44 protein-coding genes (1 of these 44 running past the window's edge) are annotated in these 57,671 nt (G+C 27.0%); 31 read left to right on the top strand and 13 right to left on the bottom strand.

What is annotated here, in order from left to right; all coding sequences use genetic code 4:
* Positions 1-119: the 5' end (the start) of a hypothetical protein gene (locus ACXYRP_RS03070; RefSeq protein WP_458615199.1), read on the bottom strand. Its footprint begins 415 nt before the window's first position; 119 of the gene's 534 nt are visible here — the first part of the coding sequence; the start codon lies at positions 117-119; its stop codon lies off the left edge, out of view.
* Positions 120-163: 44 nt separating this feature from the next.
* Between ACXYRP_RS03070 and ACXYRP_RS03065 the strand changes: the two genes are divergently transcribed.
* Positions 164-769, top strand: a complete 606-nt coding sequence (locus ACXYRP_RS03065; protein WP_458615198.1) for a ribonuclease HII — start codon at positions 164-166, stop codon at positions 767-769.
* Here ACXYRP_RS03065 and ftsH read toward each other — a convergent pair.
* The 4 genes from ftsH to ACXYRP_RS03045 are packed head-to-tail and all read right to left on the bottom strand — an operon-like array spanning position 766 to position 6,611.
* Positions 766-2,754 carry an ATP-dependent zinc metalloprotease FtsH gene (gene ftsH, locus ACXYRP_RS03060; protein WP_458615197.1) on the bottom strand — a complete coding sequence of 663 codons (1,989 nt, stop codon included), beginning with the start codon at positions 2,752-2,754 and terminating at the stop codon, positions 766-768. The genes ACXYRP_RS03065 and ftsH overlap by 4 nt on opposite strands.
* Before the next feature lie 36 nt (positions 2,755-2,790).
* Positions 2,791-3,663 (bottom strand): tRNA lysidine(34) synthetase TilS, encoded by an 873-nt coding sequence (gene tilS / locus ACXYRP_RS03055; RefSeq protein WP_458615196.1) that lies wholly within the window; start codon positions 3,661-3,663, stop codon positions 2,791-2,793.
* Complete coding sequence (gene pth, locus ACXYRP_RS03050) at positions 3,653-4,213, bottom strand: aminoacyl-tRNA hydrolase (protein WP_458597775.1); 561 nt, start codon at positions 4,211-4,213, stop codon at positions 3,653-3,655. Before pth ends, tilS begins: the two co-directional genes overlap by 11 nt.
* A gap of 1 nt (position 4,214) precedes the next feature.
* Positions 4,215-6,611: an ATP-dependent DNA helicase gene (locus ACXYRP_RS03045; RefSeq protein ID WP_458597777.1), complete on the bottom strand. Its 2,397-nt coding sequence runs from the start codon at positions 6,609-6,611 to the stop codon at positions 4,215-4,217.
* 251 nt (positions 6,612-6,862) lie between these two features.
* Between ACXYRP_RS03045 and ACXYRP_RS03040 the strand changes: the two genes are divergently transcribed.
* The 12 genes from ACXYRP_RS03040 (at position 6,863) to ACXYRP_RS02985 (ending at position 17,448) form a co-directional block, all read left to right on the top strand.
* Positions 6,863-8,278: a helix-turn-helix domain-containing protein gene (locus tag ACXYRP_RS03040; RefSeq protein ID WP_458597779.1), complete on the top strand. Its 1,416-nt coding sequence runs from the start codon at positions 6,863-6,865 to the stop codon at positions 8,276-8,278.
* 135 nt (positions 8,279-8,413) lie between these two features.
* Positions 8,414-9,532 carry a DNA polymerase III subunit beta gene (locus tag ACXYRP_RS03035; RefSeq protein ID WP_458597781.1) on the top strand — a complete coding sequence of 373 codons (1,119 nt, stop codon included), beginning with the start codon at positions 8,414-8,416 and terminating at the stop codon, positions 9,530-9,532.
* Position 9,533: 1 nt separating this feature from the next.
* The gene (locus tag ACXYRP_RS03030) at positions 9,534-9,755 is read left to right on the top strand and encodes an RNA-binding S4 domain-containing protein (RefSeq protein WP_458597783.1); all 222 of its coding nucleotides are present in this window, start codon (positions 9,534-9,536) and stop codon (positions 9,753-9,755) included.
* A 154-nt stretch (positions 9,756-9,909) separates the two neighbouring features.
* A complete protein-coding gene (gene glpO / locus ACXYRP_RS03025) occupies positions 9,910-11,058 on the top strand; it encodes a type 2 glycerol-3-phosphate oxidase (RefSeq protein WP_458615195.1) in 1,149 nt (382 codons plus the stop codon).
* A 9-nt stretch (positions 11,059-11,067) separates the two neighbouring features.
* Positions 11,068-12,459 carry an MFS transporter gene (locus tag ACXYRP_RS03020; protein ID WP_458615194.1) on the top strand — a complete coding sequence of 464 codons (1,392 nt, stop codon included), beginning with the start codon at positions 11,068-11,070 and terminating at the stop codon, positions 12,457-12,459.
* Positions 12,452-13,180 carry a glycerophosphodiester phosphodiesterase family protein gene (locus ACXYRP_RS03015; protein WP_458597791.1) on the top strand — a complete coding sequence of 243 codons (729 nt, stop codon included), beginning with the start codon at positions 12,452-12,454 and terminating at the stop codon, positions 13,178-13,180. Before ACXYRP_RS03020 ends, ACXYRP_RS03015 begins: the two co-directional genes overlap by 8 nt.
* 10 nt (positions 13,181-13,190) lie before the next feature.
* Entirely contained in the window at positions 13,191-14,420 is a 1,230-nt protein-coding gene (glpK, locus tag ACXYRP_RS03010; RefSeq protein WP_458615193.1) for a glycerol kinase GlpK, read from the top strand.
* Positions 14,411-14,707 carry an FGGY-family carbohydrate kinase gene (locus ACXYRP_RS03005; protein ID WP_458615192.1) on the top strand — a complete coding sequence of 99 codons (297 nt, stop codon included), beginning with the start codon at positions 14,411-14,413 and terminating at the stop codon, positions 14,705-14,707. The genes glpK and ACXYRP_RS03005 overlap by 10 nt, the downstream gene beginning before the upstream one ends.
* Before the next feature lie 7 nt (positions 14,708-14,714).
* Complete coding sequence (locus ACXYRP_RS03000; RefSeq protein ID WP_458615191.1) at positions 14,715-15,473, top strand: MIP/aquaporin family protein; 759 nt, start codon at positions 14,715-14,717, stop codon at positions 15,471-15,473.
* Positions 15,474-15,482: 9 nt separating this feature from the next.
* Entirely contained in the window at positions 15,483-16,466 is a 984-nt protein-coding gene (dhaK, locus tag ACXYRP_RS02995; protein ID WP_458615190.1) for a dihydroxyacetone kinase subunit DhaK, read from the top strand.
* Complete coding sequence (gene dhaL / locus ACXYRP_RS02990) at positions 16,457-17,068, top strand: dihydroxyacetone kinase subunit DhaL (protein ID WP_458615189.1); 612 nt, start codon at positions 16,457-16,459, stop codon at positions 17,066-17,068. The genes dhaK and dhaL overlap by 10 nt, the downstream gene beginning before the upstream one ends.
* Positions 17,068-17,448: a PTS-dependent dihydroxyacetone kinase phosphotransferase subunit DhaM gene (locus ACXYRP_RS02985; protein WP_458615188.1), complete on the top strand. Its 381-nt coding sequence runs from the start codon at positions 17,068-17,070 to the stop codon at positions 17,446-17,448. The genes dhaL and ACXYRP_RS02985 overlap by 1 nt, the downstream gene beginning before the upstream one ends.
* 26 nt (positions 17,449-17,474) lie before the next feature.
* Here ACXYRP_RS02985 and ACXYRP_RS02980 read toward each other — a convergent pair whose 3' ends face one another.
* Positions 17,475-23,243, bottom strand: coding sequence for a coiled-coil domain-containing protein (locus ACXYRP_RS02980; RefSeq protein ID WP_458615187.1), 5,769 nt, complete (start codon positions 23,241-23,243; stop codon positions 17,475-17,477).
* A 203-nt stretch (positions 23,244-23,446) separates the two neighbouring features.
* Here ACXYRP_RS02980 and upp point away from each other — a divergent pair, with 203 nt between their 5' ends.
* From upp to der, 8 genes are all read left to right on the top strand, one after another.
* Positions 23,447-24,073, top strand: coding sequence for a uracil phosphoribosyltransferase (gene upp, locus ACXYRP_RS02975; RefSeq protein ID WP_458615186.1), 627 nt, complete (start codon positions 23,447-23,449; stop codon positions 24,071-24,073).
* Positions 24,074-24,080: 7 nt separating this feature from the next.
* A complete protein-coding gene (locus tag ACXYRP_RS02970) occupies positions 24,081-26,396 on the top strand; it encodes a class I tRNA ligase family protein (RefSeq protein ID WP_458615185.1) in 2,316 nt (771 codons plus the stop codon).
* Positions 26,397-26,404: 8 nt separating this feature from the next.
* On the top strand, positions 26,405-29,095 hold the full coding sequence (lon, locus tag ACXYRP_RS02965) for an endopeptidase La (RefSeq protein ID WP_458615184.1): 2,691 nt from the start codon (positions 26,405-26,407) through the stop codon (positions 29,093-29,095).
* A complete protein-coding gene (locus tag ACXYRP_RS02960) occupies positions 29,095-30,585 on the top strand; it encodes an APC family permease (protein ID WP_458613962.1) in 1,491 nt (496 codons plus the stop codon). Before lon ends, ACXYRP_RS02960 begins: the two co-directional genes overlap by 1 nt.
* On the top strand, positions 30,555-30,995 hold the full coding sequence (gene msrB, locus ACXYRP_RS02955) for a peptide-methionine (R)-S-oxide reductase MsrB (RefSeq protein ID WP_458597812.1): 441 nt from the start codon (positions 30,555-30,557) through the stop codon (positions 30,993-30,995). The genes ACXYRP_RS02960 and msrB overlap by 31 nt, the downstream gene beginning before the upstream one ends.
* Before the next feature lie 64 nt (positions 30,996-31,059).
* Complete coding sequence (locus ACXYRP_RS02950; RefSeq protein ID WP_435129568.1) at positions 31,060-31,482, top strand: hypothetical protein; 423 nt, start codon at positions 31,060-31,062, stop codon at positions 31,480-31,482.
* On the top strand, positions 31,472-32,140 hold the full coding sequence (gene cmk / locus ACXYRP_RS02945; protein WP_458597815.1) for a (d)CMP kinase: 669 nt from the start codon (positions 31,472-31,474) through the stop codon (positions 32,138-32,140). The genes ACXYRP_RS02950 and cmk overlap by 11 nt, the downstream gene beginning before the upstream one ends.
* A complete protein-coding gene (gene der / locus ACXYRP_RS02940; protein WP_458597817.1) occupies positions 32,133-33,440 on the top strand; it encodes a ribosome biogenesis GTPase Der in 1,308 nt (435 codons plus the stop codon). Before cmk ends, der begins: the two co-directional genes overlap by 8 nt.
* Positions 33,441-33,686: 246 nt before the next feature.
* Here the strand turns inward: der and ACXYRP_RS02935 are convergent, their stop codons facing one another.
* From ACXYRP_RS02935 to ACXYRP_RS02915, 5 genes are all read right to left on the bottom strand, one after another.
* The gene (locus tag ACXYRP_RS02935) at positions 33,687-35,552 is read right to left on the bottom strand and encodes a GmrSD restriction endonuclease domain-containing protein (protein WP_458597819.1); all 1,866 of its coding nucleotides are present in this window, start codon (positions 35,550-35,552) and stop codon (positions 33,687-33,689) included.
* 88 nt (positions 35,553-35,640) lie between these two features.
* The gene (frr, locus tag ACXYRP_RS02930) at positions 35,641-36,192 is read right to left on the bottom strand and encodes a ribosome recycling factor (RefSeq protein WP_458607544.1); all 552 of its coding nucleotides are present in this window, start codon (positions 36,190-36,192) and stop codon (positions 35,641-35,643) included.
* Positions 36,192-36,911, bottom strand: coding sequence for a UMP kinase (pyrH, locus tag ACXYRP_RS02925; protein WP_458597822.1), 720 nt, complete (start codon positions 36,909-36,911; stop codon positions 36,192-36,194). The genes frr and pyrH overlap by 1 nt, the downstream gene beginning before the upstream one ends.
* A gap of 210 nt (positions 36,912-37,121) precedes the next feature.
* A complete protein-coding gene (locus tag ACXYRP_RS02920; protein ID WP_458597824.1) occupies positions 37,122-37,877 on the bottom strand; it encodes a hypothetical protein in 756 nt (251 codons plus the stop codon).
* A 177-nt stretch (positions 37,878-38,054) separates the two neighbouring features.
* Positions 38,055-40,151, bottom strand: a complete 2,097-nt coding sequence (locus ACXYRP_RS02915) for a hypothetical protein (protein ID WP_458615183.1) — start codon at positions 40,149-40,151, stop codon at positions 38,055-38,057.
* Positions 40,152-40,330: 179 nt separating this feature from the next.
* Between ACXYRP_RS02915 and ACXYRP_RS02910 the strand changes: the two genes are divergently transcribed.
* The 4 genes from ACXYRP_RS02910 to asnS all read left to right on the top strand — a co-directional run bounded on the left by ACXYRP_RS02910 (position 40,331) and on the right by asnS (position 44,702).
* On the top strand, positions 40,331-41,746 hold the full coding sequence (locus ACXYRP_RS02910; protein WP_458615182.1) for a hypothetical protein: 1,416 nt from the start codon (positions 40,331-40,333) through the stop codon (positions 41,744-41,746).
* Between the two features lies 1 nt (position 41,747).
* Positions 41,748-42,488, top strand: a complete 741-nt coding sequence (locus ACXYRP_RS02905; RefSeq protein ID WP_458615181.1) for a hypothetical protein — start codon at positions 41,748-41,750, stop codon at positions 42,486-42,488.
* A gap of 27 nt (positions 42,489-42,515) precedes the next feature.
* Positions 42,516-43,247, top strand: a complete 732-nt coding sequence (locus ACXYRP_RS02900) for a hypothetical protein (RefSeq protein ID WP_458615180.1) — start codon at positions 42,516-42,518, stop codon at positions 43,245-43,247.
* Positions 43,248-43,349: 102 nt separating this feature from the next.
* A complete protein-coding gene (asnS, locus tag ACXYRP_RS02895) occupies positions 43,350-44,702 on the top strand; it encodes an asparagine--tRNA ligase (RefSeq protein ID WP_458615179.1) in 1,353 nt (450 codons plus the stop codon).
* 26 nt (positions 44,703-44,728) lie between these two features.
* Here asnS and ACXYRP_RS02890 read toward each other — a convergent pair whose 3' ends face one another.
* Complete coding sequence (locus ACXYRP_RS02890) at positions 44,729-46,462, bottom strand: GIY-YIG nuclease family protein (RefSeq protein WP_458615178.1); 1,734 nt, start codon at positions 46,460-46,462, stop codon at positions 44,729-44,731.
* 243 nt (positions 46,463-46,705) lie between these two features.
* Here ACXYRP_RS02890 and ACXYRP_RS02885 point away from each other — a divergent pair, with 243 nt between their 5' ends.
* The 6 genes from ACXYRP_RS02885 (at position 46,706) to ACXYRP_RS02860 (ending at position 55,415) form a co-directional block, all read left to right on the top strand.
* Positions 46,706-48,229, top strand: a complete 1,524-nt coding sequence (locus ACXYRP_RS02885) for an MAG3090 family protein (RefSeq protein WP_435129435.1) — start codon at positions 46,706-46,708, stop codon at positions 48,227-48,229.
* A 100-nt stretch (positions 48,230-48,329) separates the two neighbouring features.
* Positions 48,330-49,697, top strand: coding sequence for a glycine--tRNA ligase (locus ACXYRP_RS02880; protein ID WP_458598134.1), 1,368 nt, complete (start codon positions 48,330-48,332; stop codon positions 49,695-49,697).
* Between the two features lie 11 nt (positions 49,698-49,708).
* Positions 49,709-51,628, top strand: a complete 1,920-nt coding sequence (dnaG, locus tag ACXYRP_RS02875; RefSeq protein ID WP_458598132.1) for a DNA primase — start codon at positions 49,709-49,711, stop codon at positions 51,626-51,628.
* 1 nt (position 51,629) lies between these two features.
* Positions 51,630-53,048, top strand: coding sequence for an RNA polymerase sigma factor (locus ACXYRP_RS02870; RefSeq protein WP_458598130.1), 1,419 nt, complete (start codon positions 51,630-51,632; stop codon positions 53,046-53,048).
* The gene (locus ACXYRP_RS02865; protein WP_458598128.1) at positions 53,048-53,839 is read left to right on the top strand and encodes a Nif3-like dinuclear metal center hexameric protein; all 792 of its coding nucleotides are present in this window, start codon (positions 53,048-53,050) and stop codon (positions 53,837-53,839) included. Before ACXYRP_RS02870 ends, ACXYRP_RS02865 begins: the two co-directional genes overlap by 1 nt.
* A complete protein-coding gene (locus ACXYRP_RS02860) occupies positions 53,829-55,415 on the top strand; it encodes an APC family permease (RefSeq protein ID WP_458598126.1) in 1,587 nt (528 codons plus the stop codon). The genes ACXYRP_RS02865 and ACXYRP_RS02860 overlap by 11 nt, the downstream gene beginning before the upstream one ends.
* A 74-nt stretch (positions 55,416-55,489) precedes the next feature.
* Here ACXYRP_RS02860 and ACXYRP_RS02855 read toward each other — a convergent pair whose 3' ends face one another.
* The gene (locus tag ACXYRP_RS02855) at positions 55,490-57,139 is read right to left on the bottom strand and encodes a hypothetical protein (protein ID WP_458615177.1); all 1,650 of its coding nucleotides are present in this window, start codon (positions 57,137-57,139) and stop codon (positions 55,490-55,492) included.
* Between the last annotated feature and the right edge of the window lie 532 nt (positions 57,140-57,671).

Here is a 57,671-nt window from a genome sequence, read left to right as displayed (position 1 = left end):
TGTACTTTTTTATACTCACTTAAAAATAAATCGAATAATCTTAAGTCTTCAGAAAAACCAAAAATATAATGAGATGTTCGACCACATTTGTTACATTTTGCAGTTACATATGATGCCATTTTTTCTCCTTTTGTAATTATATAATAAATTATAAAATATTGTTATGTTAAACTTTGAAATAGAACATCTTGGTGAATATGATTATATTACTGGTTGCGATGAAGTCGGTCGAGGTTGTATCGCCGGACCTTTAGTTGTTGCTTGTGTGATGCTTCCAAAAAATTATCTTAATAAAGATATAAAAGATTCTAAACAAATTGCACCAAACAAAAGAATTCAACTATCTAATCTTATTAAAGATATTGCTATAGAATATAAAATAAAATTTTATGATGTTTTTGATATAAATAACTCAAATCCAAAAGCAATATCAAAACTCGGAATGAAACAATGTATTGAATCATTTAAAAAAACACCCCAGATAACGATTACAGATTATGAAAAAATTGATCTTGATATTAGACAAATAAACTTGGTTAAAGGTGATAATAAAGCTCTCTGTGTCGCTGCTGCATCCATACTAGCAAAAGTTGCAAGAGATGAATATATGATGAATTTACATAAAATACATCCTGAGTATTATTTTGATAAAAACAAAGGATATCCTACTAAAGAACATTTGCAAGCCTTGAAATTATTTGGTATATTAAAAGATTATCACCGAATTAAATATAAACCTGTTTTAAATTTAATACAAAAAAAGAACTAATCTTGTTCTTTTTCTTGCTCTGTTGAGAAGATTAAATCATCAACACTTTGATCACTTGAATCACTTTCTGATGAATTATTATGTTCAGGTGGTAATTCAAGATGTTCAGCTATATAAGATATTTCTTCAGCAATAATTGTTTCCTTTTGAAGCAATAATGTTTTGATTAATTCTAATAATTTTGTATTTTCTGAAATTGTTTGATATGCACGACGTTGTGCTTCTAAAATAATCTTTCTTATTTCTAAATCAATTTCATGACTTACTTGGTTAGATAAAGATGAATTTGTAGCAAGGGTTTTTCCTAAAAACGGACTTCCTTTTTCTTCATGATATTTTATCGGACCTAAATCACTCATTCCAAATTCTGTTACCATACGACGAGCAATGTTTGTCGCTTTATCTATATCATCAGAAGCACCTGTTGAAATATTATTTTTTCCATAAATAAATTCTTCTGCTGCTCTACCACCCATAAATGAAGCAATAGATGCTAAAAGTTCTTCTTTAGTATAATTATATTTTTCATTTTCAGGCATCATTAAATTATAACCACCTGCTTGCCCACGTGGGATAATGGTAATTTTTTGAACTTTATTACCTCCTGGAATTCTTATCCCTACAACAGCATGCCCTGCTTCGTGATAGGCAACTGCTGTAAGTTCTTCTTTAGTAATTGTTCTTGATTTTTTAGCAGGTCCTGCCATAACACGATCAATTGCTTCATCTATAATTTCTAAAGTTATTAAATCTGATTTTTCTCTTATAGATAATAAGACTGCCTCATTAACAACATTTTCCAATTGAGCACCCGAAAATCCCGGAGTTCTTCTTGCGATGTTTGAAAACAATACATTTGATGCAAATCTCTTTCCTTTTGCATGAAGTTTTAGAATTTCTTCTCTTTCTTTTATATCAGGTAATCCAACTGTTATAACACGGTCAAAACGACCAGGTCTAGTTAAAGCAGGATCCAGAACATCAGTTCTGTTTGTTGCAGCAACAAATAAAAGTCCTGAGTTTTCTTTTATCCCATCCATTTCAACAAGTAATTGGTTTAATGTTTGCTCTCTTTCATCGTGGCCACCACCTATACCTGATCCACGTGTTCTACCGATTGCATCTAATTCATCTATAAATATAATTGCTGGTGCGTTTTTTCTTGCTTCTGCTATAACTTGTCTTACCCTTTTTGCACCCATACCAACAAATAACTCAACAAAATTAGAAGCAGAAACAAAGAAGAACGGAACATTTGCCTCACCTGCTGTAGCTTTTGCTAATAGAGTTTTTCCGGTTCCGGGAGGGCCACCTAATAATATACCATGAGGCATTCTCGCACCAGAATCTTGATATTTTTTGGGATTTTTTAGATAATCAACTATTTCAGAAATTTCTTCTATTGGTTCTTTGTTTCCTGCTATATCACTAAATTTTTTATCAGATTTGATTATTTGAGCCGGATTTTTTTCTCCAAATGCTCCACCTTGACCTGACATCATTTTTGCTTGAGCTCGATATACAAAATATATTATTCCAATCAATAACAATGTTGGAATCAAACTAATAAATAAATTTAAAGCAACATTTGGTTTTGGTGCCTGCACTCCCACTATCCCTTTTGATGTGTCACCAAAAAATGCATCTGATAATTTAATATTAGAGTTTATATCTTTTAAAATTGATTCAAATAAGTTATAACTTCCATAGATAACATAATTACTTTGTATAATAGAACCATCAACCTCTTTTTGATTAAAAGTTGCAGATATTGTATTAGAAAAACTATCAACTCTCATTTGTGTAAAATAAGTTGAGTGGTTTTTATCAGAAGCAGCTGCAACTACTTTTTGAGCTAATTGAGTTAAACTAATTGTTTTTTCTTTAGAACCTAAAAAACTTGTTATTAGAAAATAAAGAATGATTGCGATTATTATAATACTTATAATCGTTCAAAATACTGATTTTCTGTTTTTTGAAAACATTTTTCTCCTTTATATTAAATTATAAATTGTTTTTCTTTATTCTTTTGCAATTATTTTTCCTTTTTTCTTCCGTAGTTTGTTTTTATCATTTAATTTAAATTCACTTGTTCTGTTATTTGAGAGTATAAATTTTTCAATCGCTTGTATCTTTTTGGATGATAATTCAATATTATCAAAATTTAAATGTATAAATTTATATATTAATTCTTGTTTGTTTAAAAAAAAACGAAATATTTCCTGAGCAAAATTTGATTCTAATCATATTTTATATTCTTTTTCAGTTATTTGATTATTTTTGTGTATTTTTCTGTTTTTTAAATAAATATTAATTAATATTAGTATTTTTTGAAATTTGGACAATAATTTATTTTTATTTCTTTGAATATTTCTTAAATATTTATTCTGATTATTTGTATAATCAATATGAAAAGGTATATTATATTTTTTACATTTTTTTAGTATAGTTTCCTTAAAATAACGAAACAGAAATGGTCTATATATATTCATATTAAATAAATAACTTTTTTTTCTTATCCCTAATAAAGAAAATGTTCTGTTACTTGCTAATTGCATTTGTGCTGTTTCTAAATAATCATCTAAATTATGTGCAATATAAAGTATATTACGATTATATTTATAATAAATTTCTTTAAAAAAGAAATATCTTTTTTCTCTTGCTCAATCTTGAAAATTCCCTGAGATATAATCACTTTTATTTAAAACTAGTTTTTCTAATTTAATTTTGTTTTTATTACAAAAATCTGTAACTATTTGCTCATCTAAATAACTATCTTCCCTTTGATTATAATTAATATACGCAACAACAACATCTAAATGTTTATACTTATTTAACATATACATACTATCAGGTCCGCCACTAACGGCTAACAAAATTTTTTTATATTCCATTGTTCTTTTGGTTAAACTTATTCATTACTGTTTTTATATCATTAAACGCATATGAGATTGCTGCTTGTGCTGAAATATTTAAAATAGGTTTTAATATTTCAAATTCTTCTTTTGTAAATTTTCCTAGTACAAAATCCTTTAATTCTCCTTGAAAAGGGGTTTTTATTCCTATACGAAGTCTTTTAAATTCCTGAGTCCCTAATTGGTCAATTATATTTTTAACACCATTATGACTTCCGCCAGAACCACCTATTTTAATAGTTGCTCTTCCTAGTTCATAATCTTTTTCATCGTGAATTACCATTACGTCCTCTGGTGATATTTTAAAAAAACTACACATTGAAGAAACAAAGCTACCTGATAAATTCATAAAGGTTTTTGGTTTTGCAATAATTAAATCATCGATTTTTACAAAATCACCATTAAATTTTGTTTTATTTAATGATATATTCAATTTATTACAAATTTCATCTATTACTAAAAAACCTGCATTATGTCTTGTATATTTATATTCAATCCCTGGGTTTCCTAAACCTACTATTAATTTCATATTAATCCTTCAATAAAATCTGCATATTTGTATATATTTCTTTTTCTTTTGTAAATTGCGGAACTAAAAGTTGTGAATATAAAAATTCAGTTGGAGAAAATATTCATATTTCATTTATTGCACGTGAAACCGCTGTATAAACAAGTTTTCTGTTTAACATATGTTTAAAATTATTATTTATTATAAACATTACTGCTTTTGTTTCACTTCCTTGAAATTTATGAACTGTTATAGCATAAGCTAAATTAATTTCAGCATTAAATTCTTCTTTATTATAAATAATTTTTATATTTTTATTTCCTTGTTTAAAAGTCACTGTTATTTGACTCTTACCATCAATTATCTTTTCATCAGTTATATATCCTATATCACCATTTGAAATATTTTTATCATACTTATTAACTAATTGAATTACTTTATCACCTATTTTATAAATAACTTTATTATCATTAAAATTAGTTCAATGAATAATTCTTCCTTTTGGATTATAAAGTTTTTGTATCAAATTATTTATTTTGTTTATCCCATATAAGCCTTTATACATAGGACACAATATTATAGAATCATTAATACCATATTTATTTAGAATTCCTTTATATATATTAACTATATCTTTTTCGAAGTTTTTATAAATAACAAAATTAACTTTTTCTTTCTTTATCGAATATCCCATTCAATCATTTCAGTTATTTTCAAATGTTAGAATCTTATTAAATATATTTGTTTCAGAAGGTAAATAATCTGTTGATACAACCTTTTCATAGAGTTGTTCATTTATATAATTTCTTTTAAATAACTCTTTAATATATTCTTTTATATTTTTTATATACCTGATATCTTTATAATTACCAAGAAAATTTATAAAATCGACATATGATTTAATTTCTAACGAATCACTTCTATAAAATTTTTCTAATACTGTTGTTTTTATTTTTTTACTATTTATTAAATCATTTAATATATAACCAGGCCCTATTGCAGGAAGTTGATCCTTATCGCCTAACAATACTATTTTTTCCAAATTTGGACAATTATTAAGTAGTTTATAAAACAAATTTATATTAACCATACTAAACTCATCAATTATTATAACTTTTGCTTTTTCTGCATCTTCGTTTTCTAAAACTTCTTCTTTATCATCTTTTATTTTTAAAAAACTATGAATAGTTCTTGCATAAAAATGTCCTTTAGATGATAAATTTGAAGCCGCTCTACCTGTTGGTGCTAAAATAAAAAAATTAGATTCAATTTTATAATCGTTTTGTTTTAAGGTATTATAAAAATGTTTTATCAAACTACTTTTACCTGTTCCGGGGTTTCCCGAAATAATTGAAACATTATGATTTATAAAAGCAAAGTATGCGTCTCTTTGTTCGTTTGATAAATAATTTAATTTATCTTCAGATTCTTTTTTTAGTATCAAAGGTTCTTTTTTATCTATTTTAACTAATTTATCAACTATAAATTCTTCTTTTTTTTGCATTTCGACACGACAATACATAAAATGATCATTAATTAAATATTTTAATTTTGTAAGTTCTTTTAACCTGTTTTTTACCTTTTCTTGGTAATCTGGTAATTTTTCTAAGGACATCATAGTCAGTGTTTTATCAACAATTTCTTTTGAATTTATATAAGTCGAATTATTGTCTTCTAAATCTATAAATGCTGTATGAATAAAAGCATCTAATCTTTCTTCGCACAACTGATTTCAACCAAGCAAAATCGCAAAACGATCTATGTCATATAAATTGTACGAATCTTCAAGGTAAAGTTTATACGGATTAAGTAATTTATATTTTTTTATAAAATCCTCTAAATCTGTTTGATATTTAATTTTTAGAAAAGTATATAAATTTACTAAATCATTACCATAAAAAAATTCAATATTTTTTCTATATTCTTCTGAATCGACAGATGCGGCATTTAACACTTTTTTTACTGAATCACTATTATGTTTATAATATTTAACAGAATTTTCTATTTGAACATCTGAAAGAACACTTTTTAAAATTTTGCTATTCTTTTCTGGATCTTCTAAATAGTCAAAAAACTTCCTTCCAAATTGTTCAAATATTTTTTTTGCTGTTATTTTTCCTACTTTAGGTATCTTTTCTATATGTTGTTTTAATTCAACATCTATATCAACATACTCAATAACAGGTATATATGATGTAAGTTTTATTCCTTGTCTATTATCTTTGTAATTTGATATTTCATAAGTTATTTCATATTTTTTATATAACTCAGGAACATTTTTTCTTGCATAAATTGCTTTTTTTTGTTTTTTTTCTGTTGATTCAAAAATCATAAAAGCTCATCCTTGACTAAAACCACCAGAAATTATTTTTACAAACTTCCCTGTTTCTTTATAAATTGAATCATTTTTTTCTTTCATATATTATTAAATTATACTTTTTTATTTTATATTTAAATGGTTTTAAAGATTAATTATTAATAGACTTATCAACATAATATATTCGATTTTTTATTAAGTTATTAACAATTTAAAAAAATGTTGTTAATAAGTATTAATATATCTATATTTTAACAGTAAAAGTTGTGAATAACTTTTATATTTGCTTGGTATTTTATCATTATTTTTAATTATTCTTGTAAGTGTATATTATTTACTTTATAATTTAAATTATGAATGATGAAGTTGTTAAAAACATAAACAATTATGAAGATGTTAAACTCGATTCATTGACTGAACAACTTAAAAGTTATTTAAGGAACGAAATAACAGACAATGTTATTTGAAAGTCTTTCTTTTTTAAGATGAAAATCATTGATTTTAGTAGAAACATATTAGTTATATATATACCACTAGAACAAGAGCAATCACTTTTAGGATTAAATGGTTTTTATAAAGAAATTTTTGATAAAGCAATAAAGGAAATATTTGGAACACAAGTTTTTTATAAATTAACAATAAAAAACAAAACAGAATATCAAAAAGAAACAGAAGAAGAACAAAGAAAAATCAATTCTAAAGTTATCACAAAAGAAGAAAAGAAAAAATTATCAAACAACTTTGTTCGAAATCAAACATTTGATAATTATTTAAAAGATGGTTTTAATGAAGAAGTTGTTGAAATTTGTCAAAATTTAATTAACAATCCTTTTGGTTTGAATACTTTATATATTTTTGGTAGTTCTGGTATAGGAAAAACCCACCTTTTACATGCGATAGGAAACGAATTTGTTAAAGCAAGTAAAAAAGGTTATTATATTTCTCCAAACTCTTTCACAAGACAAATTTCTTCTTTATTAATGTCAAATGAATCTTTAAAGATTTCTAACTTAATTAAGTTTTTTACAGAATTAGATTTAGTTGTTTTTGATGATTTTCAACTTTTTGGTGATGGACAAAAAAAACAAACTAAAAATTTCATATACGAAATTATAGATGGAAGAATCCAAAGCAATAAACTTACAGTAGTTGCTGCTGAACTTAATATACATGACTTAGAAAATAAATTTGATGACAGACTTATAACAAGATTGGAATCTGGTTTAATTACTAAAATTAAAAATCCAAACGAAAAAGAAATGTATAACTTATTGGGTTTTGTTCTTAATTTAGAAGGTTTTGATTTTCATATATTAGATGAAAATTCAAAACAATTTATAGTTAAAAATCACTTTAGTTCAATTCGTGCTTTATTGGGTGCAGCTAAACGTGTTTCTTTTTCTCGAAACAAACTTATTAATACAAATTATGTTTATGATGTTATTCAAAAAATTTTCGCTGATGTTGTTAGACAACAAGTAGAAATTAATTCAGAAAGTATTATTAAGGCTGTTGCTAAATATTATCGAATATCTGAAAAAGATATATATGGTTCATCTAGAAAAAAAGAAATAGTTGTTGCAAGACATATAGCTATCATATTAGTGAATAGTTTTCTTTCTCTTTCATCCACAGAAATAGGAAAGATATTCAACAAAGATCACACAACCATATTAAATGCTATTAAAAAAATTAACAATGACGGATATGACAAATCAATTCAAAAAACTATCGAACAACTTTCTCGGGAAATCCGTGGTTTAAAATAAACATTTATACATAAATAAATAAGTTGTTAATAGTTCAAAAAGTTAAATTTTTAAGGTTTTTATAGCTTATTTTATGCTTTTTAGTTTTTAAAGCACTTATTCACAAGAAATTATATAAATAATAAGAGGGAATTTATGAAATTTACAATATCAAAAAATGTTATTGATAATAATATAGATTTTTTATGTTCTTATAACGATAATAATGATGCTTTTGTTCCGTATCGTGGTATTTATTTTAAAATAGATGCAGATAAACTTGTTTTGATTTCAGCAAAAAATAACTTAGCAGCTAGAATTATAATTAATGTAGATGAAAAAGATTTATCAGTAGATGAAGCAGGAATATTTTTAATTAGTTCAAACATATTAAGAACCATAATTAAAAAAATGGATAATAGAATAACATTTGAAAGTTATGGACAAAATATAAAAATTTATGACAAAACAACTAAATATACATTAACACAATTAAATTCTGATTCATATCCTTTTATCAATTTCGATTTAAAGAAAAATCAATTTACTATAAAATCAAAAATTTTAGAAGAAGCAATTAATAATGTTTCAATATCTACTTCACAAGGAACAAACGAAAGATTAACTGCTCTTTTATATAAATGTATAAATATAAAAAATACTGATATAAATAAACTACGTTTGACAGCTACAGATAGTTTTAGATTATCAAGTTTATTAATAAATATAAACAAAGAAATAAATATAAATGTTATTATTGAGGCAAAAAATTTAAAAAAACTTATTTTCAAAGATATGCCAGAGGAAATTGTAGTGTTTTTTGATGAAGAAAAAATTGGTATATCTGCTGATAACTTAGTTATTTTTACTAATTTAACAAAACTAAATTATCTTGATATAAATAATTTTATAACACCTGTTTTTTCTAAAACATTAAGTATAGAAAAAGAAGAATTTTTAAAATTAATAAATAAGGTTGTTTTTTATAACTCTGATAAAGTACGTAGATTATCATTTTTTATAAATCAAGAAGAATTAAAACTAAGTTTTGAAGTCCCTGAACTTGGTATATCTCAAGCATCAACAAAAAATATTACTTATAATGGAAAACCTTTAGAAATGGATATAGATTTTCAATTTATTAAAGATGCTGTTTCTGTATTACCAAACGGAAAAATATACTTAAAAATAAACGAGACAAATGATCGTATTTTTGTTCTTTCAGATGAAAACAAAAATCATATACAACTAATTACTCCTATAAGAAGGTATTAATATGAATATAAAAATAAAAGGTGAGTTTATCAAACTGGGACAATTTCTAAAAAAAATAGAAGAAATAGACTCGGGTGGACAAGCAAAATTATATTTACAAGAAAATAACATAAAAATAAACGGAAAAACCCCAGAAGGAAGAAGTTCAAAAATATATATAAATGATATTGTTTGAGTAAATAATGATGTATACAAAATAACAAGTATTGATTCAGAAATATAAAATCTAAGATAATTCTTAGATTTTATTTAAAAATTCATATTTATGGCAAAAATACGGAAATAATTTCTTTTAAAAACAAAATAATTCAGTTTTTATTATTAATTAATAAAGATAATAAATAATTTTTCTATAATTAATATTATAGGAGGATATTATGAAATATGACGTTGTTATTATTGGTGGTGGTATTATCGGTGCTTCGATAGCATATGAACTATCACAATATAAATTAAAAATTTTGCTTTTAGAAAAAAATCCAGTTTTTGCTGATGAAACATCTAGAGGTAATTCAGGAGCAATCCACGGAGGTTTTGATCCAGAACCAGGTAAAGTAGAAGCAAAATTAAATGTTTTAGGTAATCAATTATGAAGAGAAAAAATATTTAAATATTTAGATTTTCCTAGAGCACAAGTTGATTCGTTAATTTTAGCCTTTAATGAAGAAGAAATGGAACATGTACATATGCTTTATGAACGTGGAATTATAAATAAAGTTCCAGCAGAATTCCTGAAAGTTCTTACAAAAGAAGAAGTTCTTAAAAAAGAACCTAATGTAAACCCAGAAGTTCGTGGAGCTCTTTTATGTACAAGTTCATGAGCAATAGATCCTGTTCGAGCAACATATGCGTTTTTAGGTGCAGCAGAAAACAACGGTGTTGAATTAAGAAATAATGCAGCAGTTAAGGACATCGAGTTTGATGAAACAGATTTTAAAATTCATATAAATAAAAAAGAAGTAATAACTGCTTCTGTTGTAATTAATGCTGCTGGACACTATGCAGACATTTTAGCCGAAAAAGCAGGTTATGGTGATTTTAAACAAACAACCAGACGTGGTGAGTATAGAATTCTTGCACGTTCTGAAGGTGGTGTGGTTAATTCTATATGCTTTAAAGTTCCTACAATTCACGGAAAAGGCGTTATCGTTGCACCTATGCTAGATGGGCATGTAATGGTTGGACCTACAGCAGAAGAGGGTGTTCCAAAAGATCAAACTCGGGTTGTGACAAAAGAAAAATTTGATTATATCGGTCAAATAGGAACACAAATTATTCCTTCACTTCGTTTAGATCGTACTATTATGACACTTGCCGGATCGCGTCCAATTGACATAGAAACAAATGATTTTGTTATAAGACCAGCAAAGAAAAATGCAAGATTTATAAATGCAGCAGGAATGCAATCACCAGCTATTGCTTCTGCTCCAGCTATTGCACAAGAAATAGCAAAATTAGTAGAAAAAGCAGGATTGGAATTAGAAAAAAAAGAACATTTCAATCCTAAATACAAAGTTAGATTTTAAAAGGAAGATATGATTAGTAAATTTAAAGGACTTACATACAAACAAATCATTGCTTTAGTTATTTTAGCAGCTTGTGATGTGTTTGTAATTGCAGCTCCATATTATATTAAAAATATAATACCTAATTTACACACATATTTGAATATACGTGAAGATCAAGTTGCTTCCCTTACATCGATAATAGGATGAGTTACCTTAGTTACTCAATTACCGGGGGGGGTCCTTGCCAACAAATTTAGTTCAAGATGATTGTTGTTTATAGCAGTATTTTCAACAGGAATAATAACTTTTTGGTTTGGTGGGGTGATTTGAAACTCAAGTACATATTCAAAAGAAAGTGTGTTTATTCAATATTCAATTATATTTGGATTATGAGGTGTTTCATCAACATTAGTATTCTGAACACCCTTATGAAAACTTGTTTCCCAACAAACAACTAAGGAAAATCAAGGTTTAGCATACGGGATACAAGGAACAGCAAACGGTTTAATCGGATTATTATTTGTGTTCTTTATTGGAATTATGATTACTACATACTGAGCACCAAAGGATGTTAGTTCACATATACCATTTTCAACTTATGCATTCTTAATAGCATCATTTTTAGTGGTTACATCAGTGCTTGTATTAGTTTTAGTTCCTGAAAAACCAATGCAAAAGAATAATGATAAACTTTCTTGAGCAAAGGTTAAAAAGAACATTTTAGAGGTTTATAAAGCCTTAAAAAACTGAAAATTATGAGCTTTATCATTATTTGTAATGGGTATGTATACTTTCCAAAGTGTCTTTGCTTACTATTTGTTACAATTGATTCAAAATTCATATTCAGCACCCGTAATACTTGTAACTGTTTTGGGTGGATTAAGAACATATGGACTTAGAACGATTGTATCAACATTTATAGGTCGTTGAGCAGACAAATTCAGAAGTTATATATTATTCTTATTAATTACAACAGGAATAGGTATTATTGTTTTAGGAATTATTATTCTACTGGGATTTGCACCTAAATCAGCCTCTGTTGCTGTGATAGTGATAAGTAGTATTTTATACTTATTAGCAGGAATTTTATCTTGAGCTATGGTTACATTAAGATATACACAAGTTGGTGAAATACATATTGAAAAGAATTCTTATGCTTCATCGATTGGGATTTTATCATTCATTGGATTTTCAACAGATGCTTGATTATATAATGTAACAGCTGCAGTGGGTAAAAGATATACAGAAAATAATTCGACAAATACATCTCAAACAGGATATCAAATTATTCTTGTGATTACACTTGCAATAGCGATTATCGGACTAATTGCAGGTGTTATAGTTCATATCGCTAACAGTAAAGAACTAAAGAAACTCGGAAAAACAAATTATAGATGGAGAACATTAGAAAATGCTTAGTAAACAATTAATTTTAGGACACAGAGGTTATTCGGGTATTGCACCTGAAAACACAAAGTTGTCATTTGAAATGGCATATCAATTTAATTTTGATGGAGTTGAACTTGATGTTCATTTAACAAAAGATAAAGAACTTGTTATCATCCATGATGAAACAACAAATCGAACATCATTGACATCGAAAGAAATTGAATTTACAACATTAGCAGATCTTCGTAAAGATGATCATTCAAAATTCTTTAAATTTAAAACTCAACCACAAACAATTTTAACCTTAGAAGAATTTTTAGATGCATATATAGACAAATTTAAAGTAATTAATGTGGAAATTAAAACCGATCAAAAAGAGTATAAAGGGATTGAAGAAAAATTACATAAATTATCCGAAAAATATGGTGATAAATACTTTGAAAAAATAGTATTTTCATCATTTAATTTCCAAACCTTAAGAAATATGCACAAAATTTCTTCAAAATACCGTTTAGGATTTCTTTTTTGAACACAAACACAATTTAATTCTATTTCTGTTACAGAGATTAAAGAAATTTGCGAATTCTTAAATCCTTGATGGGTTTTATATGATAAAGATAAAGAAAAATATAAAAAAATCAACTTACCTTTGATGTTATGAACATTAAAAGACAAGAAGAAATTTGATGAATATGCTAATGATTCATTGGTTTATGTTCAAATAAGTAACTATAAATTCGAAAAGAAATAATAGAGGTTATATGACAGATAAATATATTATTACACTTGATTCGGGTACCACATCATGTCGCACATTAGTAGTCGACCATGATGGGAATATAAAAGCAAGTGCTCAAAGTGAATTTACTCAATATTTTCCTAAATCAGGTTGAGTAGAACACGATCCACTTGAAATATGAAATACACAACTTTCAACTATGCAAAGTGCTAAACATGCAGCAAAAATTAAATCTCATGATATTGCAGCATTAGGAATTACAAACCAACGTGAAACAGTGGTTTTATGAGATAAAGAAACAGGATTACCTGTATATAACGCGATTGTTTGACAAGATCGTAGAACAGCTGAATTTTGTGACACCTTAATAAAAGATGGTAAAGAAGAAATGTTTCGTTCTAAAACAGGATTAATTATTAATCCATATTTTTCAGGAACAAAAATTCGTTGAATCTTAAAAAATATTAAAGAAGCTCAAGAAAAACTTGCACAAGGAAAATTGCTTGCAGGAACAATTGATACATGACTAATATGAAAATTAACAAACGGAAAAGTACATGCAACTGATGTATCTAACGCTTCTAGAACATTGTTATTTAATATTCATACACTTGATTGAGATCAAGAAATTTTAGATTTATTAGAAATACCAAAATCAATTCTTCCTAAAGTGAAATCATCATCAGGACACTTTGGAGTGGTAAGTCCATACCATTGATCAAATAAAGCGTTAGGACAAGTTCCTATTACAGGTGTTGCTGGAGATCAACAATCAGCATTATTTGGACAATTATGTACTGAAGTTGGTATGGTTAAAAATACTTATGGTACAGGATGTTTTACACTTGTAAATACCGGTAATGAGGCAGTTGATTCAAAAAACAAACTTCTTACTACTATTGCTTGAAAACTAGGTGATCAAAAAGTTGTTTATGCCCTTGAAGGTTCGGTTTTTGTTGCCGGTGCAGCGATTCAATGACTTCGTGATTCGGTTGGATTGTTATATAACGCAGCAGAATCAGACTTTTTTGCTTCATTAGTAAACGATGATCAAAGAGTTTATGTGGTTCCATCATTTACTGGTTTAGGAGCACCATATTGAGATTCATATTCTCGTGGAGCAATTTTTGGTTTAGAACGTGGAAGCAAACGTGAACATATTATTAAGGCAACCTTAGATTCTATTGCTTATCAATCAAATGATTTGATTTCGGCGATGCAAAAAGATTTAGGTAAACCATTGTGGCTTTAAAAGTTGATGGAGGTGCATCTAATTCTAACTACTTGATGCAGTTTCAAGCTTCAATTTCAAATTTAAAAGTTGAAAGACCTAAAAATATTGAAACAACTGCCTTAGGTGCTTCATATTTAGCTGGTTTAGCGGTAGGTTACTGGAAAGATTTAGAAGAAATTAAACAAATAAATCAAATTGACCGTGTATTTACACCATCATTTAGTCAAGAAAAGATTAATCACTTGCTTAAAGGTTGACAAACAGCGGTTAAAAAGACATTAAATTGAACTAAAGATATAGAATAGGAGAAATATGGATTATCATTTTTGATTAACGGTATTATCAGAATTTTTAGGTACAATGGTGCTTATTATTTTAGGTAATGGTGTTAATTACTCTGTGTCTGGTAGAAAAATGTTTGCAAATCAACCAGGAAAATGAACAGTAATCATTTTTGGTTGAGGTATAGCAGTTATGGCGGGTGTTTTAGTCTCAAGATCTCTTGGTGGTTTCGGACATTTAAATCCTGCTGTAAGTATTTATGGTGCGATAAGCAATAAGGATGCAACCTTATTGATATATATACCGTTTCAATTATTAGGTGCGATGGTAGGGCAAATAGTTTTAGATTTTATAAATTGAAAACACATTCAAGAAACAGAATTATCTGCTATACGAAGTTCACATTGCACCGGACCAGCATATGATAACAAAAAAGACAAAGCATTAATTTTTAACTTTTCTTATGAATTAGTAGGAACATTAATGTTGGTTGGAGTTATTTTAGCATTTAATCGTGGTGCAGCAGCAAAAGATGTTGCTAGTTTAGGTCCTTTACCTGTAACTTGATTAGTTGTAGGTATCGGTGCTTCTATCGGTGCTTCAACAGGATATGCTATTAATCCGGCACGTGATTTTGGACCAAGAATAATTTATTGATTCTTAGAATCGATAATGCTTAAAAAACGTAAAAGTGAACATATAGGAGCAAACTGAAAATATTCATGATTACCTGTGATAGCACCATCATTAGCAGGAGCAATAATTGGACTGTTTGCGTTAATTCATTAGAAAGTTATTATGAAGAAAATATTAAATAACCCACAAAACATAGTTGATGAAATGTTAGAGGGTTTTGTAAAAGTTAACAAAAATGTTAAAAGAGTTACTGGATTTAATGTTATTTATAATCCAAACTTTGATAAAAACAAAGTTGCTTTAATTTCTGGTGGTGGTTCAGGACACGAACCAGCACATGCCGGATATGTAGGACATGGAATGCTTGCAGCAGCGGTTGCTGGTGAAGTATTTACATCACCTACACCTGATCAAGTTGAAGCAGCAATCAACCAAATAGACTCACAAGCAGGAACATTACTGATTATCAAAAACTATACAGGTGATAAATTAAACTTTGAAATAGCTCAACAACTTGCACAAGCAAATTGAAAAAACATTGAAAGTGTTTTAGTTAACGATGATGTTGCTGTTGAAAATTCAACTTGGACAATTGGTCGTCGTGGAATTGCTGGAACAGTTTTTGTACATAAAATAGCAGGTGCGGCAGCTGAAAAAGGATTAAATTTATCAGAAGTAAAAAGAATCGCAGAAAAAGTAGTTAAAAATGTAAGATCATTTGGAATTTCACTAAATTCAATTTTTATCCCCACCACAGGTAAAGAATCGTTTTCTTTAAAAGAAGAGGAAATAGAATTTGGATTAGGGATTCATGGAGAACCTGGAGTAAAAAGAGAAAGAATTAAATCATCAAAAGAAATAGTTAAAGAAATGTTAGATTTAATATTAAATGATTTAGATTATAGCAATTCTGATGTAGCTTTAATGGTAAATGGACTTGGTGGAACACCAGAAATGGAATTATATATTGCTGCTAATGATATTCATAATTATCTACAAACAAAGAATATAAATATTTATAGCAGTCATTTAGGTAATTTTATGACTTCCTTAGAGATGCAAGGATTTTCTATTTCACTACTTAAATTAGATTCTGAACTAAAAGAAATGCTTGATGCACCAACCGAGGTAAGAAATTGGAAGTAAAATATCAGAACTTAGTTGATGCAATGCATCAGATAAATATAGATTTGCAAGATAATCAAGATTATTTATCTTCGCTAGATCAAGCGATAGGTGATGGTGATCATGGATTTAATATGGTGCGGGGTTTTGTTAAAGTTGCTGAAATTAGACCTAATAACCTTGATTTAAGTGGTTATTTAAATCAAGTTGGTAGAACTTTGATGTCAGTTGTTGGAGGTGCTTCTGGACCTTTGTATGGTATGGCATTTTTGCAAAGTGGTAATGCACTTAAAGGAAGTGAGAAGTTTGACTTTGTTGAATTTAAAACCTTAATTGAAACTTTTGCAGCTTCACTTGAAAAACTTGGTAGAGCTTCGCTAAATGAAAAAACAATGTATGATGTCTGAAAACCACTTGCAAGTTATTTAGAAAATAAAAATAACTTGCAGCAAGAAGAAAAAGATAACTTAACAGAGTTTGTCAAATCGCTTTCAGATAAAACTAAACAAATGCAAGCAAACAAAGGAAGAGCATCATATTTAAAAGAAAGATCGATTGGAACTGTTGATCCAGGATCTTATTCAAGTTATTTAATACTTAAAAACCTAATTAAGGTGCTTTAATGAAATTGTTTATTATTGTTAGTCATTATTTAAAACTCGCACAGACTATTAAAGAATACTTGTTAAAAATGTTACCTATAAAAAATGAAAATGTTAAAATAGAAGCAATAGGTGGGATAAATGAAGAATTAGGTACAGATCCTTTTAAAATTTTAGAAGTAATCAAATCTAATCCTGATATAAGTGAAATATTTATCTTCCCTGATTTAGGTTCTGCTGTATTATCAGCTGAATCAATGATACCTATGATAGAGGATAAAAAAGTATTTATCAGTAAGGGAGCAATTGTTGAAAACACATTTGCTGCATATGTTTTAGCCAATGCAAGTGCAGACTTTGAATCTGTTTATCAAGCAAGTTTAGAACCTTTACAAAAATAAAACCAAGTTTATAAAACTTGGTTTTATTAATTATCAAATGGTTTAAAAAACCAAGGAAGTGGGTACATATTTGGATTTATTGCATTTATTTTCATCATATATGAAGCAAGAGATCTAGTGTTGTTTAATATTAATGGATTTTGTCCATCTCAGTTGATCCCAAAATAATTATAAAAGTTTTTGCTATATGTTCAACTTTGTAAAAATCTTAAAGGAGCACCAGAATTTATAGTAGAAATATAATTATTATCAGCACCCATAACACCTGTACCAGAATTACCGGCATTAAAATATGCAGGTGTATATCCATCTTGTCGGTTAAATCCGACATTTTGATCACTAAAGATAGCACGATTTAATAAATATCCATTTTCTTTTGCATATGGATAACCATTCATAACAAACTGAGCACGGACGGAGGTGAAGAATTCTAAATTTTGTCCGTTGGTATTAAGTTTTAATGGAGGTAATTTATATCAGTTTTCAAACCAAGCTGCTCGAACATATAGTCCACTGTTATAGGCTTGTTCGATTACAGGTTTAATATCAACGATAGCAACTGTCATATCAGCAAATGCAGGATTTTGTCCATTTAAATCAAGTTGTTTTAAGCCTGTTCAAACTATAGCAGCTTTAATGTTTTTTGGTGTATAAACATCGTTTTGACCAGCATCAACATTGTTTGAATAGTTATCTAAAGCGATATTCATATATCTACCTGCTTCAAAACGATTAGGTAAATTGTTTCCTTGCAGCGAATCTATATCGAATTTATTACCACCTTCAACATGGTTGTTAGTAATAATGTAAAATAAACCACTGTTTGGATCATCATTTACTTTTGCTAGCATTGTAGCAGTTCCGCGAGAATAACCAAACGTTCTAGATTTTGCATTATTAACTAAATCTATATTTACATCATTTTCTTTTCAACTACGATGTAAGAATTCGTTATCTTGCAAATACCCATCATGTAGTTTAAAATCAACATTTTGGTTTGGATTATATCAACTTAAATCGTATGCTTTCGGATCACTTATGAATGTTATCGGTTCGTTTTCTTGGTTGTAATCTAATTTTGTATAATCAAAAATATTTGTTTTTACACCAAAATTTTCTTCAACATTGTTTTCATATTCAATATGTATTGCAGCAGCATTTGATGCAAGCAGAAATGCCTTGTTTGGATCAAATTCATCAAATTTATCACTGTTATAAAATTTTGCATCACCGATTCCGTATAAGTATCTTAATAAGTTACCTACAACTAATTTGTACTTTGCATCAGTTAACTTGAAAACAAAATTAATATCACCTGAGTCATTTAATGTAGCAGTCAATGAAAAAGGTATATGAGGAAGTTCTTTTGAAACTTTTTCATAAAAAACATTCGATGTATGTGAATTTATAGTGATAGTTTTTTGAGTTTTTAATTTATCGTAATCTATTTCAAAATCATATCCACCTTTATTTAAGTGATCTCTATCAGAAATTCTTGATTTTCTTTTTGCGTTTTGAACTAAAACATTTCCAAAAAGATGTAAATATATTTTTCGATGGTTTGAATTATTGGATTCAAAAGTTTTAGCAAGATATTTAGATTTTAAAGTTCAATGAGCAGCATTATTTTCCTTGTCAAAAGTTCATAATGCATCTTTATAATATAATTCAATTTCCCTACTTCTAAAAATTGAATTTTTCTTGTATACAGTTGTTAAAGGTTTTTCTTTTGAAATATCTAAATCAACTTTAACTTCATTATTAGAGTTTCCTAATAAATATCATGTTCTACCGAAAATAGTTCTTCCTGGTTTCTCGTATTTTAAGGTTATATAGATATTATCGCCCGCATGAACAAGTTTATCAAGTTTAATATAATCTTTTGCAACCGTATAATCATTGTATGTTAGCGCTCTTGGATTTATGGTAATAAATTGATTAAAATTGCTTGCAGAAAGATTTTTAGCAACAAAGTTGCTTGATAAAGTTAAATCGGATTTTTTAATATTATTTAATATAACTTCAGGATATAATTTATCTTTATAATCGTTTTTTAAATTAACCAATGTGATAGAGTGATTAATATGATATCTTTTGTTTGTGTTTGTTTTATCTATAAATCCTAATTTAAATATCATCTTTCCGTATTCAGGATTTTGAACATCGTAGAAATAAATAAAATATTTTTTATTTATTTCATTCAAATTTAAATTATTTGAAACATCTGTTGATAAAGATATATCATCGTGATTGTATTCGTTTTTGTTGACATTTTCTTTTTTGAAATTATCACTTTCATCTTTAAATTCTTCGTTTTTTTCAACAGATACAGCCGTAGTGTTTTTAAAAGTAAGTAAGTAATTAAGCATTATCTGTGCATTTTGTCTCACTATATCAGTTGGATCTAAAACACTGTATTTAACTTCGCTGTGTCCTGTAAATTCAGCAAGGACTTTGCGATATTCAAAGTTTTTACTATTAATTTTATTAATGGTATCTTTATCTTTTTGATCAATTTCGTTATTTTCTCTTCGTGAAGGTGTTGGTTTAAAGTCATCATCAGTAAATTTGTTATTATTTTTAGGTTTAATATCGCGATATTGAATAGGTTTTCAATATTTGATATCTAGCGTTAAATTATCATAATCACTTTGATTTAATTTGATTTCATTACCATTTCCATCTTTAATTGAAAAAGTAATTAAAGCATTATTGGTAAAATGCTTACCTGCCGATTCGATAGTGGATGATTTAGCATATATCTGATATTCACCTATTTTAGGAAGTATATAGACATCATTAAATGTATCTTCAGGGTTCCTTTGGATAATTGAATAATTATTATGTGTGTTATTTAGGTTTTTGATTTTTATAAGGTTAAAGAGTTTTGAACCAGATTTATCCTTAAAAATTTCAAAAATCTTATCAAGTGCTTTTTGCTGTTTTTGTGTTAAATTATTAATTCTATCAAAATTTTGTGTTGTAAAACGAAGCGAGATTTCTTTTTTTAATTGTCCTTTTGTAACAATGAAATTAAATATAGCAGATGATTTAGTTGGATCTCCTGGATCGATTTCAAAAAGATGATTATTGGTGGTTTTTAAATCAACAGTAGTATCAGAAGATATATTATAATTAACTCAAGGATTGTTTTCTTTAAACCACATTAAAACAATGTTTTTTATTTGCTTTGCTGAAAGTTTATTTGAATGATCTGCTGCATCATCAAGTAAAGGAAAATTTTTCTCGTTGTTTTTTGTTGTTGGTTCAACAAAAAAATCTTTATTATTAAATTGACTCTTTATTTTTTCATAAAAAGGTTCAATGTTATGTTTTCAAAATCATCATCTAAATAAACCTGCTTTTGTAAAAGCATTGTGGTATTCTTTGTATTGTCCATTGCTTCCTGTTTCGTTGTAATATTTTGTGTTACCTAAATAAATAGGGTTAACATAAAGATTTACAGGTTTATAATAATCGCTTTGTTTGAAAGCATTATTTAAGAAAATAGAAGCATCAAAAGTTTGATTATCTTCAGGTAAAAAATCTATTGAGTTTAAACTTGATACATTTAATGTTTTAATTATATGATTATTAAATAGTAGTTCTATATTCAAATTTAATTTATTATTTAAATCAAAGAAAGTAGTTGAATTTTCTTTGATTTTAAATTTAAAGTAGTTGTTAATATATGTTTGTTTGATAGATAAGTTATCTTTAAGAATTTGTAATATAATAGCACTTTTTTTATAAAGACCTAAATTAAAATAATTAATATTATAGATTTCATCGAGATTTTTAATCGACGACTCATTAATAATGTTATTTACATCTTTTTCAGAATTATTAATTCTTAATTCGCTTGTTATATTACCATTTCAGTCATTATTTTTAGCAGATGTATGATAAGTTAAAATCAGTGTATTTTTATTATCATCTTTTAAATTTATATCAGTTAATTTATAATTAAATTGATTACTTTTTGGTTCTTGCAACCATAATTTTGCATTATTAAGATTAAAGGAAAGTGAAGTTAAATAATGATTTAAATCATATTTTGAGAGTCGATCATCAAGTTTTACATTAAGTTGCTTTTGTGCTTGTTTCTGATAATCATTGTTATTTTGATTATCTTTTTTATCTAATAATGAATCGAGTTTTTGCTTTCATAGAGCTAAGTTATTAATGAGTGTTTCCCTTAGATTCAAGATATGATTTAGATTGAATGTTTTAAGTTTTAAATCAGAAGTAAAAAACCTTAAAACAGCAGCAGAAAGTGAATTTAATTGATTTAAATCATCTTGACTGATATTGGATTTATCTAACTGTGATTGAGTGCTATAAGTTATGTTCAACTTGTTAAAAATATCTATAAACGAACTTAATTGATTGGTCTTTTGATTAATATCAGCAGCTATTTTTTGTGTTGATATATATTCATCAAGTTGCTTTTTTAAATCATTTGAAAAATTATTATTATTTTTGATTTTGTTAAACCCAGATAAAGCATTTTGGTAAACTTGATTACCGTTTATATTGTTTAAAAAAGAAGAAATTAAACTTATATATGTATTTAGTTTTTCTAGATAATTGTTATCTGTGGCTATATTTTCAATGTTTTTTAATAATTTTGAATTAGAAGCATCATCAAATGAATTTTTTGAAATTTGTTCATCTAATTTAGTTTTATTATCGCTGTTTATATAGTTAATATCATTATCTGTTTTTAATTGATTATATTTATCTAAAAGTATATTTAATTTTTCTTTTTCTTTGTTTAATTTATTTGCTCTACTTAAAAGTGTATTAATTTCATTGGAAATTAATACATTATCAATAGCATTAATAAATTGTGATTTAGTATCGTTTGTTAAAAGATTGAATGAAGTTATTTGATTTTTTGCTTGATTTTTAAGATTGTTTAGTTGAGTATTTGATTTATTTTTGTTTTTTAAACTATCAATTTCAGCATTTATTTGCTCTAAAATACTTTGGTATTGTATAGTCAATTTGTTAATATCATCAAACTTTTTTGTTGATATATTTAATGTGTTAAATTGTTCAAAATATTGCTTGAGTTCCGAAACATTTTGATGAGAATTTTTGATATTGGAAATTTCATCAAAAACAAATTTATTTGACTGTAAAATAGTCAAAAAAGAATTAAAACCGTTAATTCCATCTTGTTTTAGTAAAATTTGCAAAAATTTATCATTTGATAAATCATAATATGAAGAAAATTTACTTATTTCTTGTAAAAAAGTGTCATATTTTGCTTTAAATTTTACATAATTATCAATGGTAGAACTAATTTGAGCATCTTCATTAATAATTTTGTCCTTATATTCATCTATGTTTTTTGAATTCACACTTTTCAATTGATTAAGCAACTGGTTAATTGATTCATCTACATTTATATTTGAATTGATTAACGTAAAATATTTGGAACTATTTGCATCTGATAAATATGTTTTTAACTGTGAAACCTTTAAAAAAGTATTTTTTCAGTCAGTTAAATAACTTTTAAAAGATGTTAAAAACTTATCAAAATCTTTTTCTTTTACACTCTTTATAATCTTTTTTAAATCAGGTTTATAAGCGTTTGTTTGTGTTGGTAAACCTTTTCATTCAATAGTTTGTTCTATTTTAATAACAGACTGATTTTGATATTTCTTTTGTGATTCTAATGTTAAATTATTATGAGTTAAACCCACTCCTAAACCTACTGCTGTTGCTAAAACAGCAGAAGATGCTAATGTAGCAGCAGTTATAATTATTTTTGTTTTCTTTTTCATAATTACCTATATTTATATATTTATATTTTAGATTATTTAAAAATATAATGAAATTTCTTATAAAGTTCGCATTTAGTCCTTTTTTTGGTTCTCTTTCGATAAAAATAAATAATAAAAATGCAACTGCATTTATAAATAATTAGAAAAATATAAAAAAGTATATAATATAAAAATATTTATATAATGTGAAATTAGGAGAAATGATGCTTAAAATTTTAGAACACCCACTTATTAAAATAAAACTTACTAAATTACGTGATAAAAATACATCACACAAAGAATTTAGAAGTAATTTAAATGAAATAGGTTCGCTAATGGTTTATGAAATTATGCGAAATTATAAAACAAAACCTAAACAAATTACAACTGCTTTAGGACAGGACTTTGTTGGTGATACATTTTCAAATGAAATAGTTTTGGTACCCATTTTACGTGCTGGATTAGGTATGACAGAAGGTTTACTTGATTTAATTCCACAAGCAAGAGTAGGACACATTGGAATGTATCGAGATGAAGAAACCTTACAACCAAACGAATACTTTTTTAAGATGCCTAATGTTCCAAAAGATAGTTTAATTATAGTAGTTGATCCGATGCTTGCTACAGGAAATTCAGCAGTAGATGCGATTAGACGGATTTATCAAGAGGGTTATACAAATGTACAGTTAGTGTGCCTAGTTGGAGTTAAAGAGGGTGTTAATAATGTTTTAAGTCATTTTGGAGAAGACTTTCATATATATTTATCTGCACTTGATGCTAGGTTGAATAATAAAGGTTATATCGAACCTGGTTTAGGTGATGCAGGGGATAGAATTTTTGGAACAAAATAGGAGCAGAATGTCTTATAAATTTGAAGAAATAGAAAAAAAATGACAAAAATATTGACTTGATTCTAAAAATTTTGAACCTTCAAATAATTTTACATTACAAAAGAAATACATAGTTAGTATGTTTCCGTATCCTAGTGGGAAAATCCATATGGGACATGTTAAAAATTATGCTATAAGTGACGCGATGGCACGTTTTTATCGTCGTCAAGGGTTCAATGTATTTCATCCATTTGGGTGAGATGCGTTTGGTTTACCTGCTGAAAATGCTGCAATAAAAAATAATATTCATCCTAAAAAATGAACTTATGAAAATATTAAAAATATGGATGCTGAGTTAAAAAGACTTGGTTTATCTTTTGCCTGAGATCAAGAATGTATTACAGCAGATGCAACATATACAAAATGGGAACAATTTTTATTTATTCAACTTTGAAATAAAGGTTTGATTTATAAAAAGAAGAGTTTGCTTAATTGATGCGAAAATGATAATACAGTTTTAGCAAATGAACAAGTAGTTGATAATAAATGTTGACGTTGCAATGAAAATGTTGTGCAAAAAGAAATGGATACATATTATTTAAAAATAACTGAGTATGCTGATGAACTTTTAAATGATTTGAAAATATTAGAAAATCATTGACCCCAACAAGTTTTGACAATGCAAAAAAATTGAATTGGTAGAGAAGAAGTATATAAAATTATCTTAGAATCTGCAAATAAAGATTTTGAAATAGTTGTTTTTGAAAAAGATTATCAAAATATTGTAAATGCAGACTTTTTGGCTATAAATTTTAAACACCCACTTGTGAAAAAACTAAAAAATCAGGGATTTTTGAACGAAAAAAAACAAAAAATACTTGATGAAATAAATAATTGTGTGATTAACAAAATTTTTGGTAAGAAATTGTCAATAAAAACACCATTTCAAGTTATTAATCCAGTTACTCATGATTTTTTAGATGTTTATATAACAGATTTCGCAAGTTTTTCTGCAAAAGAAGCACAATTTGCTTCAAGTAAGAATGAAAGTCATTTATCATTTATGAATGCAAATAGCATAAGTGTAAAAAACAAAATTAAAAATTATGTTGTTTTAGAAAAAGAACTAAAAAAGGTAGTTCAATATAATCTTAGAGATTGAGGAATTTCGAGGCAAAGATATTGAGGAACACCAATTCCTTTAATTCATTGTCAAGTGTGTGGAACTATACCAGTTCCCGAATCGGATTTACCTATATTATTACCTGAAAAAGTTGAATTCATCGGAAAAGGAAATCCTATTTTAACAAACAATGAATGACTAAAGACCAAATGCTATCGTTGTGGTATGGACGCAAAACGAGAAACAGATACACTTGATACATTTTTTGAATCAAGTTGATATTGAATGAGATATACAACACCACAAATTTTCAGGGATAATAACTTGTTTATCAAAGAAAATATAAATTACTGAAATCAAGTAGATGAATATATTGGTGGTATAGAACATGCAATTTTACACCTTTTATATGCTAGATTTTTTTCTAAAGCACTTGCTGACCTTGGTTTAATAAATTATCGCGAACCTTTTTTAAATCTTTTAACACAAGGAATGGTGTTAAAAGATGGTGCAAAAATGTCGAAATCAAAAGGTAATGTAGTTGAACCAAAAGAAATGATAGAAAAATATGGTGCAGATGCAACCAGATTGTTTGTTTTTTTTGCTGCTCCACCAGCAAAAGAATTAGATTGAAATGATGCAGGACTAAATGGATGTTTTAAGTTTTTGAATCGACTAAGTGATAGAATTAATGAATTGTCTGAAAATACAACCTTAGATGAAATAAATATAGAAAAGTTATCTTCACAAGAAAAGAATGCAAGAAGAAAACTTTATCAAGGAATGCAAAAATATTTAGATGTCTTTAACAAAAGAGAAAATGAATATGCATTTAATACTGTTATTGCATGAGTAATGGAAACATTTAATGAGTACGATACGATTAAAGATGTTGCTTTATTAAAAGAGATGTATTATGTCGTTTTGAATATTTTAGAACCTTTTGCCCCACACCTTGCTTGAGAATATTCAGAAAAATATTTTAATTTAAAAAACTTAAAAGATTTTAGTATAGATGAATCAGCATTAATTGTGAACGAATTAAGTTATGGTATAACCGTAAATGGTAAAGTCCGTGGAGAAATATTGGTTGATATAAATTCAAGCGAATCAGAAGTTTTAGAAAAAGCACAAAAAGAAGTTACAAAATGATTAGAAGGAAAACAAATTATTAAAAAAATATTTATACCTAAGAAATTAATTAATTTTGTCATAAAATAAGGAGAATAATGAAAAATAAAAACATATACCCATTATTAGTTGTTGATACAAACTGAATGTCTTTTCCAAAAGGTATTCATCAAATAGAAACAGATGCATTTAATTTGTATTCATCTGGCGCTTTAGTTATTCCTAAAACAAATATAGAACATAAATTTGTTATTTCGTTTACAAATAATGAGCATGAATTAGAAAGTAAAGCAGTATTTGTTAAATTCTTAAAGGCAGAACCACTTGAACCTCCTGTAAAAGATTCAGAACGAGATCAAAAATGTATGTTGACATATGAAGTTTTAGGTTTTTTTAACATAAAAGAATATGGTTTCGCAGAAACAGATGAAGATGGTTATGTTTTGTTAGAAACTTATCAACCTGTTAAAGAAGGAGATGGAGATAAACTATATGAAGAACAATTAGTCAGAGTTTGTTCGGGTGAAGTAAAGTTTGTTCCTGAAGAACCTAATTCTGATGAAACAAATGAAGTTTATAAATTTGACTTATTACCACAAAATCATGATTTAGATGCAATGCTTTCTGCTTTAAAAGGGATAAGGGATACTGAAAAAATCCCTGGTATAAAAGAAACACAATCAGTTAATATTATTTTTCAATATAATCCGATAACAAAAAAACCATATACAACCGATGACCTTTCTGCACTTATTAATTCATATTATCCGAACTTTGAATTAAAAACAAGAGAAGAAAAAATTAAGTTTTTATTTACTTTTTTATCATTTTTATCACCCGAAATAAATGAAAAGTTTGCTGCATTTTATAAATTTAACATTATTTCTTTAATGAAATTAATTGCATCCGCAACAGGTATGATGAGTCAAAATGTTGATATAGAATCACAAATGACTCAAAAGATGACAGATAAAATGGCAAGTCAACATAAAGAATATGTACTTCGTGAAAAATTAAAATATATACAAGATGAATTAGAAGGAATGAATGTTGATCCAAGCGATGATGATGATTATGCAAAAGAGTTAAAAGATAAAAATAAATCTTTCCGTTACCCTGAATCAGCAAAGAAAATTATTGCTGAAGAAACAAAGAGAGCGAACGAAATGATGGCTACATCACCAGAAGCAAATATTTCAAAAACTTATGTCAATCATCTCAAAAAACTACCATGAAGACTTACACAAAAAGAGTTATTAGATTTAGATCATGCTAAAAAAACCCTTTCTAAGTATCATTATGGACTTGAAGAAGTTAAGCAACGTGTTTTAGAATATATCGCTGTTATTATTAATACAGAAAGAAACAAAAAGAAAAAAGAAAATAAATTACCTTATGATGAAAATTATGAGATTGATATGAATTTGTTTAAGGATTCTAATAAACAAAATGATAAAACATTTAATAATGTCCCTATTATTTGTTTAGTCGGGCCACCTGGGACAGGAAAAACTTCGCTTTCTAAAGCAATTGCAGAATCATTATCCAGAAAGTTTGTAAAAATTTCTCTTGGAGGAGTGCATGATGAAAGCGAAATCCGTGGACACAGAAGAACCTATGTAGGAGCAATGCCGGGAAAGATTATCAAAGCTATTTCACAATGTTCTGTTTCTAATCCAGTTATCTTATTAGATGAAATTGATAAAATGGCTTCAACAAATAAAGGGGATCCGGCATCTGCGATGTTAGAAGTTTTAGATCCAGAACAAAATACAAAGTTTCAAGATCACTACTTAGAACATGAATACGATTTATCTAAAGCAATTTTTATTGCGACTGCTAATTATTATGAAAACATTCCTCATGCTTTAATAGACCGTGTTGAAGTTATCGAATTATCTGCTTACACATTAACTGAAAAATTAAAAATTGCACAGCAACACTTGATGCCAAAAGTAACAGAACAAGTTGGGGCAAGTAGCGACTTTATGCAGATTTCTGAAGACACAATGAAATACATTATTCAAAACTATACCAAAGAAGCCGGAGTTCGTGGATTAAAACGTGTCTTAGATAAATTAGCACGCAAATTCGTGCTTAAAAAACTCGAATTACCAAAACTAAAAAATAAACAATTCGAGGTAAAAATAAATGATTTAAAAGAACTTTTAGGACCCGAAAAATTTAAAGATAATGAAAATGATGGATACAAAACCCCTGGTGTAGTTAATGGTTTAGCATATACATCAGTTGGTGGATCAACCTTGCAAATTGAAGTTAATACTTATCCAGGAAAAGGAGAAATTAAATTAACAGGTTCATTAAAAGATGTTATGAAAGAATCTGCTAATATATCACTTTCATATGTGCGTGCAAATGCTGCTAGATATGGTATTACAGACTTTAATTTTGATGAAACAACAATTCATATTCATGTGCCTGAAGGAGCAGTACCAAAAGATGGCCCAAGTGCAGGAGTGACATTTACCACTGCATTAATATCAGCATTATCACAACGAATTGTATCATCTGAAATAGGTATGACAGGTGAAATAACTCTTAGAGGTAATGTTTTAGATATCGGTGGCCTAAAAGAAAAATCATTTGCTGCCGCTTCTAAAAACTTAAAATATGTTTTTATACCTACAGGAAATGTAAAAAACTTAATTGATGTTCCTATGGAAATTAAAGAAAAGTTAACTTATATTCCTGTATCTAATTATGAAGAAATATATGAAGTAGTTTTTGAGAAGAAGAAACCCAAAAAACAATTAGAGTTTAAGCAATAGTGAAAAAACATTTTAGTGAAAAATCATTTACTTTTTTCACTATCAACTTTATTGTTGGTTTAGGTTTCCTTACAACTTTTTCAGAAATACTAAATATAGGATTTTACGGATATTTAGTTATCGTTCTTTGTTTGCTTACAATGATAGGAACTGCATTAGTATTTGCTCGTTTAGGGAATGCTTTTAAAGAACATTATGGTGGTTCATATGCTTATGCAAGACACCTTGATTCAACCTTGTTTGAAGAACAGTCAAATGTTGAAAACAAATGATATAAATTTAAAAAAGGTTTTGTAAAGAACTTTTGTTATTTCATTGGTTGAAATCAATTCTTACAATCACCTGTTTTATCATCTGTGTCACCATTGTTTTTAGCGCAAACTTTTGAATTAGTAATACCTAAAACTATTTCAAATTATATAACTATAATATGGATTATAAGGGTCATTGCATTTATCTTCTTTGGTGCATTAATATTGATATCAACCAAAGGATTATCACTTAATACAAAAGTTGTATTTTTAACATCTGCTGTAAAATGAGCATTTTTGTTGATAGGTTTTGTAAACTTAGTATATCTTTCGGTTATAAAACCAGGTGGATATACAGTTGTTTATGAAACAACAAAAAAAGCAACATCTACAATGATTTTTGGAAGTATTTTAGTTTTTATTTTTGCTTTTGCAGGAATTGAAGATATGGCTTCTATGGCAAAGGACGCAGAATTTAAAAATTTTAAAAGAATTTTATTTGTTTCCCTAGGAATTGTAGCAGTTGTTTACTTAGCATTTTATAGTGTTTATTTAGCAATAAAGTTTGATTCAAATAACAATGAATTTTCACAAATTTATTATCTTGTAATGAATATTACAGGAACGATTGTGTTTATTATTGGATTTATATTTAATGATATAGGGTATAAAATTACACAAACGGTATCTACAGCAAGAAAGTTAATTCCGCTTGCATTAGATAATCATATTAATCCAAAATATGCAGATCATAATAAACACGGTGAATACCGTAATGCAATCATTTTAACAGCAGTTATTACATTTATAGCAATGCTTGTTTTATGATTAGTACCAACCCTTTTAAGCAAAACAAAAGATAATGATAACCCGTTCTTTACAGCTGTTATAAAAGTAAATAGTTTAGCACTGTTAATTGAAGATACTTTAACAGCTGTTGTAGCATTAATTTTAGAAAAAAAGAAACAAATATCTAAAATCCCGTGATGAGAAAAAACAATATATATAGTTAATATTTTATGAATTTCAACTTTAATTTTATTTTTCTTAGTACCAAACATATTAGGTAACAACTGAGATGAGACCAACACCTTTGTTGTAGTTGTATATCTATCATTTGTTTTGATAGGATTTATAATAAAATGAATGTGAATTTATAAACAAAAGAAACCGAACAACTTAAAAAAGATAATTTTTTGAAAGGAAATATGGAACAAAAGAAAAAAGAACAACGTTTAAAAGAACTTACAGAATTACAATATAAAGTAACTCAAGAAGGATATACAGAACATCCATATTCAAATGAATATGATGAACATTTTGAAGAAGGAATTTATGTGGATATCGTTGATGGAACACCACTTTTTAAATCACAAGATAAATTTAATTCAGGATGTGGGTGACCAGCATTTAGTAAACCGATAGATGAAGATGTTGTAACAGAACATAGCGATTATTCACATAATATGATTCGAACTGAGGTAAAAAGTAAAAATGCCGATTCACACTTAGGACATGTATTCAAAGATGGTCCAAGAAAATTAGGTGGACTTCGGTACTGCATTAATTCTGCATCATTGCGTTTTATTCCCGTAGATAAATTAAAAGATGAAGGTTATGAAGAATACCTTGAATTATTTAAAAAATAACTGTAAAGCACTATAATGTGCTTTTTGTTATTTCAAAATATAAAAAATAAAGTAAAATAACTATATGAATTTTAATGGTTCAAAAGTAGATGATTCAAACGAAGATAAGGATGTTTTAGATAACCTAATTCTGCTATCTCAATCAGGAAATGATGAACTAAAAAAAGAGCAAAAATGATTCAAAAAGAACATTAATTCAGCTTATAAATATCAGCAAAATGTTAGTATCGAATCCAAATTAATAGAAAAACAAGAAGTTTTTGATTTCGATTTTAATTATTTGTATAAAGAATTATTACAAGGTTATATAGACTTAAAAATTAAATTCGATAAACAAAACGACTCATATGTAGATGATATAGAATTTATTGAAAAAGATAAAGCACAATATTTAATTGATACATTAGCTTCAGAAGAACACAATATATCAAATACTACAAAAGTAAGAATAAAGAAAAAGAAACTTGGAGGTAGTGATGAAAGTTAATATTGCAATAGATGGGCCATCTGGAGTAGGTAAATCCACAGTAAGTAAGCAAATAGCAAGCAGATATGGTTTCACTTTTATAAATAGTGGTAGTGTATATCGGGCAATCGCAAAAAACACCATTGATAATGGTGTTGATTCTCGTGATCAAGAAAATGTTATTAAGACATTACAAAAAGGTATGATTAAACTGCTAGAAAATGACAGAATTGAATTAAAAGGAATTGATGTATCAAAAGCTATAAGGGCCGATTATATCTCACAAATAACTCCGTCTGTGGCTAAAATTCCTGCAGTGCGAGAGTTCGTGGTTGATTATATTCAACAACTTACTAAAAAACGTAAAGGATATATTATCGATGGGAGGGATACAACTTTTAAAATTATGCCCTATGCTGAAGTAAAAATCTTTTTATGAGCAGAAGAAGAAGAAAGAGCAAAGCGTAGAATGAAGCAAAATCAGGAATTAGGTTATAATACAGGTTTTGCAGAAGTGCTTTATGAAGTAAAAAAACGAGACGAACAAGATATGAATCGTGAAGTTGATCCGTTACATAAAACTGAAGATGCAGTATTTATTGATTGTACTAATTTAGAGATAGAAGAAGTGATAGCAAAGATTATGGATTTGGTTAAAGAAAGGTCAAAAGATGCATAATACAGTTGCAATTATTGGAAAACCTAATGTAGGAAAAAGCACCTTATTTAATCGTATTATAGGTAAAAAGATATCAATTGTTTATGACCAACCAGGTGTTACAAGAGATAGATTGTATGAAAAAATTACTTGATCAGGTCATGAAATCAAATTAATTGATACCGGCGGAATTGAAATTGAAAATAAACCTTTTCAAGAACAAATCCAGATTCAAGCAAAAATAGCGATTGAAGAAGCAGATGTTATTGTTTTTATTTTTGATGGAACAAACGAAATAAGTAATGATGATTTATTCATAATGAATATTTTAAGAAAAAGTAATAAACCTATTATTGCTGTAGCAAACAAACTAGAAAACAACCAGCAATTCGATTATGGTTGATATGCTTTGGGAGTTGAACATATTTATCCTGTTTCTGCATTACATGGTGAAGGTGTTGGTGAAGTTTTAGATAAGTGTTTAGAATATCTTGATTTCAGCGATGAAGACCAAAATGATTATTTTAATTTAGCGATTATCGGAAAACCTAATGCTGGTAAAAGTTCGCTACTTAATAATTTAACTAAAGAGTATCGTTCAATTGTTTCAGAAATTGCAGGAACCACACGAGATAGTGTTAAATCAACTGTTGAAATAGACCATAAACTATATAATGTGATTGATACAGCAGGAATAACAAAAAAATCAAAATTAATTGAAAGTGTTGATCATTATGCTTTAATGCGAGCAATGAATTCGCTATCAGAAGCTGATTTGTCTTTGATAGTAATCGATGCGACACAACAAGAAGTATCACATTTTGATTCTAGAATTATAGGATATGCATTAGAGAATGAAAAACCAATAATTGTGGTAATAAATAAATGAGATTTAGTTGAAAAACAAACAAATACAATGGCTGATTATGAAAAGAAAATGAGAAATAAATTTCATTTTGTTCCATGAGTTCCTTTTGTATTTATTTCAGCAAAATTTAATCAAAGAATTAATAAGTTGATAGTAACTTTATCAGAAGTTCGTGAAAATATGGAAAGAGATATAAAACCGTCGTTGCTTTCTAATTTAGTGCTTGAAACACAACTTATTCAACCAGCACAACCGTTTAATGGTGGAAGATTAAATATTTATTATGTTCGTAAAGAATTATCAAAAATACCTACTTTTACATTCTTTGTAAATAATAAAAAATTCTTACACTTTTCATATCAAAGGTTTTTAGAAAATCAATTGAGAGCTACCTTTAATTTCAAAGGTTGTCCAATTAAGATGTATTTTAAGAATAAGAATGGGTTGGAGTAAAATTGGTTGATAAAAACTAGAGTTAGTTAACATTTTCTTTAAGAAAAATAATTAAAATAAAGTAGAAGGTTATAGTGGCATTGATTAGAACCTAAATTTTTGCTGTTTTTAACCTAGCAAAAAAAACGGCATATTTTTAAAATAAGACGCCGAGTGGTCCCTTAGGCGTCCTACTTATGAATAGTATAAGGATTTTATTTATTAATGTGGTATTAAAGAAAGAAAATTTACATAATACTTTAAAATCTAAATATTCTCATATCATTTTTTAATTTTTTTCGCCATTAATTTTCTTCTTTCAGGCAAAAATTTATCTTTATAATCTTTATATGTTCAGTTTATTATATCTTTTGGAATACAGTTTTCATCGAGATTTTCATCCAATTCTTCTAAGGAAATCTTTCTACCAAGGAAAAGAGAATTATTTGTTTTTATATCTTGAATTATTTCTTTAAAATATACATTAGGTGCTTTGTCTTTGATCTTAATATTTATATTCTTTTCTAAATATACTAAGTTAGCAGAATGGTTGTATCATTTTTTCTCAGATAAAAATGAATATTCATTAAATTCATTAGAAGAATTAATTAAATATTGTTTGGGAAAAATATGGTGTTTGTCACTGATTAAATTTTTTAACATATCCTCTTGTGTTAATCAAGGAGTAAGAAATCCTTTATTGCCGTTAGCAACTGAGGCTGCATAATAACATTTTAGAAAAGGATTTTCTTGTATACTTGTATCTAAGAGTTCAGGAAGTCTTAGTTCTCAAAAATCAGTTGTCAATTCTGTTTGATCTATTTTTCTTAATATCACTTCGATTCCTAATTCTTTTATATTTCTTAAATCATTAATAACTTGATCAACATAACTATCTTTATATCTTTTTGTTAATAAAGACATTATATACCATTTAACAGTGTATTTTTTAACTTCTTCCATACCAAGACGAGAAAGTTTTCTAAGCTTTAAAAAGACTATATAAGCAATATTTATTACAACAGAATTTTTATTGATTTTTATATTTTTAAATCCTATATTTTTGATTGCTTGTGTAAAAGTATTGAAATTATATTTGTCTATAAAACTCGAAATTCCATTAATAATTTTTTCAAAATTACTTTGTATATTTTCTGGAATATATTCTCTTTTTTCGAAATCCCTACCAGATAATAATTCAACAAGATCGCTCATTTTTGCTCTATCAAAAATATGAGAAAATGAAACAAATAATATATCATTCACTGATGGTTTATAAATATAATCATTATTATTTATATTACTAAGTCAAGTAATTTTCTGACCCATTTCAGTTTTAAAAAAATCTGGATCAATTTTTTCAATCTCTCTGTAAATATTATTATCGGTTTTTAGGATTTCAGAAAAATAATTCATAACTCTAATTATATTTGTTCCGTAATTTTTATTTGCAGAAATTTTACTTATTGAATAATCCAAAAGCTTTAAAGGTGTCCCTTTGGAATTTATCCTTATAAAAATTTCTGTAAGCGTTTCCAGATCAACATATTCTTTTATTTCAATTACCCCAATATTAGTTGATCATATTTTATGTTTTAAATTATCTATTTTGCTATCGATATCTTCCATAGTTATTTCTGGATTATCATTAATATATTTTTGACAAACTTTATAATGAGAATGACCTTTAAATATATCTGAAATATCAGATATTCATTTTTTACTATTTTTTGTATATGCATTTTGTATTTTAAAAATCTCTTCATTTTTCTTAGGGAAGGGGTTAAAAGAAACAATTATTCTTCTTTTTTTATAATTTTCATCCAAGACTTCTAAACCATTAATTATTGCATTTAGAGCAGTTAACCTTTGTTGACCATCAATCAAAACAGTTTCAAAATCATCATTTGAAACATAACTCTTCCGTTTTATATCATTATTACGAGGTCTGTTTGTTATTATATAACCTATTGGGAAACCATGATATAAGGAATCGAACAAATCACTTACTTGTTTGTCTTTTCAAACATAAGGTCTTTGCATTTCGGGAATTATAAGTTTATCCTGAGAAAGTTCATAAATAATATCTTTAATTGTTCTTTGTTTTAGTTCATATTTAGTATTATTTTCCATAATCTTCCTTGTATAAATGTGAATATTTCCTTTATTATATACAAAAAAAAAAAAAAAAACAAACCACAAATTTTTGCACCGGAGCTTGTTATTTGTTTAGTAGTTCGTTTTCTTTTTCTTTGGTTAATTGAACGACTTTTTCAATTAATAAATCTACTTCTTTTTGAACAGCATCTAAGTATTTCTTTTCTTCATCCTCAGAAAGTTCTTCATTTGCTTTAATCATCTTATTTATTTCTTGACGAGCATTACGGATTCCTATTTTAGTTGCTTCAGTTAGTTTTGCTAAGTTCTTGATCATCTCTTTACGACGTTGAGTTGTTAAAGATGGAAATGTAAGTCTAATTTGATTACCTTCATCAACGGGGGGAATCCCCAGATTTGCTTTATCTAAAGCTTTAGCAATTTCTTTTACTGATGCCATATCATAAGGCTTAACTAAAAGTTGTTGTGGTTCAGGAACTGAGATGTTTGCTAATTCATCAAGTGGAGTGGGAACATCATAATAGTTTACCCGAATCCCTTTAATAAGTTGTGGATTGGCTCTACCAGTAGAAATTTTTGACATCTCAAATTTAAAATGACTAATTGCTTTTTCAGATTTTTCTTGTAGTTCTAATAAATAAGTTTCTATATCCATTATTTAATTACCTCTGTGTGTGTTATTTGTCCTTTTAAAACTTTTAATATTGAATCTTCTTCGAGTAAGTTAAATATAATTAAATTAATATTGTTATCACGAGCCATACTAGTGGCAGTTAAATCCATAACTTGTAATTTTTTTTCAAGTATTTCATTATATGTAATTTTATCATATCTTTTTGCATTCGGATTTGTTTTAGGATCACTATCATAAATCCCATCGGTTCCATTTTTACCCATTAAAATAACTTCTGCACCAATTTCAGATGCATATAATGTAGATGCAGTATCAGTGGTGAAATAAGGGCGACCAGTTCCACCGACAAAGATTACAACCTCTCCATCTTCAAGGTATTTCATTGTTTTTTCATTTACATAGTTTTCTGCAACACGAGCATCAATGTTCAATGAACTTTGCACCCTTGCTTTAAGTCCCACAAGCTCAAAACCACTACGAAGCGCTAAACCATTCATTATGGTAGCGAGCATCCCGATGTAATCGGCACGATTACGAGGAATACCATTTTTTTCAGCAGATGCACCTCTTCAGAAATTACCACCACCAATAACAATAGACACTTGTACACCTTGCTTTACAATTTCTTTTAATTGTATGGCAATTTTCTTAACAAGTTCGTTATCAATTGCTAGGTGTTTTTCTTTGTTAGCAAAACCTTCACCAGAAAGTTTTATTAAGATTCGTTTATATTTAATCATTTTTCCTCTAATATAATTTATTTATCATATTATAAACAAATTTTATGAATTGTTATATTTAAATATAAAAGGACATTTAAAATGTCCTTTTATTAATTCTTGTTATCATTTTTTATTAAAATTTTAAGGTATTTATAAAAGTTATTTGTATTTTTATGACAAGTGAATTCAACTTTTTATATTACGACTTTATGTGTTTATATAATAAACTTATACATCAGCTTTATCAGTTGTTATAATTGAAGGTAAATATTTATAAAGATTCAAAATTTCTTGTTTTGTAGCTTTTTTAATCGTTACTGATTTGCTTTTGTCAATATATTTTATGTTCATTAACAATTTTGGGTCTCTATTTTTATAATCCAAAGGAAGGTTTTCACCTAATAAATAAAAATCAACAACAAAAAATGTCAAATTATTTTCACCTTTACTTTTATAGTCAGGAACTAATACCAAATTTGGAATTTTATCATCGTTTACTCAAACCTCATACATTAATAAATTTTTCGTTTTAAAGAATTCAACAATATCTTGGTTATTTAAATAAATTTCTTTAAACTTTTCTAGATTAATTTCCTTTAATTTTTCTTCTGTTAAATTATTTATATCAAAAACTACCTTGTCTTTGAACAAATTATAGTATTTCTTGACAAAAGACAAATTAAACTTATCTAAAAACCGTTTATTTAATTCTTCAACTGAATTAATATATGAATATTTATTTTTTAATAAATATTCAAATTTACCAGCATCTTCTTTATTGTTTTTCCACATATAATAAAAATAATTATCGTTAATATCTTTAATCATATTGTCTTTTTTATAAGACAGTATATATGAATAAAAATTGCCTATATCATCTTTATTATATTTATTAGAGTCTTTTTGTGAATATGAGCAAGAAGTAACAAGTAAAGAGAAAGAAGCAGAAGAAATAGATAATATTTTTTTAATCTTATTTTTCAATATAATATCTCCTTATCATAAAATTTTGTAAGAAATTAATTACCTATATGATTTCTTACATTTTTATTTTATAAGAAAAGAAGAAAGTAATCTAGAAAAAGATATAAAAAGTCATTTAAACTTTTTATATCTGCAATTTTATGGAAAAGAAATATGCACTTATACTTACTATACAAATTACACCAGCACCTTATCAATAATTTCTTTAGCCTTTATTTTATTATTTTTAGCTAGTTCTTTTTTATAATCGCTATAATTAATTCTATTTATCTTATCTAAATTATTTTGCGCATAAATAGTATTTAAATAAGTAAATAAATAGTTATATGATGCAACATTAAATGCTATATTAGCATCTACATCATACCCCGGCAAGAATCCATCAAGTAATGTATCTTTTGCTTCACCATTACTTAACATAGTATACCACCCCAGCACTTCGTTATTAAGTTTTTCATTCGCATCCTTATACATAAACTCGAAATTACTATTTTTACCATAAGGTAGAATATCCACTAATATTTGATTCAATTTTTTTGTTTGTGGGAACACACTTTCAGTCCCAATAAAGTTATTAATATCTAAAATCGCTATTAGAGCACTAGTATATGTATTTAACTTTGTTTTAAAATCATTAAATATATTTTTTTGATTATTATATCTAGCATCATTATTTTTATTAAGTTCTTCAATTTTTTCGATCAATGATGCTTGTTGATCACCATTTTTCTTATAATCCATAACTTTAAGAGCATCATTTAATTTTTTTAATGCTTGCTTATATTCTATTAAACTAATAAAATATTTTCTTTGATTCTCATCGACGGCCATAAATTTACCACCCGAATCCGTTGCTTCATCCACTAATGATATCGGAGCATATAAAAATAAGTTCTTAGTTTGTAATTTCTTAATATCTTCACTTGGATCTTTAAGACCATAAAGAGCATCATTTTTTAAAATCTTCATTCCCTTATCATAACTAAACACATCCATTTTTGGATCATACACCCCATTTAAATTAAAAGTATATGGTAAAAAACTATATTTAAAACTATCACTTATACTTAAATTAATCACTTGTTGCTTTAACTTGTTTTTTGCTTCATTGCTATAATTTTTTAATGAATCAGCACTATTAATATAAACAGAATCATACACAGGATTTTGATCATCCAAATTATTTTTATCACTACTAAAACCAAATTGTAAGTATTTAAAATTACCATTTAAATAATCACTATATGAAATGTTTTTATCAATAATCCGTCCCTTATAATAATCAGTAAAGATATACGAAAATCATGTTCTTATTCTTTGCGCATAATAATTCCCGTTTACTAAGTTTAATAACGGTATATCTTCAGGCTTCGGTTTACTAGTATCTTCTTGTTGATCATCTAAACCAATAAAATTTTTTGCAAATTTTCTAAATTCTTTATATGTATCAGCTAATATTTTCACCCCAGATTCTTCATTAGGAGTTGTTGCAAAATATCTAAGATATTTACTTTGATATTGATTATAACTTTCACTCGCAAATTTATCTAAATCACTATCACTTATTAAATAATTATTATCATCATCTTTTTTGATAAAGGTATAAGTATTTTTATCACTAGCAGAATTTAAATATGTTAAAACTTCATTATAAAATTTTTCTTTTGTTTGTTCATCGATATTTATTTTATCATTTACCACATCGTTAATTAGTTGATATAAATCCCCATTATAATTTTTTTCACTTACATCGATATTTAATGCAGTCCCTTTTAAGTTCGCATCAGCAGGATGAAAATTAAATTCTTCTTTAGCCCATTTTTCAAACCTTGCTTTTTTGTTTTGATACAAACTATCAACTTGTATTTTAGCATCATATGCTTTTAAAATCGCATTATAATCATTTAAGTTCATATATGGTTGGCTAATATGTTTTTTTCATCCTTGCACATCAGATATATCATAACTTTTTAGAACATAAGAAGGCTTAGCAAACCAATAATCCCAATCTTTTAAGAACGGATTATTATTATCTTTTTGTCCATCATATTTATAATAATTATCATTAATCTTATTTTCTTTTATAAACGACTCGATTGCTTTATCCCTTAATTCTTGTGGAGAAGGCTCGTGTTTTTTGTTCTTATCATCTGTTCCAGAATCACCCCTACCTGGTTTATTTGTATTAGCAGATGTAGTTGTTCCACAACTTACTGCGATAGTAGAAGTTGTTAAACTTGATAATATCAATAAAGTTTTTAATTTTTTGTTCATATAACCCCTATATAGACAAATTATAATGAATTATTTTATATAAGGAATTTATATCACAAAGAAATACCGAATCAATAATACATATACAACATACATATCATAAAAGTGAAATAAATTCAACAAATAAACCACTTATGTTGGATTCTTTGATAGAATTATTTATATAAGAAAGGAATAAAATGAAGAATATTATTTTTAAAATAGGTGATGTCACTTCTGGTTTGAACGGGTTAACTGGTATAAACAACAATGATGTAAAATTCGAAACAAGTTTTCCAAAAATTATGGAACACCCTGATAAGGATTTAAATATAGAATATATAGAAAAATTATCAAAAAATATATTTAAAAATAAAGAAAATATACTAGATAAAATATCGGAAGGAATTATTAAAAAGAATAAAAGTATTAATAAACCAATTAGCGAAATTTCCTTAGATGATTATAAAGAAATAATGAATAATTTTTTGGATATTTATAAAACAAATAATCTGATTACAAAAGACCAACAAGAAAATATAAATAACTATCTTAACGAGACAGGATATAAAAAATTTAAGAACGAATTAATAAAGTCCTTAAATACTTTTAAATCTGGTGTACATACAGTTAAAAAAGAAGTAGCAAAGTTAAATAATAATGAATCTACAATACAAAGAACCGTTCTAGATGCGAATAATGGTTATGTAATAAACATAGATAGTAATGAAATGAATTCAAAAAATCTAACAAAACAATTTTTTGAATTAGAATCCAAATCACAAGATATAAAACAAATTTATATAGATATAAATGATAATATACTTTGGTATAACAATATAATAAAAAGATTACTAAATGCACAAATAGCGATGTCTGCTGTATCTATATTTAGCTTTTTTGCAGGTATTTTTAGCTTTGGATTAGGTTTTTTTGGTACTGCATTATCAGCAGGTGCATCCATAGGATTAAGTGTTGCAATTAGTATATTAGAATCCAGAAGGGATAAATATATAAAGAATCATAAATTATTATCAGAAATATTTGAGTTTCCTAAAAAAAGTTCAACAGATGAAGCATTATCAGGTTACTCATATGGTAAAAATGTTATTTCTGGGTGAACTTGAAATGTTTTTTCTGCAGTAAAGAATTATAAAGGTAAATTTTGAGCAATTGAAAAAGTACCATATAAAACATTTTTCAAAAAAGCTTTTTTACATACAACAGGATTTGTTCTTGATTCAATTGATATCTATTTAACAAAAAGAGAAATCGATAGTATGGAAGATAAAAATAAAAAGATAAATAACTTTTTATCAGAATTAGAGAATCAGTTACAAACAATAGCAATAAATTTAGAAAATATTAAAAGAGTTGAATGAGTAGTAGTAAAAGAGACACCACTTGATAAACCTTATAATCAAGGTGGTAAAGGCGGAAAGAATTTAGTTTTTAAGAATCTTAAAACATCTGAGGTATTAACCTTAGAGCAAATGCTAGCAAAACATGATTGAATGCTTTATGCATGAGGGATGCAAAAGATATATAATAAAAAATTAAATGAATGATATATAAGAAAATTACCTAATAAAACAAAAACAGATAATTTAGGATAAAATGTTTGAATATGTTTTTATTTTGTTGATAATAAATGCTTGTTTTGCGGTTATTTTCTATCCTGTTTTTATAATTGCATATACAAAAAGATATCAAAGTTTCTTTTTTATAGCAAAAGATACATACAGCAGAGATATAAGTCAAAAAACAAAAGAGTATCATATAAACTTTCTAAAGGGATGATATGAGTTTAGAAAGTATCTTATATCTTATAATAAGGAAATTTTCTATTGAGTAATAGCTATAATTTTTCGTTTTGTTACACATATTATCTTAACAATAACATTCATCCTACTAGATAAGTATTATAATAAAAAAACAGCACCAGAAATGATAATAATTTTTATAGTAAACTTTATTACATATATCATTACTGATATCTTTACATTTCATTATTACTTTCAGTGCTTTCATATAGGAAAAAAAGTTAAAAAACACTTTGAAGAAAAAGTCAAAAGTAGCAAAATAATCGATAGTGAATATATGCTTGATAATACCATTTATTTTAACAACGGACTCACAACAAATAATTATATATATTTTAGAACAAACTTTTTTGATGTCAGGGTAAGGGTACTGACAACACAAAGAGTTAAAGAAATATTTAAGGATAGTGCATATGAGGTTTTTGCATTTTTTATTTTTGATATGCACAAATCATGAAAAGATGAGCATAGTGAATATTATCAAGGTTTGTATTTTGATTATGTTAATTTTTTTAACGAAGAACAAAGTGATTAATATACATTTGATATTTAAGGAAGTTTTATGTCACTATTTTTATTTATATTAATGTGTTTAGGGGTGATTATATCAACAAACATCTTAGTGCTTTCTTTCATTATATTATTTAATACAAACTCATTCACTAATTTCATTATTTATAAGTGTCAAAAACTTGTTAGTATTACAGAAGCAAAACAAACAAATGTACTATTTAAAGAAGGAGGACAATTATATTTAAAAGAAAACAAATTTATATTTAAGAATATGATTATGTCCTTTTTTATTATACTCTTATTATTTTTTATAAACGAATTAATTGTAAATTTGGATGCATACAATAAACTTGCATCTCAAATAAAATTAGGTTATTTTAAAGAATGAAGATATGTAGATATTTTCTATGTATTTGCATTAGTTATAGAATCAGTTTTTATAGTTTTATATTATAAAAAATATAAATATTTATATAATAAATTAACTAAGATATTTGATTATTTTGAATATTCAGAAGAACAATATTATCTAAATAATGAACAAGACGCTAAGTATGATGATAATAAATTTTTATGTCATATTTATTATAAGAGTAATAAGATATTTTATATGAATTATAAGGTTATTGATACAGTTATAATAAGAAAAAGTAATAAATTAGCTATTTATTATTTCTTAATTTTTGGTTATCATTTTAAACAAATAAATTATGGTAATATGATTTATAAGGATTTATATCAAGCATTTTTATATTATAAAAATAACAATAAAATAAGGTAATTAAAAAATAAAATGAAATATTTAATTTAGAAGATATAGAGAAATTAACAACTTTTAACACAGCAAAGAAGCAAATTTAGTATAATATAATAAAGGAGAAAAATGCATACAATAAAAAGTATTTTATTAAAACCTATTTTTTATAACAACTGAGATATTCAAATTCAAGGGTGAGTTACATCTAATCGTGGAAATAAAAAGATTCGCTTCTTAGAAATAAATGATGGATCTACCATAAAAAACTTGCAGGTAGTGTTTAAAGGTGATTTTGATTTTAATGTTCTTGATACTTTAAAACCCGGATCTGCACTTTCTTTACAAGGGATTTTGAGAGCTACACCAGATGCGCCGCAACCCATCGAAATGACTGCTACCAAGTTAATTGAATATAAAAAAGTGGATGAAGATTACCCAATTCAAGCACAAGAAATGAAACTTGAAACATTACGGGAAATTCCACACCTGCGTCACCGTACAAATGTTTTAAAAGCAGTGATGTTAATTCGTTCAACCTTGGCACAAGAAATCCATAAGTATTTTATGTTTAAAGGATTTCATTATGTCACTACACCTATTATTACTTCTAATGACGGAGAAGGTGCGGGGGAAATGTTTAATGTGTCTGATTCGAATGTGGATGATCCGTTTTTTGGTAAAGGGAACAAATCAACCTTAGGAGTAACGGGGCAGCTTCATGGAGAAAGTTATGCAAATGTATTTAAAAATATTTATACATTTGGACCAACATTTAGAGCGGAACGATCGAATACTAAAAGACATTTAGCAGAATTTTGAATGATTGAACCAGAGATGGCTTTTTATGATTTGCATCAAACTATTTTATTATCAGAGGATTTATTAAAAGTTGTTTTAAGAAATACCGTAGCTAAACATCCTTTTGAAATGGAGTTTTTAGACAAACTAAGTGATGGAAACTTATTAAATAAAATCCACAATTTTTTAGATTCAGAATTAAAAATTGTGGATTATCAAGATGCATTAAAAGAACTTGAAAAAGTAAAAGATATATTTGAAGAAAAAGATATCCATTTTGGACTAGATTTAGCAAGTGAACACGAAAAATACTTAACTGATGTTGTATATAAATCTCCAGTTGCTGTTATTAATTTTCCTAAATCATTTAAAGCATTTTATATGTATCAAAATGATGATGGTAAAACAGTTGCGGCTTTTGATTTATTAGTTCCCGAAATAGGGGAATTAATCGGTGGAAGTCAAAGAGAAACAGATTATTTTAAAATCGTAAAACGAGTAAATGAACTCGGTATTGATCAAGCCGACTTACAATGATATCTTGATTTAAGACGTTTTGGTCATCTTAAATCATCTGGATTCGGGATTGGATTCGAAAGACTTGTGATGTTTATAACAGGAATGGAAAATATCCGTGATAGCATTCCGTTTCCAAGAACTACAGGAAATATTAGGATGTAAAATAGTGTTTATCTTTTGGATAAATACTATTTTTTGTGAAAATAATTATAAACAGATTGGGCTCTACTTGTTCCGATGACTTCTGTAAGATTTTCGAGCGATTGTTCTTTTATAGATGCATAAGTTCCAAATTTAGCAATTAATGCAGTAATAGTTTTTTTACCTATATTAGGGATGTTTAATGACCCTTTAAGTGTGTTTTTTGAATCAGCAAGTTGATGATAATATCTTTTCACATTTTTGTCTACATGTTCTTGTAAAGCAGAGAAATATAAAAAACTTTCATCAGATAATTGAATAGTTTTACCTAAATCATTAATAAGTTTTTGTGTCTTGTGATTATCGTTTTTTACCAAACCAAAAACAAGATTATTAAGATTGAAGTTTTTTAACGCTTCCTTAATCTCATTTATTTGAGCAATGCCGCCATCAGCAATAAAAACATCATTTGCATTTATTTTATTTTTATGCTTTTGTAAAAAAGAAACAGCATTATAGTAAGTAAATTGTACATCTGAATGCTTATCAATTTTTTGATTGAATTCTGATAATTTATTAAAAGTAGTTAAGTTTTTTATTTGACCCGTGATATCAAAACATAAAGAAGAACCAGCAACATCCTTTTGATAATTCTCAAAAGAATTATCAAAAATAATAAATTTATCTATTTCGGATAAATTTAATTCCTGTTTTAGTTTAATTCATAAAGCTACATTATCTTTAATTATATGTTTTCGTGCATATTCCTTTGCCTGGATTTGAGCATTTGATTTAAGGTTTTCTAATATACTTTTATAAATCCCTTTTTGTGGATATAAGATTCTTTTAGTAAGGTTGTCATCAAAAATAAGGTTTTCAGATTTATAAACAAAATCTAGCAAGATTTTGCTTATTATATCTGGTCGTTTTTTATAGTAATCATTGATAAATTTTTCGATAAATTCAGTTAGTAAACCTTGAAATTTGCGATTTATGTTTTCAATATAAGTGGTAGAACCGTGTTGGTAAGATCGGATTGAAATAAAAATGTTTTGATTTACTTTTTCAAAAGCAAAAAAATCAAGTGATTGTGTGTTGCTAATTTGTAGAATTTGTGTTTGTAATAATGATTTAATAAACACAGAAGCATTTTTATAAACTTGTGCAAATTCAAATTCTAATTTGCTGCTGTATTCTGCTTCTTTTTTTGCAATTAATTTAATAAATTCAGGCGATTTATTTTTGAAAATATTTTTAATTTCTTCAAGGGCATTTAATCAATACGATTCATCTTTATTGGTAATTTTAAGTCCTTTATAATATAAAAACTGATTACATAAAACATCGTAAAAAGCTGAAAATTGTGATGTAGGTGTAAGCGGACCAAAATAATATTTTAAATTTTTTTTATTCAGATTATCACCAATATCTATATGTAAACCATTTTTATCAATTACAAATAAAAAATAGGGATATGTATTCTTGTTTGTAAGTTTTATATTATAACGAGGTTGAAATTGTTTTATAAATTTTAACTCTGTTAAAAATGAATCACGCTCAGATTTACATATATAGAAATCAAAATCATTTATTTGATCAACCATCACAGGAGTTAATCAAGAATTATTATGTCCTTCAAAATATTGTTTAAGTCTTTTTCTTAGATTTTTAGCTTTCCCAACATAAATAATTTCGTTGTTCTTGTTTTTTCATAAGTAAACACCACATTCATCTGGAACAATTTGATTAATTTTCTCCAATATATGTTCTTTGTTATTCATTTTGCCTCGTTTATTTTTCTTTTTTTGCCTATACCATAGGAAAAAAAGAAAAAAATTACTTTTTCTTTGCTTATTTTAGGAAAAAAAGTTGAATTTTTACTTTTTTTCCTATTTTTTAGGAATAAAAATATGTATTTAGCAATATCTGCTGTGGTAATAATATTATATAATATTAACAATTATTTCTAATATTCTTATTTGTAAGCAAAAAGTGAGGAAAATTAAAAAAATTAAAGGAAGAATATGAAACGTCTATTATGTTTATATAAACCAGCATTAAATAAAAACTATCCATGAGTGCTTAAGCACCCAAAAGTAAAAGATGCATTAGCTCAATTTAAAACTCGTAAAGATGCGATGAACTGATTTTTATCACTGGGATATGATTGTGCAACTTGATTCCAAACAGATCAAAAAGTATTTGGGGGAATTTTCATTTCAGAATGAAAAGAAGGTGTTGATTTTTACGAAATCAATGTTGATAAATTTGATGGTAATGTAGTTGAAAGTGATGTATTATCTGAATTCTTTATTGATTCAAAAACAGGAGCAAGAAAATCAGATGAGGCTCGTGATTACCTTGAAAGACTAAACGATTTTAAAGTTCTTAGAAAACATGAAACATACTTCCCTGTTGATGATGAATTTATTATTGAAAGAAAAAAATCTGCTAAAGATTTAGAAATCGAAAAACTACAAAGACTAAACGAAGAACTTCAAAAACAAGGTCAAGCAGCACCGGTAATAGTTCAAGAAGTAAAGCAAACTGAGCCAGAAGTTCAAGTTGTTGAAAAAATTGTTGAAGTGGTAAAGGAAGTTGTTAAAGAAGTTCCTGTTGAAATTATTAAAGAAGTCGAAGTCATTAAAGAGGTACCGATTGAAATCATCAAAGAAGTTGAGGTTATTAAGGAAGTACCGTTTGAGGTAGTAAAAGAAATTGAAGTAGTTAAAGAAGTACCATTAGAAGTTGTTAAGGAAGTAGAAGTTACTAAAGAAGTTCCTATCGAAGTTCAAGTTATCAAAGAAGTAAAAGTACCAGTTGAAAAAGTAGTCGAAGTTATTAAAGAGGTGGTAAAAGAAGTACCTGTGGAAGTAGTAAAGGAAGTTTCTACGGGTTCAAAAGAACCTATTAGATTCGAATTTATTGAAAATCTACAACCTACTAAACAACTTGAGGCTCTAGCTGTTTATGCACAAAGAATTTCTAAGGTTGCTGAATTTTTCAAAGAAGAAAAAACAACATCTGAGCAAGATTTAACAAGAATCAAGGAACAACTGAAAAATGTTTTAGTAGTTACTAAAAAACTTTCTAATAAATTTACTGATGATAAAAAAGCACAAAAATTATTCGAATTAGTCGCCGCTTCATTGGCAACATCTGTAAAATCATTATCTGAAAAAATTGTTGGTAAACCTGAAATCGAATTCAATCCAGAAACAGCCGTATATTATCGAAAAGAATGTGGTAGAAATGTATTATTAGTACACTGATTATCATATCTTGTGTTCGAAGGATTACATTTAGCATTTGTTCCACAACAAGCATATCACTATCCTATTATCGCAGCTGAAGTTAAACCACAAACTAATGTTGTAGTATTTTCAGATGTAGCAAAAGCACAACCAAAAGAAGAAAGCGAAGTTGTAGTAACTGAAGAACGTATTCCATATATGTTCTGAACAGTATTATTTGCTTCTTTAGCACTTGCAATACTATTTGTTCTTGTGATTTTATTATGAGTAGGTGTAATTCCACCGCTTAACTAAATTTAAAAGTCTTTTGACTTTTTTATTTTGTATTTTTGTAGAAAGTTATAAAATAGCAAATTTTTATATTTAAAAAATATAAAAATAGTATAATAATAAAATGTTTAATAAAAATAATAAAGAATTTATGCAAGTTTTAGTTAACCATCTTAAAAGCACTGGGTTTATTTTTCAAGGCAGTGAAATTTACGGAGGTCTTTCAAATACTTGAGATTATGGTCCGTTAGGTTCTTTATTAAAAGATAACATCAAACAAATATGAAAAACAGAATTTATTTTAAAAGAAACTAATAACTTTTTAATCGATTCAAAAGTTTTAATGAACCCAAAAGTTTGAGAAACAAGTGGACATGTAGGGAATTTTAATGATCCACTAATTGAAAACAAAGTGAACGGAAAAAGATACCGTGCTGACAAATTAATCAATGAAATTAATTCCAACATTATCCCTGAACAACTTAGCAATGATCAAATGCGAGAATATTTAAATCAAAATTTACCTGAATATGATGGATGCAAAGCACAATGAAGCGAAATTAAGCAATTTAATTTAATGTTTGAAACTGCCCAAGGAGTAATTGAAGGAAATAAATCAAAAATTTATTTACGTCCAGAAACAGCACAAGGAATTTTTATAAACTTTAAAAATGTGCAAAGAACAACTCGTGCTAAATTACCTTTCGGAATCGGACAAGTAGGAAAAAGTTTTCGCAATGAAGTTACTCCAGGAAATTTCATTTTTAGAACTCGTGAATTTGAGCAAATGGAATTAGAATTTTTTAGTTATCCTGAGCACGCGCCAAAATGGTTTGATTATTATATCCAAAAAAGTATGAAGTTAATAAAAAAACTTGGCATAACAAAAGAAAATGTTAGGATTCGAGAACATACCCCAGAAGAATTAGCACATTATTCTGATGCAACAACTGATATAGAATTTTTATTCCCGTTTGGTTGAGGTGAGCTTTTAGGAGTAGCGAATCGAACTGATTTTGATTTAAGAGCACATATGCAAGCAAGTGGAGAAAGTTTAGAATATTTAGATCCAGAAACAAATACTAAATTAATTCCTTATGTGATTGAACCAAGTATTGGTTTAGATCGTTTAATGCTTGCTATCCTTGTAAATTGTTATGATGTTGAGAAAGTGACAGAAAGTGATGAAAGAATAGTTTTAAGATTTCCAAAAGAAATTGCACCTTATAAAGTTGCTGTACTTCCGTTAGTTAAAAAAATTTCTGAAAAAGCATTAAAAATTTATCACCAATTAATTGATTTAGGAATCTCGACAAGTTATGATGAAAGTGGCTCAATCGGAAAACGTTATCGTCGCAATGATGCAATTGGGACATATTGATGTTTAACAGTTGATCATCAAAGTTTAGAAGATGCAACTGTTACATTAAGAAATCGCGATACAATGGAGCAATTTCGCATTTTGATTGAGCAAATTAATGAATATATTTAGTTTGGAGGGTAATGACACAAGCAATTTCATATGAATTGATTAAGGAAATAACTTCTTCAAACAATATAGTGGATATCATTTCTGAAGATGTCCAATTAAATAAAAAAGGTAATAATTATGTAGGACTATGTCCATTTCATAATGATAGCAATCCCAGTTTCTCTGTGTCAGCAATAAAACAAATATATAAATGTTTTTCTTGCGGAGAAAGTGGTAACATAGTTACTTATTTAACAAAAAAAAGACAAATGAGTTATACTGATGCAATTGTGTATTTAGCAAAAAACATCGGAAAAGAATTAGATTTTAGTTCATTAAATAAATCCGATTTAGTGGAATATAATACACAAGAGCAAGAACAATTAGAAATTTTGCAAGCAGCAAACACTTTTTATAAATTGCAACTACTTAAAAACAATGCAGCTATTAATTACTTGAAAATACGTAATTTATTTGATAGCGAACTTATAAGTTATTTTGATATAGGATTTGCACCTGACTTTAATTTATTATCAAAACACTTAAATGAAAAATTAGGTTATGGATTTGATAAATTATATAGCAGTGGTTTGATTAACGAAAACTATGTAGAATACTTTCATAATAGGGTTGTTTTCGGGATTAAAAATCAATATGGTCAAATAGTGGGTTTTAGTGGCCGCACAATAACCAACGAAGTAGCTAAGTATATAAATTCACCTGAAAGTAATTTATTTAATAAATCCAAAATCTTGTATAACTACTTTAATGCAAAAGATCACATTCAAAGCAGTAACGAAGTTGTAATTGTAGAAGGTTTTATGGATGCGATTGCATGTTATAAAGCAGGGATAAAAAATGTTGTTGCTTTAATGGGTGTAGCACTTACTAATCAACATATTCCACTCTTATATAATTATAAAATTAAATTATTTTTAGATAATGATGCAGCAGGGATAAATGCTACATTAAAAACTATTAAGACATTATTATCGAATAAAATTAATCGCATTGATGTTATTATAAATCCATACCAAAAAGATGCTGATGAGATTTTAAATAAAGAAGGAGCAGAAACATTAAAACAACTGATGCAAACCACACGGGGAGCAATTGATTTTGTTTATGATACATTAAAAATAAATTTTACTATAACAAAAAATTCTGATTTTAATAAAATCAAGGAATTTGTAATTGAATTTAATAGTTATTTATCATACTTATCAAACGAAAATAAAGCATATTTTAAAAATAAAATAAAGAGTGAATTTAACTATGATATAGATATAAATAATATTTATGTTGATTATCAACCTAGACAAATTCAAAAACATCCCTTTGATATGAATTTTGAATTTCCTGTTAATCCAAAATTTCAAATAAATCCGAATAAAAAACATTTTTTTGATGAAATAAGCAAATTCAAGCGATTAAAGATTTTGATTTTTATGCTTTGTCGTAATGATTTTTCAAATTTATTTTATAGTGAGCAAGGTTTAGAAGTAATTTTTAGTCAACCTGCACAACTGCGAGATTTATATACTGAAATAAAAATGTTTAATCTAAAAATTAATGAAGTAATTGAGCAAGATATCTTTGAAAGTGCTGATAAAGCAATCGAAAACATTAACATCGAAGCAAAATTAACTGAGCTAAAAGAACATTTATATCAAACCTTTTTGAAATTAAGTAAATTTCAAAGCGACCAGCAAAGTTATTCATATTTTCAAGAATATATGCAGCAATGTCAAAATGATATAGATTTGCAGTATCAAAATGCAGCAAAAAATGATACAGTCGAGTTAAATTTACTTCCATATGTTAAGGAAGCGGCACAAGCAAATGAGCAATTTTATATTAAAAATCAAATTAAAAACTTTCGTCGTAAAAGTGAATATCAAAAAGAATTAGCCAATATACAAAACAAAAAAATAAGAATAGAAAAGAGGTAAAATGTCAGATTACAAAGATGTTATCAAGCTTTTAAAAACAGAGATGAAAAAATCTAAAAGAAATCATTTTTCTCAAGAAAAAGTGTTTGACATTTTATTAAATCATAATATATATGTTGATGCAGAAGAAAACGATGATTTTTTAGATGCTTTATTTCAAGCAAATATTTTAGAAAACCACAGTGATGCAGGTGATTTAGATGCAGTTAGCAGAGACCAAATCGAAGAAGAATTGGAACCTAATTTCAAATCCGATACTCTAGATTTAGATGATGTAGATTTTCCATTAGATGAATTTGATGCAGATGAAGATTTTTCAGAAGACACCGAAGAACCTAATTATGATTTAGAATCATTATCAACAGATGATGAAGAAGATGAAGAAAAAGATGAAGAACCTGAAGAAGAAGATTCGATGTTTTTTGATGATGCTTCTGATGATGAATTTAGTTTTGGTGACTTTGATTTAGAAACCTTAGGTTCACAAGCAACTTTGCTAGAAACCGAGAACAAAAAGGCACGTAATTTAACTAACAAACTTACTGAAACAAATGATATAGTCAAATGATATATGCGTTGAATTGGTAAGTATGGAAAACTATTAACTGAGGAAGAAGAAGTACAATTATCCAAAGAAATGGATCGTGGTGGTTTTCGTGGTAAAAGAGCTCGGGATAAATTAATTTTAAGAAACCTGCGTCTTGTGATTAATAATGCTAAAAAATATAAAAATCGAGGACTTTCATTTATTGATTTGATTTCTGAGGGAAATCAAGGGATAATGAAAGCAGTACAAAAATATGATGTTAATAAAGGATATAAGTTTTCAACTTATGCAACATGGTGAATTAGACAAGCTATCACCCGTGCTGTAGCTGATCAAGCACGAACCATTAGAGTCCCAGTTCATATGGTAGAAACCATTAATAAGGTATCTAAAATAGAACGTGAATTGCAACACGAGTTAGGTAATGAACCTACCTTAGCACAAATTGCTGAGCGTATTGGTGGAGATTTCACTGCTGAAAGAGTTGGTTACATTAAAAAAATAAATATTGATCCTATTTCACTTGACAAACAAGTAGGAAAAGAAAATGATTCATCATTTAGTGATTTTGTTAAGGATGAAGTAGTAATTAATCCAGTGGATTTTGCGGCCCACGAGGAGTTACATACTATTTTGCTTGATATGATTGATAATTATTTAGAAAAAGAAGAAAAAGAACTTATATGTCGTCGCTATGGAATAGGATATGATGAAAACGGACAACGGTATCGGATTCATTCCTTAGAAGAACTAGCAAAAATGCGTAACAATGTTTCAAAAGAAAGAATTAGACAAATTGAAAACAAGATCTTACGCAAATTGAAAGGAAATCCTAAATACGGTAAAAATTTAAGGGATTATTTAAGATATTAATGTCCGTAAATACTATTATAGAATATCTAGAAAGTCTATTTCCTTTGTCTAATAAAGAAATATGAGATCCATCTGGATATGCTTTAAAAGCAAACAAAAATAAAAAAGTAACATCAGTTGTATTAGCTATTGATTTAACATCTGATGTTTATAACTTTGCATTAGAAAATCAGTGCAATTTGATTATCACCCACCATCCGTTTTTGTTTGAAAAAACAAAAACTGATATGCTACAAAAAGCAGAGTATAAACAGAAGATCAAAAAAGGGTTGGTTAAAAATAAAATTAGTGCATATTCAATGCATACAAACTATGATTTTGATGTAAATGGAACTTCATATCAAATTGCAAAAGCGATAAATTTATCAAACTATGTAATTTCTGAAGGTCCTAGATACACAGCGATAATTGCTAAAAAAATATCTATTTCAGATGTGCAAAAACTTTTTTGGGAATATTTAAATTTATCTAACTTTCAAAGCAATGCATCTGATTTAGAATATAAATACTCATATTGTGTTATTTTAGCCGGGGCAGGTGATATTATAACAATCAATCAGTTAGCTAAAAAATATCCTAATTCATTATTTATCACATCAGATGTTAAATGAAATGATTGAATTGCATATAAAGAACATAAAATTGCTGTTCTAGCAATCCCACACCTAGTAGAACAGGTGTTTGCAAACCATATACAAGAAATTTTGCAAGCAAAATTTCATAATCTTAAAATACATATATACAAACTAAAAATACCATATCAAAACATAAAAGGAAGTAATGAAACATAAAAAAATTGGTTTATTTTTCTCCTTAATGTTAGTAATCGGTTCTGTTGTCGGAATTGGTATCTTCTTCAAAAATGGTTCTATTTCTAGGACCACAGGAGGAGATGGAGTCACTTGATTACTAGCATGAATAGTAGGAGGTTTAATTTCACTTACAGCAGCATTATCATTTGCTGAAATTGGATCATTTAAGAACACAAAACTGACAGGTTTATCAAATTGAGCCTTTAAAGTAGGTGGTTCACGACTTGGATACTTTACATCCATATCATTTTCAACATTTTACTTTGGTGCTTTAAATGCACTACTTGGAATCTTTGGTTCTGAAGTATGATTTACATTCATTGGTGCTGCTTCAAAACTCGATACTTCACATATTCATAGTGTGGTTCATATTATTATTGGATTGTTATTTATGATCGTGTTTATGCTACTAAACTATGCATCAACTCGAACATCAGGGCAATTACAGTCATTTTTTACTATATTAAAATTTGTACCTATATTAGTAGCGTTATTCATCGGAATTGTGCTACCAAATGTACATAATGCTGGTGGAGTAAATGCATTTACCATTATAGGTAAATCATTTAGCATCAAAGGATTGGTTGCTGCTTTACCTGCTGTATTATTTGCTTACGATGCTTTCTTAGGTAATGCATCAATGTCACATAAGATTAAAAAACCGAACAAAAATGTACCGAAGGCAATTTTCTTTGGAATGGCTTTTGTGGTGGTAATATACACCTTAATTGCACTTTCATCAATTTTACATAATCAAGGTAACATCGGTGGGTTATTATCAGATACTTTACCTAAATCAGTTGCAGCATACATCAGTCCTATTATTTGATTCTTTATTTTAATCTCAACATTTGGGGTTTTAAACGGACTTAGTGCAGCATTTATTAATGAAACCCATAATACTGTAAAAGCCAAACTATACTTTGGATCAAGTGCTTTGATTAAACGTTTTGGATTACAAAAAACATTTTGAATTTACATCACAATTATTTTTGCATTTTGAGGTGTTTTAATTTACATCCCTGCAATTGTATTAAATACTGATATCTTAATCGATGCAGTATCAAATTATCCAACCTTATTCTTCTTTAATATTTATGCACTGGTAATTTTATTATACGCAATAAAAAGACATAAAATCAGTGAAACTAATAAGATTAATAAATGAGTATTTTATATTTCTGCTGCATTAGCTGTCACAGGAATAGCAGTTGCTGAAATAGTATACTTAGTAGTTATCTTTACATTCTTAGGTTCAAATGCAACAAATCCAAATGGATGAGGAGTATTCTACGACCAAAATAAAGGTGGATTAATACCCAACTACTTACCTGTTTTATACTACTTTTTAAACTTAATTTTATTATTTAGTCTACCAGCAATTAATTATGCATTAGAAAAAGCAGTATTCAAAAACAACCTAGTTAAAAACTTTAGCACCTTAATTATGTTAGATGCACAAGAAGAAAAAGAAGAACAAGAAGTAGCAGAAAACAAAGAAGAACAATCTGATTCACAAACAGATAACGTTATTTCAAATAGACTTATTTGATAAAGAAAACACAAAGATGGAGCCAAAGGGATAACCCCCCTGGCTCTTACTTTAGTCTTATTCTTAGATTATTTTTTTTATTTAATTAGCTCATATTCTAAGATTTTTGGTGTTAAAAACTTATTGAAATATTCGCTTATTTTTTGTTTTAATAACTTAAGTTTCTCATCAAGTTCACTATATTTGGGTTTCATAATAGGCTTGTTATCTTTTGTATATGAACCACTTTCGATTTTAATATTAAGTTGTTTTTCGATTTGATGAGATCCGTATTTTCAATCTTGTTTATATTCATCGCATTTTGTTATTAATACTAAAATACTATTTCATATTTCAAATAAATCCTTTTCATCGTCGTTTAGATTAAATTTCTTTTTTAACTCATCTAAAAATATTTGCGCTCGAGAACCTTGTTTTGGAACAAAATTATTTTGCATAGTTTCATTACTTATACATTGATTTCTGAACGAAAATAATGTATATATAAATGATTCGAATAAGAATCTTTCATCTTTTTGATATAGATCTTTTTTATCAGAACTCTTCATTAAAACATCTATTTCATAAAAATGCTTCGTTTTATATTCATTAGCAATTCATAATGGAAGATATTTATATGCATTTTCAATAGTGTATTTTCTAAAAGTAGCATGTATATTAACGGATTGATTTATGATATATCCGTGTTTAAAATCCGGGGTTCATTGACTTGAGACAATAATAACATCATAAAGACCATCGCTTTCATCTTCTTTTTCGAAAATATTATTAATGTTATTAAAAACTTTCTTAACTGTTATTTGATTTATATTATGATATTCTTGCTCATCTACTCTAAAATTTATTTCTTTATTTTCTTTATCTATATTTTTTCAATGGATAAGAGAAATTGCTGCCTTAGAAGCATTGAATTTATTTTTATTACATAAAACTGAATCCAAAATTTCTTTATCAATTAAATGTTGAACTTTTCAATATTTAATAGGACTAAATAAGATGTAACTATCTGTTTGCTGTCTTAGATATCATTTGAAGGCAGAGAATATAAAGATATTTGCTAAGTCATTTGCATACGCCTGACTATTAACTTTTATTTTCTCTTCTTTAATGGTTTGAATCATTTTTTGTCTTAGTCAAATATCTTTAATCTTAAAACTCGTTTTGCTTCTTGTGGTTTCGCCGGTTGGTTCAGCGAATGGTGGATTTTCTAACATAATAATAGTTATTTTTGGATTATTTACTAATTCTCTTAATGGCTTATAATTAAAAAATTCTTCACTTAATGCATCTCCATTTTTTAATAAACCATTTTCAGTTCTTTTTTCGGATGTTGGAGGAATAATCATTTTAACCCTACCGTCATATATACCTTTTAGTGTTGTTCATTCTGTATAATCATAAGTGTTTAATACTACGTGCTTTAATTCTTCTTCACCTAGAAATTTCTCAAGATTTCCTGTTCCAGCACATCTATCAAGAATAATATAATCATTACCTTTTGGAACTAGTTCTATTGCTTTTCTAACCATATGTGTTGCTTCTTTTATATATTTATCAGGTGTAAAGAAAGCACCTAATCTTTTCTTTAATAAAGAATTACCAAGAAGGTTCATATTAAATGTTAATCAGTTATTATATTCTCTGTTCTCTTTCTCGTTATTAAGTTGTTTTTCTCAATCAAAAGGTTCAATAAATAATTTTGATGGATTTATAAATTCATTTTTCACTTCTTCTTTTGATGCATTTTTGTTAATTTCATCGCAATATCTATTGTTTCATGAAACAATGCTATATTCATCAATTCACCCTTTTAAAAATTTATCTGATATTTCAAAATCATCAATTGAATCCCAGATACCTTGTGAAATTTCTAAACTTGTTTGATTATCTATTTTTATATACTTCTTTTCGTTTAAAGAGACTAAATAACTAATAGATGGTGGATTAATTCCTGCTGAATTTAGTGATTTTATATATCTTTTTATTTGGTTTTTATGACTTAATAAGTCAGTAAAGTTTAGTTTAAATTCAAAAAGTGTTCCTTCTATTCTTCCGTCAGTGCTGCATGAAAAATCTATTTCATAGTTTTTGTCTTTATAGAAAGCAAGCAGTTCATCGTAAAAATCTCTCGGGACCTTAAAAAAAGTTGTGTATCCATAACTGAGTCATTTTCATAAAAAAAAAGATTTTTTAAAAAAATATTAAAAAAAAGAGTGAAACTCCTTTAAAATTGTAAGTGAAATAAAACAAAGGAGAACA

The organism is Mycoplasma sp. 5912, from assembly GCF_054353835.1.
Note: the sequence above shows the minus strand (reverse complement) of the source record. Positions and strands in the feature narration are given on the sequence as shown.